The following is a 56074-nucleotide window of genomic DNA, read 5'->3' as shown; positions in this document are numbered from 1 at the left end:
TACAACGTCGCCTTCGCCTGAGCCGCGGCGCCCAGAGCCGTCACCCCAAGAGACCACACAGACTTCCGGGAGCACACCGTGACCGACGCACACACCACCGGCCCGTTCATCGCGGCCATCGACCAGGGCACCACCTCCAGCCGCTGCATCGTCTTCGACAAGGACGGCCGGATCGTCTCCGTCGACCAGAAGGAGCACGAACAGATCTTCCCGAAGCCGGGCTGGGTCGAGCACGACGCGACCGAGATCTGGGAGAACGTCCAGGAGGTCGTGGCCGGTGCCATCGTCAAGGCGGGCATCACGGCCGCCGACGTGAAGGCGATCGGCATCACCAACCAGCGCGAGACCACGCTGCTCTGGGACAAGAACACCGGTGAGCCGGTCCACAACGCCCTCGTCTGGCAGGACACCCGGACCGACGCGCTCTGCAAGGAGCTCGGCCGCAACGTCGGCCAGGACCGGTTCCGCCGGGAGACCGGTCTGCCGCTCGCCTCGTACTTCGCCGGCCCGAAGGTCCGCTGGCTGCTCGACAACGTCGAGGGGCTGCGCGAGCGCGCCGAGCGCGGCGAGATCCTCTTCGGCACCATGGACTCCTGGGTCATCTGGAACCTGACCGGCGGCACCGACGGCGGCGTCCACGTCACCGACGTCACCAACGCCTCGCGCACGCTCCTGATGAACCTGCACGAGATGAAGTGGGACGAGCGGATCCTCCACTCGATGGACATCCCGGCCGCGGTGCTCCCCGAGATCCGCTCCTCCGCCGAGGTGTACGGGCATGCCAAGGGCGGAGTGCTCGACGGGGTCCCCGTGGCGTCCGCGCTCGGCGACCAGCAGGCGGCCCTCTTCGGCCAGACCTGCTTCTCCGAGGGCGAGGCCAAGTCCACGTACGGCACCGGCACCTTCATGCTGATGAACACCGGTGAGACGCCCGTCAACTCGTACAACGGGCTGCTGACGACCGTCGGGTACCGGATCGGCGACCAGAAGCCGGTCTACGCCCTGGAGGGCTCCATCGCCGTCACCGGTTCGCTGGTGCAGTGGATGCGCGACCAGATGGGGCTGATCAAGTCCGCGGCCGAGATCGAGACCCTGGCCTCCTCGGTCGAGGACAACGGCGGCGCGTACTTCGTGCCGGCCTTCTCCGGTCTGTTCGCCCCGTACTGGCGCTCCGACGCCCGCGGGGTCATCGCCGGTCTGACCAGGTACGTCACCAAGGCGCACATCGCCCGTGCCGTCCTGGAGGCCACCGCCTGGCAGACCCGTGAGATCACCGACGCCATGACCAAGGACTCCGGCGTCGAGCTGGCCGCCCTGAAGGTCGACGGCGGCATGACCTCCAACAACTTGCTGATGCAGACGCTCGCCGACTTCCTGGACGCGCCCGTGGTGCGGCCCATGGTCGCCGAGACGACCTGCCTCGGCGCCGCCTACGCCGCCGGTCTCGCCGTCGGCTTCTGGCCGGACACCGACGCGCTGCGCGCCAACTGGCGCCGGGCCGCCGAGTGGACACCCCGCATGGACGCGGACACCCGCGACCGTGAGTACAAGAACTGGCTCAAGGCCGTCGAGCGGACCATGGGCTGGCTCGAAGACGAGGAGTAATCGACATGACCACCCTGCAGAGCGTCCCGTCCCTCGGGACACACCCGGCCTCCGGCTCCCTCCCGAGCCGCGCCGAGACCCGGGAGCAGCTGTCCAGGGCTGCGTACGACCTCCTGGTGATCGGTGGCGGCATCCTGGGCATCTCCACCGCCTGGCACGCCGCGCAGTCCGGGCTGCGGGTGGCCCTGGTGGACGCCGGCGACTTCGCCGGCGCCACCTCCTCCGCCTCCTCCAAGCTGCTCCACGGCGGTCTGCGCTACCTGCAGACCGGTGCCGTGAAGCTGGTGGCGGAGAACCACTTCGAGCGCCGTGCGGTGTCCCGTCAGGTGGCCCCGCACCTGGCCAATCCGCTCACCTTCTACCTGCCGGTGTACAAGGGCGGCCCGCACGGCGCGGCCAAGCTCGGCGCGGGCGTGTTCGCCTACTCGGCGCTCTCCGCGTTCGGCGACGGGGTCGGCCATGTGATCAGCCCGGCACGGGCCCGGCGCGACGTGCCGGAGCTGCGCACGGACAACCTGAAGGCCGTCGCGGTCTACGGCGACGACCAGATGAACGACGCCCGGATGGCGCTGATGACGGTGCGCGCGGCCGTCGACGCGGGCGCGGTCGTCCTCAACCACGCGGCGGTGACCGGGCTGCGGTTCACCAGGGGACGGGTGACCGGCGCCGACCTGGAGGACCGCCTGGACGGCACGGAGTTCGGCGTCGACGCCCGTCTCGTGCTGAACGCCACCGGGCCGTGGGTCGACCACCTGCGGAAGATGGAGGACCCGGGCGCGGCGCCCTCCATACGCCTGTCCAAGGGCGCGCACCTCGTGCTGAAGCGCACCCGCCCCTGGAAGGCCGCGCTCGCCACCCCCATCGACAAGTACCGGATCACGTTCGCCCTGCCGTGGGAGGACATGCTGCTGCTCGGTACGACGGACGAGGTGTACGAGGGCGACCCGGCGGACCTCGCGGTCACCGAGAAGGACACCGCGCAGATCCTGGACGAGGCGGCGTTCTCCATCCGGGACCAGCAGCTGTCGCGGGACCTGATCACGTACTCCTTCGCCGGTCTGCGGGTGCTGCCCGGCGGTCCCGGCGACACGTCCAAGGCCAAGCGCGAGACGGTCGTGACGGAGGGCCGCGGCGGGATGCTGTCGGTCGCGGGCGGCAAGTGGACGACGTTCCGCCACATCGGCCGTACGGTGATGAACAAGCTGGCCGCGCTCCCCGGCCGCCCGCTCGCGGAGGACATGGAGCCGATCGCGCACCTGCCGAAGAAGCTGCCGCTGCCGGGCATCGCCAACCCGAACGCGGTGGCGCACCGGCTGCTGATCGACGGCGGTACGCCGGGACCGCGGATGGCGGCCGACACCGCTCGGCACCTGGCCACGCACTACGGCTCGCTCTCCTTCGACATCGCCCGGCTGGCCAACGAGAACCCGGCGCTGGCCGAGCGCATCCACCCGGACGCGCCGGAGATCTGGGCGCAGGTCGCCTACGCGCGCGACCACGAGTGGGCCGAGACGGCGGACGACGTGCTGCGCCGCCGGACGACGCTGACGATCCGGGGCCTGGCGACGGACGAGATCCGGGCCGGTGTCGAGACCATGCTCGGCGACCGGAACTGACGGCACGGCACCGCACAGCACGGCGTACGAAGCGGACGGGGCGGCTCCCACGACGGGGGCCGCCCCGTCCGTGTGTCCGGGCGGGCACGGCGCCGGGCGGAACGGCCGCCCGTGCGCGGACGACCTCGGTGGTCCCGGTTCCTCCGCCCCTCACGGCCCCATAATGAAGAGATACATCGGATGTCTGATTCCCGTCCGGATCTCAGGAGGACCGTCATGGCTGTCACCGACGAGGCGATCGAGAAGATCAAGGGAATGATCGTCTCGGGTGCGCTACGGCCCGGCGACCGGCTTCCCAAGGAGAGCGAGCTCGCGGCCGACCTCGGGCTGTCCCGCAACTCGCTCCGGGAGGCGGTGCGCGCGCTGTCGCTGATCCGCATCCTCGATGTGCGACAGGGCGACGGCACCTATGTGACCAGCCTCGATCCGCAGTTGCTGCTGGAAGCGCTGAGCTTCGTCGTGGACTTCCACCGCGACGACACGGTGCTCGAGTTCCTCGCCGTCCGCCGCATCCTGGAACCGGCCGCGACGGCGATGGCGGCCACCCGGATCGACGATGCCCAACTGGACGCGCTCAGCGCGCAGCTGGACGCACTGGGCGCGCAGCCCTCGGTGGAGGAACTGGTCGCCTGCGACCTGGAGTTCCACCGCGGGATCGTGCAGTCGTCCGGGAACTCGGTGCTCTGCTCGCTGCTCGACGGGCTGTCCGGGCCGACGACCCGGGCCCGGGTGTGGCGCGGTCTGACCCAGGAGGACGCGGTCAGCCGCACGCTGCACGAGCACCGGGCGATCGTGTCGGCCCTGCGGGACCGGGACGCGGAGGCCGCGCGGGCCTGGGCGACGGTGCACGTGGCGAGCGTGGAGCAGTGGCTGAGGTCGACGCTGTGACCTGGAGGAGGGGCACCCGGTCCGGATGCCCCTCCTCCCGCGTCGAAGGTCCGGTCAGCTCCCGGCCGGGCGCAGCCGCAGTCCCTGCATTCCGCCGTCGACGGCGAGCGCCGTTCCGGTGACCGAGGCGGCGGCGGGGCTCGCGAGGTACACGATCGCGGCGGCCACCTCGTCGGCGGAGACCAGCCGCCCCAGCGGCTGACGGGCGTCGAGCGCGGCCCGTTCGGCGGCCGGGTCCTCCGCCTGCCCGAGCAGCCGGCCGATCCACGGGGTGTCCGCGGTACCCGGGTTGACGCAGTTGACCCGGATGCCCTCGCGGACGTGGTCGGCGGCCATCGCCAGGGTCAGCGAGAGGACCGCGCCCTTGCTCGCGCTGTACAGGGCGCGCTGCGGCAGCCCGGCGGTCGCCGCGATGGAACAGGTCTGGGTGATCGACACGGCGCCGGGCCGGTCGGCCGCCGCGCGCCGCAGATGGGGCAGGGCGTGCCGGGCGGTGCGGACCATGCCGAGGACGTTGATGTCCAGGACCCGGCCCCACTCCTCGTCGTCGTTGTCCTCGACCGTGCCGATGGAGCCGATGCCCGCGTTGGACACGACGGTGTGCAGCGCGCCCAGTTCGGCCGCGGCCCGGTCGACCGCCGCGCGCACGGCGGCATTGTCGGTGACGTCCGCCTCGACGGCCAGGGCCCCTGCGGGGGCGCCCGCGGTCTCCCGGTCGAGCACGGCCACCCGTGCGCCGCGTTCCAGCAGCATGGTCGTGACGGCGGCCCCGATGCCGGAGGCGCCGCCCGTCACCAGTGCGCCCATTCCCTCGAAGTCACGTGTGCCGGTCATCGGTTGGCCTCCTCGGCGGTGCGGCGGGCCTGCCACACGGGGCCCTCCGGGTAGCGGTGTGCGGCGATCGACCCGGGGAGCATCCGGGCGGAGAAGCCCGGGGCGTCCGGGGCGACGTAGCGGCCGTTCTCGATCACGGTGGGGTCGGCGAAGTGTTCGTGGAGGTGGTCGACGTACTCGATCACGCGGTCGTCCCAGCTGCCGGACACCGCGACGTAGTCGAACATCGACAGGTGCTGCACCAGCTCGCAGAGTCCGACGCCGCCCGCGTGCGGGCAGACCGGCACGCCGTACTTGGCGGCGAGCAGCAGGATCGCCAGGTTCTCGTTGACGCCCGCGACCCGGGCCGCGTCGATCTGGACGAAGTCGACCGCCCCGGCCTGGAGGAGCTGCTTGAACACGACCCGGTTGGCGACGTGTTCACCGGTGGCGACCTTGACCGGCTGCCCGGCCCGCACGGCGGCGTGGCCCAGGATGTCGTCGGGGCTGGTCGGCTCCTCGATCCAGTGCGGGTCGTACGGTGCGAGCGCGGTCATCCACTCGACCGCGCCGGAGACGTCCCAGCGCTGGTTGGCGTCGACGGCGATCCGGATGTCGGGGCCGACGGCCTCGCGGGCCAGGGCGAGTCTGCGGACGTCGTCGGGGAGGCTGCCGCCGACCTTCAGCTTGATCTGGGTGAAGCCGTCGGCGACGGCCTCCTTCGCCAGGCCGACCAGCTTGTCGTCGGCGTAGCCCAGCCAGCCGGGCGAGGTGGTGTACGCCGGGTACCCCTCGGCGCGCAGCCGTTCGGCGCGCTCGGCCCGGCCCGGTTCGGCGGCCCGCAGGATCTCCAGGGCCTCGTCGGGGGTGAGGGCGTCGGTGAGGTAGCGGAAGTCCACGAGGGAGACGAGCTCCTCGGGCGTCATCCCGGCGAGGAACTGCCACACCGGCTGTCCCGCCAGCTTCGCCGCCAGGTCCCAGGCGGCGTTGACGACCGCGCCGGCCGCCATGTGCATCACGCCCTTCTCCGGTCCCAGCCAGCGCAGTTGGGAGTCGTGCGTGAGTTCCCGGTGCAGTGCGGCGAGGTCGGCCGCGGTACGGGGGGCCGGGCGCCCCACCACGTAGGGGCGCAGCGTCCCGATGGCGGCGGCCATCACCTCGTTGCCCCGCCCGATGGTGAAACAGAAGCCATGCCCCTCGGCGCCCGCGCCGCCGTCGCCGTCCGCACCGGCGGGGTCATCGGTGCGCAGCACGAGGTAGGCGGCCGAGTAGTCGGGATCCGGATTCATGGCGTCCGAACCGTCCAGTTGTTCCGAGGTCGGAAAACGGATGTCGTGGACCACGAGATCCGTGACGGTCTGGCTCATGTGCGCTCCCCAGGGGAATAACATCGGACCTCTGTTCTGGTCATCCGATGTATAGCGCCAAGAAGGCTCTAACGTCCAGGCTTGACGGCAAATTCACTGGACACAGCTCGGATGTATTCGCAGGATGAAGCCTGGATCGGATCGATGATCAACCGATGGCGGGCCCGGGAGGTCCGGCTGTGCGCAGGGACTGCGGCGGGAGGGGCCAAAAGCCGTAAGGTTGATGAGTACACAAGGGAACTTCGGAAGGAGGCCTGGGTGATCGAGCTCGAGGGGGTTCCCGAGCTGATCGACCCGGTCATGGTGGCCGCGTTCGAGGGATGGAACGACGCGGGTGACGCGGCCTCCACGGCGGTCGCGCACCTGGAACGGGAGTGGAAGGGCGAGGTGCTCGCGGCGCTCGACGCCGAGGACTACTACGACTTCCAGGTCAACCGGCCGACGGTCTGGCTGGACGGCGGGGTGCGCAAGATCACCTGGCCGACCACCCGGCTGTCCGTGGTCCGCGTCGGCGGGGAGAAACCCCGCGACCTCGTCCTCGTCCGCGGCATCGAACCATCCATGCGCTGGCGCTCGTTCTGCAATGAGATCCTCGGCTTCGCCCATGAACTGGGCGTGGAGATGGTGGTGGTCCTGGGCGCGCTGCTCGGGGACACCCCGCACACCCGCCCGGTACCGGTCAGCGGGGTCACCTCCGACCCGGACCTGGCCCGGACCATGGACCTGGAGGAGACCAGGTACGAGGGTCCGACCGGCATCGTCGGCATCCTCCAGGAGGCGTGCACCCACGCGGGCGTGCCCGCGGTGAGCCTGTGGGCGGCGGTGCCGCACTACGTGTCGCAGCCGCCCAACCCCAAGGCCACGCTCGCACTGCTGAACCGCCTGGAGGACCTGCTCGGCCTGCGCATCCCGCTGGGCGAACTGCCCGAGGACGCGCGTGCCTGGCAGCTGGGCGTCGACCAACTGGCCGCCGAGGACAGCGAGGTCGCCGAGTACGTGCAGACGCTGGAGGAGGCCCGGGACACCGCGGAGCTGCCCGAGGCGAGCGGCGAGGCCATCGCCCGGGAGTTCGAACGCTATCTGCGCCGCAGGGACATCGGCCCCGGCGGGCACGCGACGGAGAGCGGGGACACCTCGTACCTGCGCGATCCGGCCGGCGGCCGCACCCGTCCGCCGAAACCGGTGCGCCCCGAGACGGGCGACGACACCGGTCCCCGCACCCGGCCGACGGCCGGCGAGGGGAACGACGGCGCGAACGACGACGCCGAGGGCCCGCGGGATTCCGCGGAGGACGCCCCGGAGCCCCCGGACGTCCCCGATTCCCCGGACTCCCCCGGTTCCCCGGATTCCTGACGCCGGGTCACCGGCGGGACCGGCGAGACCGGTGGGGCGCCGGACGGGATCAGGTCCCGCCCGGCGCCCCGTCGTCGTCCGGCCCGGCAGGAAGCCGTCCGGCCGGTCGGGAACGGGTGATCAGGAACAGGTGAACCGCGCCGCGGCCCAGTCCCCGTGGTCACCCGTCCTGGAACCATTGGTGTCCGTGACCTTGAGGCGCACGTGGCGCGCCCCGTCGAGCCGCACGTCCACCGGTACGGTCGCCGAGGCCCCGGTCAGCTTCGGCGAGGTCCACAGCACCTTGCCGTCCGCCTCGACCGAGAACGCCACCTCGCCGTAGCCGTTGATCTCGTCGTCGATGCCCACGTCCGCGGTGAACGCGGTGCAGCGCCCGCCGAGGTAGACCTCGATCTCGGAGTCGGCATGGGTGCCGATGCCCTTCTCGTAGGTCCTGCCCGCGAGGGTCAGCGTCCTCCCGTCGGACGCGCCCGACTCGCCGTTGCTGCGGTCCCGTTCGGCCGGTCCGTAGCCGTTGGTGGACTTCAGCCACACCAGATCGCTCGCCCACGCCCCGCCGGTGGGCGGCGGCGGCATCACCGCGGCCGCGAACCGCTGCACGGCGGTGCGGGACTCACCGGCCGACCGGTAGCGGGCGACCGCGGTGATCCCCGCCTCCCCCGCCTCGGCGTCCTTCGCCGGGGTGACCGAGAGCTCGACCCGTCGGGTGGTGCCCGCCGGAACGCGGTCCACCGTCGCGGGCCGGGCGACCCGCCAGCCCTCGGGGACGTCCAGGGTCACCTCGGCGTCCTTCACGTCCGCCGTGCCCGCGGTGACGTCCACGGTCACGGTGGACTCGGCGCCGGCCCCGACCTCCTGTCCGGCCGGTGCGGCGAGCGCGGCCGTCGCGGCGGCGTCCCGGCCGCCGACCGCGCTGGTGCCCTTCAGTTTCACGGTGAACTTCTTGCCGGTGGACAGCTTCCCGGTCTTGACCTTCACGACGCCGCCGCGGTCGTCCCGGTCGTACCACCAGCCCCGCTCGGCCGCCCGGTACGCGGCCCCGGAGTCCAGCCGGGGCAGCTTCCCGCGGAGCTCGACCGCGCCCGGCTCGGAGCCGGTGTGCACGCTGAACTCGTAGGGGCGGGCGGTCTGCTTGCCGGTGAACTCCCCCTCGCTCGCGCCGATCCGCACGGTGACGTCGCCCGCGCCCCGGACCGGTGCGTCGACCTCGGCGGTCTGGGTGGCGTACTTGCCGGCCCGGTGCTGCCGGGTGACGCCGTCGTCCTCGTACAGCGTGAAGGAGGACTTCCCCCGCGGGTAGACGTCCCAGGCGAGCGGGGAGTCCGCGGTGCGGTCCCGGTACGAGCGGATGCCCGGCCACATCGGCACGGCGGCACCGCCCCTGACGAACAGCGGCAGGGTGTCCAGCGGCGCGGCGTAGTCGTCCACGGTGGTCGGCCCCTCGTACGTGCGGCCGCTCCAGTAGTCGGTCCAGGTGCCCTTCGGCAGGTAGATCCCGTCGCGTTCGGTGCTGTCCCGGTAGACCGGTGCGACGAGGAAGTCCTCGCCGGACATGAACTCGTACTTCGCCGCGTCGGAGGCCGCCTCCGGGTCGTCGGGGAATTCGAGGACGAGCGGGCGGACCATGCCGACGCCGGTCTTCGTCGCCTCGTGCGCGTAGGAGTACTGGTAGGGCAGCAGCGACTCCTTGAGCTTGAGGTAGTCGCGGTTGATGGAGGTGTACGGCTCCCCGTACCGGAAGGGCTGCTTGTCGCTGGCCGCCCAGCCGTCCATCGTCATCGTGGTCCCCAGGAACATCTTCCACTGGAGGTCACGGGTGTACGTCTTGGCGCTGCCGCCGAAGATGCCGTCCACGTCGCCGGTGGTGTAGGCGAGACCGGACATGGTGGCGCCCGCGTAGGTCGGGATCTGCCAGCGGATGTAGTCCCAGGTGCCGTACTGGTCCCCGGACCACTGGACGCCGCAGCGCTGCGCGCCCGACCAGCTCTCGGGGGCGTAGGTGAAGCCGCGGGCGTCGCTGTTGTCCTCGATGCCCTTGTACGCGTCCTTGCAGCCGTCCAGGGCGAACTTGTAGCCCTCGCCGACCCAGGCGACGTCCAGTTTGGCGACCCGCTGGCCCGCCCCGACCTGGTCGGCGATCTTGTCGATGCCGTCCTCGGTCCACAGGCCGAGCTGCATGCCGCGGTCCTGGAGCCCCTTGGCGGTCTCGCCGAGGTCCTCGTAGCCGCAACCGTAGCCGTCGTTGACGAGCATCCAGCCGTTGGGCATGTCGTGCTCGACGTAGCCGTCGGCGACCTTCAGCGCGTCCAGGGTGCGGCGCTCGCCGCGGTTGGCGTTGTGCAGGTAGCAGTCGGCGTCGCCGATCTCCAGCCCGTACACGGGCGGCAGGAACGGTTTGCCGGTGAGCTTCGTGTACTGCCCGATGACGTCCTTGGCGTCGTCGCCCGCGAAGTAGTAGGCGTCGAAGCGCTTCTCCTGCGCGGTGGTGGTCACCGGGTCGGTGAAGGCGTAGGTGTTCGGCGCGTAGGTGTTGCGGAAGACGCCGTAGCCGGCCGAGGAGAGGTAGAACGGCACCGAGTTGGGGTGGCCGCCGTCGTCCCAGTTGTAGTCGACGCCGACCTCGACGGTCTTGCCCCGGTGCGAGGTGTTGCCCCGGCCGTTCTGCATTCCGGCGCCGTAGAACTGCTCGTCCGCGCCCCGGTCGAGCGTCTGGACGGTCCGCTCGCCGTTCCAGCTCAGTCCCTTGGACTCGGACCACAGGCGGGTGCCGTCGGCGCGGTACAGCTCGAAGCGCAGGGGCGACTTGTAGGCGCGCAGGGTGACGTCGGCGGTGGAGAGCTCGTAGCGGTCGTCGCGCTCCTTCCAGCGGGTGCGGGGCGGGGTGCCCTGCGGCAGGACGATGTCGTCGCCGGTCGGGTCCGAGAAGGCCCCGTCCGGGGCGAGTTCGATGCGGAAGGTCTCGGCGGAGACGAAGCTGACGCGGGCCTCGGCGGCGCCTGCCTCCAGGCGGTAGACGGCCCCGTCGGCGGAGAACCCGGTCAGGTCACCGACCGTGGTGTCCGGTTCGGCGGCTCCCGCCTGCGGGACACCGGGGCCCGTGAAGACGGCCACCAATCCCAGCAAGGCTGCAACTGCCGCCGTTCTGATGCGCGTTGATGATTGCATAGAGCGCTTTTAGCGCAGTAACGAGCACTTGACCATGGACAAAACGGAACCGGCCCCGAACTTCGTCGAGAAGTCCGGGGCCGGTTCGGCCGAATCGTCCGGTGGGAACCCGCGCGGCGGCGCCGCGCGGGGTGTTACGACCGGGTCGTCACAGGGCGACGCCCAGCAGTGCGTCGACGGCCCGCGAGACGACGCCGGGGGCGCCCTCGTCGCTGCCGCCCTCCGCGGCCTGCCGCTCGGCCCAGCGGTCCACGGCGGCCAGGGCGGCCGGCGCGTCCAGGTCGTCGGCGAGGGCCTCGCGGACCTCCTCGACCAGGGCCTCGGCGGACGGTCCGTCGGGGCGGGAGACGGCGGAGCGCCACCGTGCGAGCCGCTCGACGGCGTCGGCGAGCACCTGGTCGGTCCACTCCCAGTCGGACCGGTAGTGGTGCGCGAGCAGCGCGAGGCGGATGGCCGCCGGGTCCACGCCGTCGCGGCGCAGCTTCGAGACGAAGACCAGGTTGCCCCGGGACTTGGACATCTTCTCGCCGTCCAGGGCGACCATGCCGGCGTGCACGTACGCCCGCGCGAAGGGGTGTTCGCCGGTCAGTACCTGGGCGTGCGAGGCGCCCATCTCGTGGTGCGGGAAGACGAGGTCGGACCCGCCGCCCTGGACGTCGAAGCCCATGCCGAGGTGGTCCAGCGCGATGGCGACGCACTCGATGTGCCAGCCGGGCCGTCCGGGGCCGAGCGAGGCGCCGTCCCAGCTCGGCTCGCCCTCGCGGGCGGCCATCCAGAGCATCGGGTCGAGCGGGTTCTTCTTGCCGGGTCGCTCCGGGTCGCCGCCGCGCTCCGCGGACAGCAGCCGCATCGCCTCGGCGTCGAGGTTGGAGACCTCGCCGAAGTGCGGGTCGGCCTCGACGGAGAAGTACACGTCGCCGTCGAGTTCGTAGGCGGCTCCCGCGTCCCGGAGCCGTTCGACGAGCGGAACGATGCCGGGTATCGCCTCGACGGCGCCGATGTAGTGCTTCGGCGGGAGCATGCGCAGTGCGGTCATGTCCTCGCGGAACAGGGCCGTCTCGCGCTCCGCGAGCTCGGTCCAGTCCTCGCCGTCGCGCACGGCCCGTTCCAGGAGCGGGTCGTCCACGTCGGTCACGTTCTGGACGTAGTGAACCTGCCGCTTGGTGTCGAGCCACACGCGCTGGACGAGGTCGAACGCGTTGTAGGTCGCCGCGTGACCCATGTGGGTCGCGTCGTACGGCGTGATGCCGCAGACGTAGATACGGGCGACGGGACCGGGGTCGAGAGTGATCCGTCCGCCGGTCGCGGTGTCGTGGATCCGAAGGTCGCGGCCCTTGCCGGGCAGGGCGGGGACCTCAGAAGCGGGCCAGGCATGCATGCCACGAGCGTAACCGGATGCACGTTCCGGATACGAACCGGATACCGGATCCTGACCGAAGAGGCACTCTTGCGCGATGCGGCCCCGTCTGCTGCGACGTACGGGCCGGGCTTCCTCCCCCGGTCCCTCCGGCCGGTTTCCTCACACCGGCGGCCAGGGGATCGACGGCCACTCACCGCTCGGCTCCGGGTGCCGCCCCGACGCCCGCAGCCCCTCGACCCGTCCCCTCAGCGCCTCGATCTCGGCCGCGGTGATCAGCTCGGCCAGCCGGGTGACGAGCGGGGTTCCCGGCGCGAGCTCCGTCCCCAGCCGGTCGACAACCTCGACGGCCTCGGCCGTCAGCGGCTCCCCCGCCCAGCCCCAGAGCAGGGTGCGCAGCTTGTCGTCGGCGTTGAAGGTCACCCCGTGGTCGATGCCGTAGAGCCGGCCGTCGGGCGCGGGCAGCAGGTGGCCGCCCTTGCGGTCCCCGTTGTTGATGACGGCGTCGAGCACGGCCAGCCGCCGCAGCCGCGGGTCGTCCGCGTGGACCAGCAGGGCCGTCCTGCCCTCGCCGACCTCGGCGCGGACGACGGCCTTCCAGCCCTCGCCGGGCTCCTCGTCCTCGACGAGCGCGAGCAGCGGGGGTTCGCCCGCCTCCCCGTCCTCGTCGCCCTGCGGCGCGGCGTCGATCCACAGCTGGCACATGCCCTCGCCGTACGGCCCGTCCCGCAGCACGGTGGGCGGTACGAGGCCCCAGCCGGTCGCCTCGGAGAGCTCGTACGCGGCCACCTCGCGCCGGGCCAGCGTGCCGTCCGGGAAGTCCCACAGGGGCTGTTCGCCGGCCACCGGCTTGTAGACGCAGGTCGCCTCCTCGCCGTCGCGCGCGACGGTGCAGTACAGCACCGCGTTGGAGGCGCCGCGGATCTGTCCGAGGACGGTGAGCCCGCCCTCGGCGAGCAGGGCGAGCCGGTCGGCGTCGGTACCGGCGCGGGTGCCGGTACCGGTGTCGACGCCGGTCAGGCTCCGCGACGGTATCCGTTCTGGCGCGGGCATACGTGTCCTTCCGGATCGAGCGGCAGGCTGCACAGCGGGCACGGCGGGCGCCCGGCGTTCACGACGTCCAGGGCGCGCTTGGCGAAGGCCCGGGCCTGTGCGCCGCTGAGCCGGACCCGGAGCATCGGCGGACCGTTCTCCTCGTCCTGCAGCAGCCGCTCCTCGGCCTCCGCGAGGTCCTCGTCGGAGTCCACGTCCAGCTCGACCAGAGCCTGGGCCTCGACGATCATGCGCTGTTCCTCGCCGTCCCAGGCGAGGGCCATCGTGCCGACCCGGAACTCCTCCTCGACGGGAACGTCCAGGGGGGCGGTGTCGGTGACGTCCATGGGGGCCATGGCGGGCACCGGGGAGTTGCCGCCGGTCCGCCTCACCACCTCGTCGAGCAGCTCGTCGATCCGCTCGGCGAGCGCGGCGACCTGGGTCTTCTCCAGGGCCACGCTGGTGACACGTCCGCCTGAGGAGGCCTGCAGGAAGAACGTACGGCGTCCAGGCAACCCGACCGTGCCGGCCACGAAACGGTCCGGGGGGTCGTAGAGGAACACCTGACGGGACACGTCCTGTCTCCCTTGAAGATCGAAGGTGGTTGGGGGCGGCCGGGGCCGGGGAGACCCCCGGGAAACGGCGCCCACGGCGCGTCCACCCTACTGCGCGGAGCGATCACGGCGCCCCAGCGCCGCCACCGACCGCCGCGTCCGCTTCCGGGCGCCGGTCCGGGTCCGTCGCGTCGCCGCGTTCGCGCGGTGCCAGCGGGGCGAGGTCGCCGGTGTCGCCGAGCCGCAGCAGGAAGGGCCGCAGCCCGGTGTAGCGGATCGCGGTGACCGAGCAGGGGTCGGCGTGGATCCGCTGGAAGAGGTCGAGGTGCAGGCCGAGCGCGTCGGCGACGATCGCCTTGATGATGTCGCCGTGCGAGCACATCACGTAGGCGGCGTCCTCGCCGTGCCCGGCCGCGATCCGGGCGTTCCAGTCCCGGACCGCGTCGACCGCGCGCGCCTGCATGGCGCGCATGGACTCGCCGCCGGGGAAGGCCGCGGCGGAGGGGTGCTGCTGCACGACGTTCATCAGCGGTTCGTCGGTGAGCTCGGCGAGCTTGCGCCCCGACCAGTCGCCGTAGTCGCACTCGTTGATCCGCTCCTCCGTGTACGGCTCCAGCTCGGGGCGGGCGTCGAGCAGTGGCCGCAGGGTCTCCCGGCACCGCTGCAGGGGGCTGCTGACGGCGGCGGCCAGGGGCAGCTCGGCCAGCCGGCCGGGCAGCGCCGCGGCCTGTGCGGCGCCGCGCTCGTCGAGCCCGACACCGGGGGTGCGGCCCGCGAGCACCCCTGCCGTGTTGGCGGTGGAACGTCCGTGGCGTACGAGGATCAGGGTGGGCATACGGGCCAGCGTAGGCCGCCGTCGACGACAGGGTGCGCCGGGGAGCCGGGCAGGGAAGAATGCCCGCCGTGATCGTGGACTGTGCCATCTACCGGGACGGGCGCCGTACGGACGGCCCCGCCGACCTCTCCGACGCCCTCGCCGAGGCGCGGGCCAACGGGGACGCGTTCCTCTGGATCGGTCTGCACGAACCCACGGAGAAGGAGTTCGACCTCGTCAGCAGCGAGTTCGGGCTGCATCCGCTGGCGGTGGAGGACGCCCTGAGCGCGCACCAGCGTCCCAAGCTGGAGGTCTACGACGACTCGCTCTTCGCGGTCATCAAGCCGGTGGTGTACGACCATCGGGACGACACCGTCACCACCGGCGAGCTGATGGCCTTCATAGGCGACTCGTTCGTCGTGACGGTCCGGCACGGGGAGGGCTCGCCGCTCGCCGCGGTACGGCGCCGGCTGGAGTCCGAGCCGGAGGTGCTCAAGCACGGGCCGACCGCGGTGCTGTACGCGGTCAGCGACGCGGTCGTCGACCACTACATCGAGGTGGCGGGCGAGCTCCAGGTGGACCTGGAGGAGCTGGAGACGAAGGTGTTCGCCCCGGCCGGCGGGGGCGGCGACAAGAACACCGCGTCGCGCATCTACACCTTCAAGCGGCAGATCCTGGAGTTCCGCCGGGCCGCCGGGCCGCTCGGCGCCCCCATGGCCCGGCTGGCGAGCGCGGAGGTGCCGTTCGTCCACGAGCACTCGCAGCCGTTCTTCCGGGACGTGAACGACCACCTGACGCGCGCGAACGAGTACGTGGAGGGGCTGGACCGGCTGCTCTCCGACATCCTCTCGGCCCATCTGGCCCAGGTGGGGGTGCGGCAGAACGACGACATGCGCAAGATCTCGGCCTGGGCGGCGATGGCCGCCGTGCCGACCATGGTGGCGGGGATCTACGGCATGAACTTCGAGCACATGCCGGAACTCGGCCAGGTGTGGGCGTACCCGGCGGTGATCGTGCTGATGGTCTCCGCGGTCCTCGCCCTGTACCGGCTGTTCAAGCGGCGCGGCTGGCTCTGAGGGTCCGGACGGCGCGGCCCGGCGGGCCGGGGAGCGGTCCGGCGCCCCGCCGGGGTCAGGCGAACTCCGGCATCTGCGCGGCGGGGCCGCCCAGGGCGTCGCGCCGTTCGGGCTGCTCCAGGCTCACCATGCGCCGCCAGCCCACGAGCCGTTCGTACGCGTGGACGCCGTGGATGCCCGCGGCCAGCACCGCCGCCCTGGCCCGGGACCAGCCCAGGATGCGGCCCATGTGCGCCATCACGGCGAGGCTGACGTCGCGGTACACCCGGATCTCGGCGAGCGCGCACTCGCGCAGGGTGCGCTGGATCGTGCGGCCGTGCCCGGCGCGGGCGAGGCGGAGCAGTTCCTCGTGGCAGTACGCGAGGTGGTTGTCCTCGTCGTTGGAGATCATCTTCACGGCACGGCCGAGGTCGGGGTGGTCCGCGAAGTGCTTGCGCAGCAGCCGCATCTGTTCGGAGGCGCGCTGCTCGGTGACCCGGCTGTGGGCGAGGTAGGTGATGATGTCGCTCTCCAGGAGCGGTTCGTCCAGCCGCAGCCGCTCGTGGCCGAGGCCGATGCCCTGCCGCTCCAGCAGCATCGTGTAGTCGGTCTCCCGCGGCACCTCCACCGGCCGCAGACCGCGCTTCCTCAGCAGCGCGCCGAAGATCCTGCCGTGCTTGTCCTCGTCGGCGCCGTGCCGTGCGATCTTGGGGGCCAGGGCCCGCTGGCTGTCGGGCGCCAGGGCCGCGATGCGGCCGTTCTCCCAGCCGCCCTGGGACTCCCCGCCGGCCGCGATGGAACAGAACAGCCGGAATGCCTCGTCGTCGTCGAGGATCTCCTGGAACAGGCTCTTCGCCGAGAGCATCACTGCCACCTCCGTACCGGCATCCGCCGAGCGACAGTCAAATGCGGCACGCCCGGCCGGGCAACAGGAAGCGGGTCCCGGCTACGCCGGATGGGGCGGTGGCGCGGCGGCCGCCCGGCGCGCGGCGGCACCGTGCGCGCCGGGCCGCGTAACCGTCCGCCCCCTGGCGCGTTGATACGCACGACGGCCGTGGCGGGGAGGCCCCGAGCCCCCGCCACGGCCCGCCCCCGCAGGGGGCCTGTGCGTCACGCGAGTCCGGCACGCTCCATCGCGTCCGTGCCGGCCCGCAGGGCCGTGATCCGCTCGTCGAGCGTGAAGCCGGCCGGGGCAAGGGTCAGGGTCGTGACGCCCGCGGCGGCGTACGCCTGCATCCGTTCGGCGATCCGCTCGATCGGGCCGAGCAGCGCGGTCTGGTCGATCAGCTGGTGCGGCACGGCGGCCGCGGCGCCGTTCTTGTCGCCGGACAGGTACTTGTCCTGGATCTCGGCGGCTTCCTTCTCGTAGCCCATGCGCTGCGCGAGCTGGTTGTAGAAGTTCTGCTTGCGGCTTCCCATGCCGCCCACGTACAGGGCCGTGTACGGGCGGAACATGTCGGCGAGACCGTTGACGTCGTCGCCGACGGCGAGCGGCAGGGTGGGGCACACGTCGAAGCCGTCCATGGTCAGACCGGCCTTCTCGCGGCCCGCCCGCAGGTACTTCAGGGCGGTGTCCTCCAGGTGCTCCGCGGAGGGGAAGATCAGCAGCGCGCCGTCGGCGATCTCGCCGGTCTGCTCCAGGTTCTTCGGGCCGATCGCCGCGATGTAGACCGGGATGTGCTCGCGCTGCGGGTGGACGGTCAGCTTGATGGGCTTGCCCGGTCCGTCCGGCAGCGGCAGCGTCCAGTGCTGCCCCTGGTACGAGAGCCGCTCGCGGGACATCGCCCTGCGGACGATCTCGACGTACTCGCGGGTGCGGGCCAGCGGCTTGTCGAACTTGACGCCGTACCAGCCCTCGGAGACCTGCGGCCCCGAAACGCCGAGGCCGAGCCGGAACCGGCCGCCGGAGAGCGAGTCGAGGGTGGCGGCGGTCATCGCCGTCATGGCGGGCTGGCGGGCCGGGATCTGCATGATCGCGGAGCCGACGTCGATGGACTCGGTCCGGGCCGCGACCCAGGAGAGCACGGTCGGGGCGTCGGAGCCGTACGCCTCGGCCGCCCAGCAGACGTCGTACCCGAGCCGGTCGGCCTCCTGGGCGACGGCCAGATTGTCGCCGTCCATTCCCGCGCCCCAGTAACCGAGATTGATGCCGAGCCGCATAACCGCTCCCTTACCGATCAGTAACGTCCCTGGACCCCGGACTCTAGCGCGCGGCCCCCGGTTCCGTCAGGGGCGACTTCGGGGCGCGGCCGTCCACAGGCCTCCACCGAGTGGGGCTCTGGCCAGTAATCTCAGCGCCCATGGAGCAGAGGCATCTCGGCCGGACCGGCCTTCGAGTGTCCCGGATCGGGCTCGGCACCCTCACCTGGGGCCGGGACACCGACGAGCACGACGCCGCCGAACAGCTCAAGGCCTTCTGGGAAGTGGGCGGCACGCTGGTCGACACGGCCGATGTCTACGGCGGCGGGGAGGCCGAGTACCTGCTCGGGCGGCTCGTCGCGGGCCTGGTGCCGCGGGAGGACCTGGTCATCGCGACGAAGGCGGGCAGCGTGGCCGACCCGTACCGCAGGTTCGACGGGTCGCGCGGGCATCTGCTGGCCGCGCTGGACGCCTCCCTGGAACGGCTCGGCACGGATCACGTGGATCTCTGGCAGCTGCACGCCTTCGACCCGGGGACCCCGCTGGAGGAGACCCTCCAGGCGGTGGACCTGGCGGTCTCCACGGGGCGCGCCCGGTACGCGGGGGTGTCGAACTTCTGCGGCTGGCAGCTGGCGAAGGCGGCCACCTGGCAGCTCGCCGCGCCCGGGGCGCGCACCCGGCTGGCAAGCACACAGATGGAGTACTCGCTGCTGCAACGGGGGGTGGAGCGCGAGGTGCTGCCCGCCGCCCTCGATCTCGGCATCGGGCTGCTGCCGTCCTCGCCGCTGGGCCGCGGGGTGCTGACCGGGAAGTACCGGACGGGCACCCCGTCGGACTCCCGCGGTGCCTCGGAGCTGCTGGCCCCGTTCGTCGAGCCGTACCTGGACACGGCGGCGGGCCACATCGTGGACGCGGTGACCACGGCCGCGGACGGTCTGGCCACGACGCCGCTCCAGGTGGCGCTCGCCTGGGTGCGCGACCGGCCCGGTGTGGTCGCCCCGATCGTCGGCGCGCGCAACGCGCAGCAGCTCACGGAGGCGTTGTCGGTGGAGGCGCTTAGTCTTCCTGACGAGATCTGCCAGGCGCTCGACGACGTGTCGGCGCCCGTGCACCGCTATCCCGATCAGGACTGGAGCACGCTGTGACTGCGCTTCCCCGGGGGGAGACCCCCGGCTCCCCGGCCGCCGCCGACGACGACGTCGTGGCCCCCTCCCCCGCCGTGCCCGCCCCGTCCACCGGTGACGAGGAGCACGCCCCGGCCGGGGACGCGGTGGAGGAGGACGGCGGGAGCGAGGCCACCGAGGACGGGGACGGGGACGAGGCCACGACCGACGCCGCCGGGGACGGGGCCGAAGCCGCCACCGACGCCGGGGACGGCGCCGCGCCCGCGCTTTCCGAGGCCGAGGCCGAGCTCGCCGCCCAGCGCGAGTTCCGGGAGCGGATCGAGAAGCGCAAGGCCGAGAAGAAGGGCCCCATCTCCGCCGGTGCGAAGCTGAGCGGCACGGCGGCCGACCTGCTGGCCGCCGTACGGGCCGTGGAGAGCGGCGAGAAGCCCGCCGCCCCGTTCCTCGACCGGCCCGCGCCCGCCGCCGCCCCCGACCGGCCCGCACCCGCTCCCGAACCGGCGCGTCCGCGCACGCCCGAACCGGCACCGGCGCCCCGCAGCGCCCCGCCCGAGGCACTGGCCGCGACCGCCGCCGTGCTGGCCGAGGGCGGGGCCCCGGCGGCGCTGGCGGGCCCGGTGGCCGAGGTTCTCGGCGCGCAGGCGGCCGAAGCGCTGCGCGAGGACCCGTGGCGCCTGCTGGCCGTGCCGGGGGTCCGCCCCGAGCAGGCGGACGGGTTCGCCCGGGCCCTGCTCGGTGCCGGGTGCGGCCCGGACGACGAGCGGCGGACCGCCGCCCTGATCGGTCTGCTGCTGGAGCGGGCCGCGCTGCGGGGCCATACGGCGCAGGACGCCGAGACCGTACGGGCCGCGCTCGCCGGACACGCGGTGACCGACCCCGGGGCGGCCGTGGAGCACGCCGTGGCCGAGGGCGTCGTCCTGGCCTTCCGGGAGGGCCCCGAGGACCCGGAGCCCGAGGCCGCCGAGGAGCCCGGTGCGCCGGCCGACGGCCCCGACGACGGCGACGGGCCGGAGCCGGAGCCCGTACGGGTGCTGCTCGGCCTCGACCGCTACGCACTCGCCGAGGAGAGCCTCGCCGACGGTCTCGCCCGGCTGGTCAACGCCTGCGAGAAGGACGCCGACTGGACGGAGGCGGCCTCGGCCGCGGGCTCCTCCTCGGCGTCCGAGCTGATCCGCACGGTCGCGGCCCACGGCCTGGTGGCCCACACCGGCGGCGAGGCCGCCCGGGCCGAACCCGCCGCCCTGATCACCGCGGCCCGCGGCCTGGGGCTGCGCGCCCTGGGCGCCACGCACAGCGCCGACGGCAGGCACCGGCTGGCCGGCGCGACCGGCGACCCGGCGACGGCCGTCACGCTCGCCGGGCTGCTCTCCGGCACGGAGGGCCCCGGGCGGGACGAGGAGGGCGCGCTCGCCGTCGACCTGCTCGTCGTGCTCGACGCCCCGCAACTGGACGTCGAGACCGCCGCGATGCTGGTCGAGTCCCTGGCCGACGGCACCCGCCTGGTGCTCAGCGGCGACCCCGGAGTGCTGGGATCGGCCGGTGCGGGGCGGGTGTTCGCGGATGTGCTCGCGGCCCGCAGCTGCCCGCAGATCGCCTCCCGGACCCCCGACCCGGGACCGATCGGCGAACTGGTCTCCGGCATCGGCATCGGCGAGCTGAACCAGGTCGAGGCGCCCGGCCGGGAGGTGGTGATCGTCCCCGTGCGCGACGCGGGCGAGGCGGTGCACCGCACCGTGCAGCTGGTGGCCGACTCGGTGCCGCGCGCCATCGGCGTGCCGTCGTCCGACACCCAGGTGATCACCGTCGGCCATGGCGGCTCGGCGGGCACCCGGGCACTGAACGCGGCGCTGAAGCAGCGCCTCAACCCCGGCCCCGGCCGGTTCGGCGGCTTCGACCCGGGCGACCGCGTCGTCCACGTCCCGGCGCCCGGCAGGACCGTGCCCGCAGTGGTCGTCTCGGCGGACGCCGAGGGCCTGCACCTGGACTGCGGGGGCACGGAGGTCGTCGTGCCGCAGGGGCGGGTGGAGTCCGTCGTGCGCCACGGCTGGGCCCTCAGCGCCCACCAGGCGGCCGGGACGCGGTGGCCCGCGGTGGTCGTCGTGCTGCCGGGCGACGCGGCGCAGGGGCTCAGCCGGGCCTGGGTGTACACCGCCTTCGGGCGCGGCGAGCGCCATCTGTCCGTCGTGCACGGGGTGGATCAGGCGCTCCCGCGCGCGGTCGCCCAGTCCCCGGCCCAGGACCGCACGACGCGGCTGCGCGACCTGCTGGAGGCGGCCGCCCGGTGATCCGGGCGTCGGGCGGGCCCGGTCGGGGCCCGCCCGGCCGGCGGGTCAGGAACCGTCCGCGGCCATGCGGGGTTCCTCCTCCGGTTCGTCCTCGTCGAAGACGGCGCTGACGTCGAAGCGGCAGACCACCAGTTGCGGGTCCGCCTCGTCGAACGGCGCGCCGAGCCACTCCCCCGCCTCGGGAAGTTCCTCGGCGGCCGTGACCCACAGCGTGGAGTCGCCCTCCTCCAGCCCGAACTCCGTGTGCCTGGAGGCGATCTCGTCCGGTTCGTACTCCCCGAAGAGCACGCCGAGCGCCGCGTGGACGCTGGAGCCGACGACCGCGGCGTACTCGCCCCGGTCGTCCCGGTCGAGGTCGGCGATCCGCTGGGCCTGTGCGAGCAGCCTCGGCGGTTCCACCACTGCGTAGTCGCGCCGGATCAGCACGCTGAGCGCGTTCGGCTCCTCGGGTCCGGCGTACGGCGGAAGCGCGTCCTGCGCACCCGGGATCTCGAAGGGAGTGACTTCGTCGTAGCGGTCGTAGAGCAACTCGTCGTAGGACTCGGCGGCAGCGGCCAGTGCGTTGAACGCGTCGTAGACGGCCGTGTCGTCGTCCCCGGTACGGCGTTCGACCGCCGCGAGATGGTGGTCGAGCGCGGCTTTGACCGCCTCCGCGGCGGCGCGTACCTCGGCAGCGGTGGGCTGCGCAGCATCAGACATGGTGCAGACGCTATCCGTACACGGGCTCTGCCCGCACAATAGATGCGATGCCGGAATACGAATTTGTCGATGTGTACGTACCGCGCGGGGTCTCCCGCAAGGAGACGGCCCGCCTGCTGACCGACCACGCCGAATACGGTCACTGGGAGTTGGACCGGCTGACGCTGCGTCGCGACGGCAGCCGCAGGGTGCGGCTGCGCCGACGGATCATCCGCCAGCTCCGCGCCACCTGGTGAGACGGAACGGGCCCCGCGGTGGCGGGGCCCGTTCGTTCTCATCGTGTTCGCGTCACCGCTCCGGTCCGTTATGCGGACATCCGGGCGCGGCGGTAGAGCACGGTGCCCGCGCCCGCGAGCAGCAGCCCCGCGCTCGCCGGGACCAGCAGGTCGAGCCCGCCCGCGCCGGTGTGCGCGAGCTGTTCGACGTGCTGCGGTTCGGGCTTGTTGGGCACGGTCGGCTTCTCCGGGGTCGGAGGCTCGGGCTCGGTGACCGGGGGTTCGACGGGCGGCGGCGTGACGACGTCCGTGCCGTTCTCGCAGTCGTTGCCGAAGGTCGGGTTGAGCAGACCGCCGACGGTGATGCTGTTCCCGCAGACGTTCACGGGGATGTCGATGGGCACCGCGATGTTGTTGCCGGACAGCACGCCCGGCGAACCCTTCGTGACGCCCTGGGCCGTGGCCCCGCCGCCGAGCGGGGCCCGGTGCTTGCCGTTGCCCGGCCGGCTCGCGTCGGTGAGGTCGCCGGAGACCTGGCTGCCGGAGGCGTGCTTGCCCTGGGAGCCGTCCTGCGAGCTGTTCCCGCAGGTGTTTCCGAACGCCGGGTTGAGCAGCGCCACGACGTCCACGGAGTTGCCGCACACGTTGACCGGCACGTGCACCGGGATCTGTACCGAATTCCCTGAAAGCACCCCCGGGGAATCCGTTGCGCCGCCGGACGCTCCCGCGTCGGCGTGCGCGTAGCCGCCGCTCAGCGCGAGTGCGCCGCCCGCGGCCGCCATGGTGATCAGGCCTTTGCGCGTGACCTGTCGCATAGGTGTTTCCTGCCTTCTGACCTTCCGGAAAACCCCCGGACTCGACCGTGCGGGGGCGGAGTACCAGTGGCCCCGGAGTGCATGGCGTGCACTCCGGGGCCGACCGGGTTCAAACCCTCAAGGGTTGACGCACAACGTCAGGCGTTGACGCAGGTGTTGCCGAAGGCGGGGTTCAGCAGCCCGATCACGTTGATCGTGTTGCCGCACACGTTCAGCGGGATGTGGATCGGCACCTGGATGGTGTTGCCCGAGATCACGCCGGGGCTGCCGACCGCGGCACCCTGGGCGCCGGAGTCCGCGACGGCCATGCCCGCGCCCGCGAGCACCAGACCGCCAGTGACAGCCGCAGCAGCGACGACCTTCTTGATCATGATTCCTCCTAGTTGGCAATGCGGTCCCAGCCGCGGACCGCATCACGTGTAACGAGGAAGAGGTAATCGGGCTACGAGCGTATGGTTCCTTTCACTCGTTCCGGTCAAATGCGCACACGCTGCCGATTACCGATGCGGGAAGCGGGCGGAAAGTCGGCGGAAAACCGGCGGGACTCAGCAGTTGTCGATGAACCGGTCGAGCACCCGCACGCCGAACTTCAGCCCGTCCACCGGCACCCGCTCGTCCACTCCGTGGAACATGCCCGCGAAGTCGAGCTCCGGCGGCAGCTTCAGCGGGGCGAAGCCGAAGCAGCGGATACCGAGGTCGTCGAAGGACTTCGCGTCGGTGCCGCCGGAGAGCATGTACGGCACGGCGCGCGCGATCGGGTCCTCCGCCTTCAGGGCGACCTGCATGGCGTCGACGAGCGCGCCGTCGAAGCTGGTCTCCAGCGCCTTGTCGCCGTGCACGTCCTCGCGCTTCACCCGCGGGCCGAGGATCCGGTCCAGGTCGGCCAGGAACTCCTGCTCGAAGCCGGGCAGGAACCGGCCGTCGACGTGGGCGGTGGCCTGGCCGGGGATCACGTTCACCTTGTAGCCGGCGCCGAGCATGGTGGGGGCGGCGGAGTTGCGGAGCGTGGCGCCGACCATCTTGGCGATACCGCCCAGCTTGGCGAGCGTGGCCTCCATGTCCTCCGGGTCGAGCGGGGTGCCGAGCGCGTCGGACAACTCGTCGAGGAAGGAGCGCACCGTCTTGGTCACCCGGACCGGCCACTTGTGCCGCCCGAGCCGCCCGACCGCCTCGCAGAGCTCGGTGATCGCGTTGTCGTCGTTGGTCATCGAGCCGTGGCCGGCGGTGCCGTCCACGGTGAGCCGCATCCAGTGCATGCCCTTCTGGGCGGTCTCGACGAGGTAGAGCCGCAGGTTCTCGTTGACCGTGAAGGAGAAGCCGCCGACCTCGCCGATCGCCTCGCTGACCCCCTCGAAGAGGCCGGGGTGCTTGTCGACCAGGTATCGCGCGCCGTACGTGCCGCCCGCCTCCTCGTCCGCGAGGAAGGCCAGGACGATGTCGCGCGGGGGCTTGCGGCCGCTGCGCATCCGGTCGCGGACGACCGCGAGGGTCATCGCGTCCATGTCCTTCATGTCGACCGCGCCGCGGCCCCACACGCAGCCGTCCGCGATCTCGCCCGAGAACGGGTGGTGCGTCCAGTCGTGCGCGTTGGCCGGAACCACGTCGGTGTGGCCGTGGATCAGCAGCGCGGGCCTGGACGGGTCCTCGCCCTCGATCCGCGCCACCGTCGATGCCCGGCCCTTGTGGGATTCGAAGATCTGCGGCTCCAGTCCGACCTCGGCGAGCTGCTCCGCGACGTACTCGGCCGCGCGCCGCTCCCCCGGCCCCGAGTGGTCCCCGTAGTTGCTGGTGTCGATCCGGATCAGCTCACGGCAGAGGTCCACGACCTCGTCCTCGCCGGAGACCGTCCGGGTCGTGCTGGTCTCGCTCACGCTGCTTCCTTCCGCTGTCGCCCTGGTGTCCCTTCTCATCCTCCCGCGCCCGGCCCGCGCGCCCAAGGCCACCCGCCCCTCGTCATGCGCCCTTCACACTGTCCGGGGCGTGATCGAGCACCTCCGAATGTTTGCTATTGTTTTCCACGTCGGAACGGGCAGCGGCCCGCGAGACGGACACCCTGTCCGGGTGGCGGAATGGCAGACGCGCTAGCTTGAGGTGCTAGTACCCTTTATCGGGTGTGGGGGTTCAAGTCCCCCCTCGGACACAACGGCGAGTGCCGGTCAGGAGAGATCCTGACCGGCACTTCGCGTTGTGCCCGCGCCACGGCGCGGGGAGCCGCGGACGGGCGGGCGGCGCCACTTCACGGACGCCCGGGAGACGAGCGAGGAGCCGGCAACCATGAGCACCGTCGTACCGGTGGGCGTGGCCCCGTGAGGGGGCGCGGGAAGGCCCCGGCGGCGCCGCTGGCGCAGCGGTACGGGATCGATCCGGTGCGGCTGCGGCTCCCGGAGGACCCGGACGGGGCGTGGCCGACGGTCCGCGACCATCTGCTGGCGCGGTTCGGGGACGCGATCGGGGCGGCCCGGGTGGACGCCATGTTCGCCGAGGGGCGGTTCGTGTCCGTGGACGGTGCCGTGGCCGCCGACGAGCCGTACGCGGCGGGCCGGTACCTCTGGTTCCACCGGGATTTCGCGCCGGAGGAGCCGGTGCCGTTCCCGGTCGGCGTCGTGCACCGGGACGCGCATCTCGTCGTCGCGGACAAGCCGCACTTCCTGGCGACCACCCCGCGCGGCCGGCACGTCACCGAGACCGCGGTGGCCCGGCTGCGCCGGGAGCTGGACCTGCCCGCGCTCCAGCCCGCGCACCGGCTGGACCGGCTGACCGCGGGCCTGGTGCTGTTCGTCGTGCGGTCCGGGGAGCGGGGCGCGTACCAGACGATGTTCCGGGACCGGCTGGTGCGCAAGGAGTACGAGGCGGTGGCGCCGTACGATCCCCGGACGGTCCTCCCCCGGACGGTGCGCAGCCGGATCGTGAAGGAGCGCGGGGTCGTCGCCGCCCGCGAGGAACCGGGTGCGCCGAACAGCGAGAGCCGGATCGAGCTGCTGGAGCACCGGGAGGGGCTCGGTCGCTACCGGCTGCTGCCCGCCACCGGGCGGACCCATCAGCTGCGGGTCCACATGAACGGCCTGGGGCTGCCGATCGTGCACGACCCGGTCTATCCGGTGGTCGAGCCGGAGCCCGCCCCGGACGACTGGTCGCGTCCGTTGCAGCTCCTCGCCCGGGTCCTGGAGTTCACCGATCCGGTCACGGGCGAGGCGCGCCGCTTCGAGAGCGGGCTGCGGCTGACCGCGTGGCCGGACCGGTGAGCGGGCAGGGCACCGGGGTCCGCGGGGTGGCCGCCGGTCCGGCGGCCACCCCGCGGGGCCTCAGTGACCGCGGGCGATCCACTCGTCGAGGTGCGGGGCCTCCGCGCCGATGCTCGTGGAGTCGCCGTGCCCGGTGCGGACGGCGGTCTCCGGCGGCAGGGTGAGCAGCCGGTCCCGGATCGACCCGACGATGGTCGGGAAGTGGGAGAAGGACCGGCCGGTGGCGCCGGGGCCGCCCTGGAACAGGGTGTCGCCGGTGAAGACGGTGCCCAGGCCGGGGGCATACAGGCAGACGGCACCGGGGGCATGTCCCGGGGTGTGCAGCACCCGGAGGGTGGTTCCGGCGACCTCCAGTTCCTGACCGTCGGCCAGCTCGCCGTCCGGGGCGCGGTCCGGGTGGGTCTGCTTCCACAGCGGCAGGTCGTCGGGGTGCAGCAGGACCGGTGCGCCGGTGGCGGCGGCGAGGGCGGGGGCGGCGTCGATGTGGTCGTTGTGCGCGTGCGTGCAGACGATGGCACGCAGCGTACGGCCGTTCAGCGCGGCCTCGATGGCGTCGGCGTCGTGGGCAGCGTCGATGACGATCGCCTCGGTGTCGTCGCCGACGATCCAGACGTTGTTGTCGACGTCCCACTCCCCGCCGTCGAGGGCGAAGGTGCCGGAGGTGACGAGGTGGTCGATGCGGGCGGCCATCAGAGGATCACCACCGAGCGCAGCACGTCGCCGTCGTGCATCCGGGCGAACGCCTGCTCGACGTCGCCGAGCCCGATGGTCTCGGTGACGAACGCGGCGAGGTCGATCCGGCCCTGCTGGTGCAGGTCGACGAGCATCGGGAAGTCGCGCGAGGGCAGGCAGTCCCCGTACCAGGACGACTTGAGCGAGCCGCCGCGGCCGAAGACGTCGAGCAGCGGGAGCTCCAGCTGCATCTCCGGGGTGGGGACGCCGACCAGGACGACGGTGCCCGCGAGGTCGCGGGCGTAGAAGGCCTGCTTGTACGTCTCCGGGCGGCCGACCGCCTCGATGACCACGTCCGCGCCGTTGCCGTCGGTCAGGGCGCGGATCGCCTCGACCGGGTCGGTGGAGCGGGAGTTGACGGTGTGCGTGGCACCCATCGTCCTCGCCGTCTCCAGCTTGCGGTCGTCGATGTCGACGGCGATGATCTTCGCCGCGCCGGCCAGCCGGGCGCCCGCGATCGCCGCGTCGCCGACGCCGCCGCAGCCGATCACGGCGACCGAGTCGCCGCGGCCGACCTGGCCGGTGTTGATGGCGGCGCCGATGCCCGCCATCACGCCGCAGCCGAGCAGCCCGGCGACGGCCGGGGAGACCTCCGGGTCGACCTTGGTGCACTGCCCGGCGGCGACCAGGGTCTTCTCGGCGAACGCACCGATGCCGAGCGCCGGCGACAGCTCCGTGCCGTCGAGCAGCGTCATCCTCTGCTTCGCGTTGTGGGTGTCGAAGCAGTACCAGGGGCGGCCGCGCAGACACGCCCGGCACTGGCCGCACACGGCACGCCAGTTGAGGACGACGAAGTCGCCGGGCGCGACGTCCGTGACGCCCTCGCCGACGGACTCCACGACGCCGGACGCCTCGTGGCCGAGCAGGAACGGGAAGTCGTCGTTGATCCCGCCCTGCTTGTAGTGCAGATCGGTGTGGCAGACGCCGCACGCCTGGATCTTCACCACGGCCTCACCGGGGCCCGGGTCCGGGATCACGATCGTCTCGACCCGTACCGGCTCGTTCTTCCCCGGTGCGATGACCCCTTGCACCTGCTGCGACATACCGCGGTCTCCCTGTTTCCGTCATTTCGCGAAGATCCAACGCGACCAACCGTACGCCCCGCGAGGGTGTCACGGCGGCGCGCCGCATTGGCGGGAAACAACTGCCGTACACCCGGCGGGATGCACTTCTTTCGGTCAGATGCCGCATATCCGTGAACTCCGGCGCTTTCCGAGTCGTCCTTTGATGTGCAGGGGCCGTCGGACCGATACCTGCGGGGGCAGGGGTCTCGCGGTCCATCAGCAGTGGATTGAAGGATCATGGGGGGAAGAACCTTGATCGAGATCACTGAAACCATGGATGGGGCGGACCGGCGGACCGAGGATCCGGTTCCGGTTCCCGGGGCGGCCGCGCCCGTGGCACCGGTCGGCGGACTCGTGCCGTACGTCGACCCGTTGCCCGTACCGCCGGTGCTGCGCCCGCAGAGCGGTGACGTGCTCCGCGAGACCGAGATCGCGCTGTCGCCCACCTGGGTGCGACTGCACGCGCAGCTGCCGCCGACCCTGATGTGGGGCTACAACGGCACGGTGCCGGGACCGACCATCGAGGTGCGGCGCGGGCAGCGGGTGCGGATCGCCTGGACCAACCGCATTCCCAAGGGCAGCGAGTACCCGGTCACGGCGGTGGCGGTCGGCCCGGTCAAGCCGGGCGAACCCGCGCCGCACAACCGTCCCGGGCGCGACGGCGTCGAGCCGGACCCGGACGTGGCCGCGCTGCCCGCCTGGACGGTGACGCATCTGCACGGGGCGCAGACCGGGGGCGGCAACGACGGCTGGGCGGACAACGCGGTCGGCTTCGGCGACGCGCAGCTGTCGGAGTACCCGAACGACCACCAGGCCGCCCAGTGGTGGTACCACGACCACGCCATGAACATCACCCGGTGGAACGTGTACGCCGGGCTCGTCGGCACCTATCTGGTCCGGGACGACGAGGAGGACGCGCTCGGCCTGCCGTCCGGCGACCGGGAGCTGCCGCTGATCCTCACCGACCGCAACCTGGACACCGACGCGGACGGCCGGCTCAACGGGCGGCTGCTGCACAAGACGACGGTGATCACCGAGGCCGATCCGGAGACCGGCAAGCCGGTGTCGCTGCCGTTCTTCGGCCCGTACACGACGGTCAACGGGCGCATCTGGCCGCATCTGGACGTGGACGACGCCTGGTACCGCTTCCGGCTGGTCAACGCGTCCAACGCGCGGACCTACGACCTGGTGCTGGTCGACGAGGGGAACAACCCGGTGCCGGGCGCGATCCGGCAGATCGGCAGCGACGGCGGGCTGTTGCCGCGCCCGGTGCCGGTCGACTTCGACGAGGTGCTGCCGGGGCTGACGATCGCCCCGGCCGAGCGGATGGACCTGCTGATCGACTTCTCGGCGCTGGCCGGGCGCCGGGTCCGGCTGGTCAACCGCGGCGGGCTCGGCCCGGGGGTGCCGGACCCGGCGGCGAACGTACCGTTCCCGCAGGTGATGGAGTTCCGGGTGCGGGAGACGGGGCGGCGGGACGGTTTCGAGCTGCCCGAGGTGCTGTCGGGTTCCTTCCGGCGGTACGAGCACGGCCGGGTGGAGCACGGGCACCGGCTCGTGGTGCTGACGGTGCCCGGCACGGTCGGCGGCGGCGGTCACCCGGAGATCTGGGAGATGGCGGAGGTCGAGGACGCCGACGGGGTCCAGGTGCCCTCGGACGGCGTCATCCAGGTCCGGGGCGAGGACGGCACGGTGCGCACGTACCGCAGGATCTCGCGGACCTTCAACGACGGGCTCGGCTTCACGGTCGGCGAGGGCTCGTTCGAGCAGTGGTCGTTCCTCAACCTGGGCGGTCCGACGCATCCGATGCACATCCACCTGGCGGACTTCCAGGTGATGGGCCGGGAGGCGTACGAGATCGACGGCTTCGACCCGGCCGTCGGCGGGACCCGCTCCCCCGTGGCGTTCGACCACGGCACCACGGTCCCGGTGGCGCCGAACGAGCAGGGCTGGAAGGACGTCTTCCGGGTGCCGGCGGGGCAGTTGGTGAAGGTGATCGGGAAGTTCGACGGGGCGTACGGGCGGTTCATGTACCACTGCCATCTGCTGGAGCACGAGGACATGGGCATGATGCGGCCGTTCGTCGTGATGCCGCCCGAGGCGGTGAAGTTCGACCACGGCGCCGGGCACGGCGGCCATCAGGGGCACGGCGGCTGACCGGCCCCGGCCCGGCTCGTCGGCGGCCCCCGCGGGATCGTTCCGCGGGGGCCGCCGCACGTCCGGGGCTCCCGACGCGGGCCCCGACGGGCGGTCGGGGGCAGGGGTCAGGGCGCGAGGACGTCCAGTTCGTGCAGGGCGCCCACCGCGATCTCCTTCGTCAGCCGCTCGGCCCCGGCGGCATCGCCCTCGCGCACCGCTTCGGCGACCCGGACGTGGAGGGTGACGGCCGTCGGGTCGGGGTCCTCGAACATCACCTGGTGGTGGGTGCGGCCCGCCAGGACCTCGGCGACGACGTCGCCGAGCCGCGCGAACATCTCGTTGCCGGAGGCGTTGAGCACGATCCGGTGGAACGCGATGTCGTGCTCCAGATAGCCCTCCAGCTGCTGGCCGCGCGAGGTGGCGACCATGCCGAGCGCGCACTCGGTGAGGGCCGCGCACTGCTCCGGGGTGGCGTTGCGGGCGGCGAGACCGGCCGCGACCGGTTCGACGGCCGAGCGCAGCACGGTCAGGGAGCGCAGCTGGCGCGGGCGGTCGCTGCCGGCCAGCCGCCAGCGGATGACCTGCGGGTCGTACACGTTCCACGTCTCGGTGGGCCGCACGGTCACGCCGACCCGGCGCCGGGACTCGACCAGGTGCATGGACTCCAGCACCCGGACCACCTCGCGCACGACGGTGCGCGAGACGTCGAAGCGCCGGGCGAGCTCGTCGGTGCGCAGCACCTGTCCCGGCTCGTGCACCCCCGCGGCGATCTCCAGACCCAGGGTGTCCAGCACGTGTGTATGCAGCCCGGGGCCCTGTGTGGTCATGGGCACCAGCCTAAGGGGCGCCCCTCGGGAACAAAAAGTACGACGTTTATGTCACAGCATCTTGAATAAGTCGTACGTTTGGGTTTCAGTAGCGCGACGGACCGATGTCGAGGAAGACATCGACGAAGACTGCGAGGCACCACCAATGAGCACCCCCCACGTCATCGTGGTGATGGGCGTGGCAGGGACCGGCAAGACCACGATCGGCCCCCTGCTCGCCGCCGAACTGGGCGTTCCGTACGCCGAGGGCGACGACTTCCATCCCGCGGCGAACATCGCCAAGATGTCGGCCGGCGTCCCGCTGGACGACGAGGACCGGTGGCCCTGGCTCGACGCGATCGGCCGGTGGGCGCACGGCCGGGCGGGGCTCGGCGGAGTGGTGAGCAGCTCGGCGCTCAAGCGGGTCTACCGGGACCGGCTGCGTGACGGGGCCCCGGACGCGGTCTTCCTCCATCTGACCGGCGACCGGCCCCTGATCGAGAAGCGCATGGCCGGGCGCAAGGGCCACTTCATGCCCACCGCGCTGCTCGACTCGCAGTTCGCCACCCTGCAGCCGCTGCGGGAGGACGAGACCGGGGTCTCGGTCGACGTGTCCGGCACCCCCGAAGAAATCACCCAGCGGGCCGTCGCCGCGTTGCGCCGGCTCGACGACTAAGGACCACCACCGTGACCAGTCTCAGCGTCGAGATGCTGGCAGCGGACGCCGCCGAACCGATCACCTCGGCAGGCAACGCTCAGCTGGGCATCGCAGTCCTGGCGGGCATCGCCGTCATCGTCCTGCTCATCACCAAGTTCAAGGTGCACGCGTTCCTCGCGCTGACCATCGGCTCGCTGGCGCTCGGTTCGTTCGCCGGGGCCGCCCCGGCGAAGACGATCGCCAGTTTCACCGCCGGTCTCGGCTCGACCGTCGCGGGCGTCGGCGTGCTGATCGCGCTCGGCGCGATCCTGGGCAAGCTGCTGGCCGACTCCGGCGGCGCGGACCAGATCGTCGACACCATCCTCGCCCGGGCGGGCGGGCGGACCATGCCGTGGGCGATGGTGCTGATCGCCTCGATCATCGGCCTGCCGCTGTTCTTCGAGGTCGGGATCGTGCTGCTGATCCCGGTGGTGCTGCTCGTCGCGAAGCGCGGCAACTACTCCCTGATGCGGATCGGCATCCCGGCGCTGGCCGGTCTCTCCGTGATGCACGGGCTGATCCCGCCGCACCCCGGCCCGCTGGTGGCGATCGACGCCCTGGACGCCAACCTCGGCGTCACGCTGGCGCTGGGCGTGCTGGTCGCGATACCGACCGTGATCATCGCGGGGCCGGTCTTCTCCCGCTACGCGGCGCGCTGGGTGGACATCGAGGCGCCGGAGAAGATGATTCCGCAACGTCCCTCGGAGGACCTGGACCGCCGTCCCGGCTTCGGCGCCACCCTGGCGACGATTCTGCTGCCCGTCGTGCTGATGCTGGTCAAGGCCCTGGTCGACATCGTCGTGGACGACCCTGAGCAGGGTGTCCAGCGGGTCACCGATGTGATCGGCTCGCCGCTGATCGCGCTGCTCGCGGCCGTCGTGGTCGGCATGTTCACGCTGGGCCGGGCGGCCGGTTTCTCCAAGGACCGGCTCTCCGTCACCGTCGAGAAGTCCCTGGCCCCGATCGCGGGCGTGCTGCTGATCGTGGGCGCGGGCGGCGGTTTCAAGCAGACCCTCATCGACGCCGGCGTGGGCCGGATGATCCTGGACTTCTCCGAGGACTGGTCGATCCCCGCGCTGCTGCTGGGCTGGCTGATCGCCGTCGCGATCCGGCTCGCGACCGGTTCGGCGACCGTGGCCACCATCTCGGCGGCCGGTCTGGTCGCCCCGCTGGCCGCCGACATGTCCACGACCCACGCCGCCCTGCTGGTCCTCGCCGTCGGCGCCGGCTCCCTCTTCTTCAGCCACGTCAACGACGCCGGTTTCTGGCTGGTGAAGGAGTACTTCGGCATGAGCGTCGGCCAGACGGTGAAGACCTGGTCGGTCATGGAGACCATCATCTCCGTGGTCTCGCTCGTCTTCGTCCTGCTGCTGTCGCTGATCCTCTAGGGTCCTTCGTCCGGGTCCGGCCCGATCCGGACGAGCGGCCCTGGCGACGGCGGCCTCCCGCACGGTCCTCCTCCCACCGGGGTTTCGCCCGGGGACCGTCCCCGACGGCGTCCGTCGGTCCGGTGCACACGCCTCGGCGTGCACCGGGTCCGGCGGGCGCCGTCGTCGTACCGGGCCGAGGTCCTCGCCCCCGCGCCAACTGCGGCCCTCGCGCACCGGGTTGGCGTCCGGGGCCGGTGCCCGCCCCGCCGCCGGGCCCGGCGGCGCGTGCCAGACTTGGCGCCATGTCGAACCGTGAACCCCTCAAGCCCTTCCTGCTCGCCTTCCCGGGACCGCTGCGCGATCAGCTGGTCGGGGCGGTCCTCACCGGTGCGAAGGTCTCGACGACCGGGCTGCTCGCGGAGTACGAGGTGGAGCGGGAGGAGCTGCCGCCGGTGGGCGAGCGGTCCGCGCTGATCGACTCGGACGGCCGGGAGATCGCGGTGCTGGAGGTGTCGGAGGTACGGGTGCTGCGTCTGGGGGACGTCGACCTCCAGCACGCGGTCGACGAGGGCGAGGGCTACACCTCGGTGGCCGAGTGGCGTGCGGGGCACGAGAAGTTCTGGCACAGCGACGAGATGCGGGAGGCGCTCGGCGACCCGGAGTTCACCGTCGACGACGACACCATGGTCGTCGCCGAACGGTTCCGCGTCGTCGAGCTGCTGGACCCCGTCGCGGGGGCGAAGGAGCTGTAGGCGGCGGGGCCGCCGCGTCCGGGGCGGGCCGGACGGACGGCCCCGCGGTCCGCCGCGAGCCGCCTCGGACGACGGCCTGCTCAGACGACGGCCTGCGCCGCCGCCCGGCCCGCCGCCCGGCCGGAGAAGATGCAGCCGCCGAGGAAGGTCCCCTCCAGCGAGCGGTAACCGTGCACCCCGCCGCCGCCGAAACCGGCCGCCTCCCCCGCCGCGTACACCCCCGGCAGGGGCGTGCCGTCCGCGGTCAGGACCCGGGAGGACAGGTCCGTCTCCAGCCCGCCGAGCGACTTGCGGGTCAGGATGTTCAGCCGTACGGCGATCAGCGGGCCGGCGTCGGGGTCCAGGATGCGGTGCGGCGGCGCCGTGCGGATCAGCTTGTCGCCGAGGTAGGCGCGGGCCCCGCGCATCGCGGTGATCTGGAGGTCCTTGGTGAACGGGTTGGTGATCTCCCGGTCCCGGGCGGTGATCTCGCGGCGCAGTTCGGCCTCGTCGATCAGCGGCTCGTCGGTGAGCGCGTTCATGCCCCGGACCAGGGCGGCGAGGTCCTTCTCGACCACGAAGTCCACGCCGTTGTCCATGAACGCCTGCACCGGCGCCGGTACGTCCGCGCGGGCCCGGCCGATCACGCCCCGGATCGACTTCCCGGTCAGGTCGGGGTTCTGCTCGGAGCCGGAGAGCGCGAACTCCTTGCCGATGATCTTCCGGTCGAGGACGAACCAGGTGTGGTCGTGGCCCGACTTCATGATGTGTTCGAGGGTGCCGAGGGTGTCGAAACCCGGGAAGAGCGGGACCGGCAGCCGCTTGCCCCGGGCGTCGAGCCAGAGCGAGGAGGGCCCGGGCAGGATCCGGATGCCGTGCCTGGCCCAGATCGGGTTCCAGTTCTCGATGCCCTCGGTGTAGTGCCACATGCGGTCGCGGTTGATGTGGTGGGCGCCCGCCTTCTCGGCGACGGCGAGCATGAGGCCGTCGACGTGGGCGGGGACGCCGGAGAGCATCTTCGCGGGCGGGGTGCCGAGCCGGGCGGGCCACTGCTCGCGCACCAGGTCGTGATTGCCGCCGATGCCGCCGGAGGTGACGATCACCGCCTGGGCCCTCAGCTCGAACGTGCCGGTCGCCCGGCGGCTGCTCGCGGTGCCGCGGGCCGCCGCGCTCTGCTCCAGCACCTCGCCGGTCACCGTGTCGACGGTGCCCGCGGTGCGGCCGAGCCCCGTGACCCGGTGCCGGAACCGGAACCGCACGAGGCCCTTGGCGGCGCCCGCGCGCACCCGGCGCTCGAAGGGGGCGACGATGCCGGGGCCGGTGCCCCAGGTGATGTGGAAGCGGGGCACGGAGTTGCCGTGGCCGTTGGCGTCGTAGCCGCCGCGCTCGGCCCAGCCGACGACGGGGAAGATCCGCAGCCCCTGGGCGTGCAGCCAGGAGCGCTTCTCGCCGGCCGCGAAGTCGACGTACGCCTCGGCCCACTTCCGCGGCCAGTGGTCCTCCTCGCGGTCGAAGCCGGCCGTGCCGAGCCAGTCCTGGAGGGCCAGCTCGTGGCTGTCCTTGATCCGCATCCGGCGCTGCTCGGGCGAGTCGACGAGGAAGAGCCCGCCGAAGGACCAGTGCGCCTGGCCGCCGATCGACTGCTCGGGCTCCTGGTCGAGCAGGATCACCGAACGGCCCGCGTCGACCAGTTCGGCGGTGGCCACCAGACCGGCGAGTCCTGCCCCGATCACGATCACGTCAGCGTCGTACGCCATGGGTGGTCCCATCCTGTCGGGGCGATCCGGTCGCGGCCGCGGTCCGGTTCCGGAGCCGGAAGTTACTGGTGCGTCAGATCTTCGGCACCCGGCCGCCGCGGCGTCAACCGCCCGGTCGGCGGCGCTCCGGCCGCGTCCTGGGGGCGTAGCCGTTATCGTCGGTACAAATCCACCCATTTCTGGCCTGACTCTAGGTGGAAGCGTGTCGGTGCCGGTCCTCCTCCTCGCCATGGGTGCCGCCTGCTGCCTGGGATTCGGTTTCGTCCTGCAGCAGGCCGCCGCCTCGCACGCCCCGAGGAGCGACTACCTCTCCCCCCGGCTGCTGCTGGACCTGATGCGGGTGCCGAGCTGGCTGGCCGGGATCGGGCTGATGGTCTGCGGCATGGTGCTGGGCGCCCTGGCCCTGGGCAAGGGCGAGGTGTCCGTCGTCGAGCCGCTCCTCGCGACCAATCTGCTCTTCGCGATGGCCCTGTCCCGGCACCGCACCGGCCAGCGGCTCGGCCGTCAGGGCTGGGCCGGGCTCTGGCTGCTGGCCGGCGGGGTCGCGGTCTTCCTGCTGGCGGGCCGGCCGCAGGGCGGCGAGGCGGTGTCCAGCGCACTGCGGCACTGGTCGGTGATCGGCGTGGTCGTGGGCACCGCCCTGCTGCTCACCACCATCGCCCGACGCTCCGTGTCGGGGGCCGCCCCGGCCCTGCTCGCGGTGGCGGCCGGTCTGCTGTACGGACTCCAGGACGCCCTCACCCGGGTCAGCGGGCAACTGCTGTCCGGCGGCGGCTGGGAGGCGCTGGTGACGGGGTGGCAGCCGTACGCCGTGCTGGCGCTGGGCATCACCGGACTGCTCCTGGTGCAGAGCGCGTTCGAGACGGGCCCGCTGCGGGTCTCGCTGCCCCCGCTGACCGCCTCCCAGCCGCTGGCCGGGATCGCCTGCGGGGTCGGTTTCCTCGGTGACCAACTGCGCACCGATGCCGGTGCGCTGGTCTGGCAGGCGGTCGGGCTCGTCGCGATCGTCGTCGGGATCGTGCTGCTCGGGCTGCACCCGGCGATGCCGGAGGGGCCCGTGGGCGGGCGCCGCGAGAAGAGCCTCCAGCCGCACTGAGCGGGCCCGCCCGGCCCCCGGGACGGGCGCACTGGTTTTTAATAATGGCCAGCATTAGAATGCCCGTATGGCGCGAACGTCCGGTCAGGAGACCAGGGAGAAGCTGATCCGCGCGGCCGAGGAGGTCTTCGCCGCACAGGGGCCCGACGGCGCCCAGCTGCGGGACATCGTCCGGCTGGCGGGCCAGAGCAACCCCTCCGCGGTCCAGTACCACTTCGGTTCCCGGGCCGGGCTGCTCGACGCCGTGATGACGGGCCGCCAGGCCCGTACCGAACGGGTGCTGGCCCCCCTGCTCGACGCCCTGGACGAGGACTGCGGCGTACCGGAACTGCTCACCGCGCTGGTGACGGCCGAGGCGAGCCTGCTCGCCGACGACCGGGGTCTGCGCTGTCTGCGGATCTCGTCCCGGCTCACCCATGAGACCGGGCTGCGGACCGGCAGCCCGCACCCCGTCCTGGGCGACACCGGCTACGGGCGGCTGATCGCCCGCCTCGGGGACCGCCTGGGCGGGCTGCCCGAACCCGTGCGCCTGGAGCGCCTGGACCTGGCGCTCGCCCTGATCGGCGCGGCACTGGCCGACCGTGCCCGCCGGCGTCTCGACGGCGTCGAGCCGCTGACCGACGACGCGTTCTTCCTCGCCGATCTCGTCGGCACCACCACCGCGTTCCTGCACGCCCCCGTGCCGGACGGCACGTGAGCACCGGCGGGACCGCAGCACGCACCACCCGCACCTGCACCACATGAAGGAAGCGACATGAGCGACAAGAACAGCCTCACCGACAAGACCGTCATCATCACCGGCGGCGCCCGGGGCCTGGGCGCCGAGGCCGCCCGTCTCGCGGTGGCGGGCGGCGCCGACGTGGTGATCACCGACGTGCTCGACGAGGAGGGCGCCGCCACCGCCGCCGAGCTGGGCGGCAAGGCGCGCTTCGTCCACCACGACGTGACCTCCGAGGAGGACTGGCAGCGCGTCGCCGAGTTCGCCGTCGCCGAGTTCGGGCGCATCGACGGGCTGGTCAACAACGCCGGGGTGTCCACCGGCCAGCCGCTGGAGACCGAGACCGTCGAGCACTTCCGCAAGGTGATCGACATCAACCTGACGGCCGTCTTCATCGGCATGAAGACCGTGATCCCGGTGATGAAGGAGAACGGCGGCGGCTCGATCGTCAACATCTCCTCGGCCGCCGGCCTGATGGGCCTCGCCCTGACGTCCAGCTACGGCGCGTCGAAGTGGGGCGTGCGCGGCCTGACGAAGGTCGGCGCGGTGGAGCTCGGCACGGAGAGGATCCGGGTGAACTCCGTGCACCCGGGCATGGTCTACACGCCGATGACCGCGTCCGTCGGCATCCAGCAGGGCGACGGCAACTACCCGAACACCCCGATGGGCCGGGTCGGCGAGGCCCCGGAGATCGCGGAGGCGGTCGTCTTCCTGCTCTCGGACGCCGCCTCGTACGTCACCGGCGCCGAGCTGGCGGTGGACGGCGGCTGGACCACGGGGCCGACCGTGAAGTACGTCATGGGCCAGTGATCGTCCGGCGGTGTCCTGATGTTGGATGGGAAGCATGAACCCTTCTGACGAGGTACTGGACATCGTCGACGAGAACGACGTGGTCGTGGGGCGGGCCCCGCGTGGTGAGGCCACCGCGCGGGGCCTTCGCCATCGCTGCGTCTTCATCGAGGTGCGGGACGCCGACGGCCGTCTCTTCGTCCACCGCAGGACCCCGACCAAGCTGGTCTTCCCGTCCCGCTACGACATGTTCGTCGGCGGGGTGGTCGGCGCCGGGGAGTCCTACGAGGAGGCGGCGCTGCGGGAGGCCGAGGAGGAGCTGGGGGTGTCCGGGCTCCCCCGGCCGGAGCCGCTCTTCAAGTTCCTCTACGAGGGCGAGCACTCCTGGTGGTCCGCCGTCTACCGGGTGCGGTGCGAACTGCCGGTGGACCCGCAGGTGGAGGAGGTCGCCTGGCACTCCTTCCTCACCGAGGCGGAGCTCGCGGAGCGGATCGACGACTGGGAGTGGGTGCCGGACGGGCTGGAGGCGTACCACCGGCTGCGGGCGCTGCGGGCGGCCGGGCAGGCCCCGTGAGCCCGGTCGGCACCCTTCCGCGGAAATCGGCGGATAAGGTCCGGATGTGAACGAATTCGTGCGGGGCCTGCGGCTGTGGTTCGCGCCGCAGCGCATCCGCGAGGAGGGCGAGACACCGGACTACCGGTTCTCGCTCGCCAACGAGCGCACCTTCCTCGCCTGGATCCGGACGGCTCTGGCGCTGATCGGCGGCGGCTTCGCGGTCGACCAGTTCCTGCCGGAGCTGGCCTGGGGCGTCCGGGCCGGTCTGGCGCTCGCGCTGCTGGCGTCCGGGGTGCTGTGCGCGCTGCGCGCGGTCAACCACTGGGTGCGGTGCGAGCGGGCGATGCGGCGCGGGGAGGACCTTCCGGTCTCCCGGTTCCCGACGCTGCTCGGCCTCGCCGTCGCGGTCGTCGCCGTGGCGATGGTGGTGGTGGTCCTCTTCGGCTGGGAGGGCCGGTGACCACCGAGGAACGCGACCCCGGGCTGCAGCCCGAGCGGACGCGGCTGGCGTGGCGGCGCACGACGCTGTCGTGCACGGTGGTGGCGCTGCTGGCGGTCAGGCAGGCGTTGCACGGCGGGGTGAGCGCGACCGGGGCCGTCGCGGTGGCGCTGAGCGCGCTGGTCTGGCTGGGGTTCCTGCGGGTGGCGCATCTGCGGGTGCTCGGGATGGGGACCGCGCGGCCCCGGCCCCTGTCCACGCGCGACGCGCTGGCCGCGGCGGCGTGCACGATCGCGCTCGCGGTGTTCGCCGTCGCCCTGCTGTTCTGAGACCGCCCGGCCCGGCGCCGGCGCCGGGAGCCGGGCCGGCGGTGGCAGCGGCGCCGGTCAGTCGGCCGGTACGTCCGAGACCTCCGGGACCTCCGGGACCTCCCAGGGCACGGTGACGACGATCTTTCCCCGGGTGCGCCCCTGCTCGTTCAGCCGGTGGGCCTCCGCCGCCTCCTCCAGCGGGAACACCCGGTCCACGTGGACCGTGACGACGCCCTGTTCGGCCAGTTCGGCCAGGTGGGCGAGGTCCTCCGCGTCCGGGCGCACATAGGCGTAGCGGCCGCCGTACGAGAAGACCTCGGCGTCCGCGATGGACGCCAGCCTCCCGCCGGGCCTCAGCACCTCGGCGGAGATCCGGAGCGCCTCGCCGCCGACCGTGTCGAACGCGGCGTCGACGCCGTCCGGGGCCAGTTCCCGCAGCCGGCCGGCGAGGCCGTCCCCGTAGGCCACCGGTTCCCCGCCGAGCCGCCGGACGTGGTCGTGGTTGTGCTCGCTCGCGGTGCCGATGACGCGGGCGCCCGCGTGCCGGGCGAGCTGGACGGCGAACGAGCCGACGCCGCCCGCAGCCGCGTGGACGAGGACCGTGTCGCCGGCTCGGACCTTCAGGGCGCGGTGCAGCACCTGGTGGGCGGTGAGACCGGCCAGCGGCAGGCCCGCCGCCTCCTCGAAGCCCAGGTTCCGGGGCTTGCGGGCGAGGGCCCGCACGGGGGCGGCGACGTACTCGGCGAGCGTGCCGCGGCAGAGGAAGTCCTCCCGCACGTAACCGATGACCTCGTCGCCGACCGCGAACTCCTCGACGCCGATGCCGGGCTGGACCACGACGCCGGACACGTCCCAGCCGGGGATCACCGGGAACACGGCGTCCAGGACGGGGTCGAGGTGTCCCTCACGGGCCTTCCAGTCGACCGGGTTGACCGCCGCGGCCCGCACCTTGACCAGGACCGTGTCCGGGCCGACCTTGGGGTCGGGCCGCTCCCCGTACTCCAGGACGTCGGCCCCGCCGTACCTGCTGTAGCTGATCGCCTTCATGTACCGACCGTCGGTGCGGGCCGGGGCGCCCGCAACTCGGACCGGCCCGGTACGGGCCGGGGGTCCGTACCGTCACCAGCGCGGGATCGCGGGGGTCCGCCAGTCCGGCTCGGCCTTGCGCATCGCGGCCGCGTCGTCGCGCTCGCGCATGGTGCCGTCGTCGTCGAGCCAGCGCCGGTGCAGTGCGGCCAGGCGGTCGCGGTCGAGTTCCACGCCGAGGCCGGGGGCGTCGGACACGGTCAGCCGGCCGTCCTCGAAGACGTGGCGGGTGGTGATGACGTCCTCGGTCTGCCAGGGGTAGTGGCTGTCGCAGGCGTAGTCGAGGTTGGGGACGGTGGCGGCGACATGGGTCATCGCGGCCAGGCTGATGCCGAGGTGGGTGTTGGAATGCATGGAGAGCCCGACGCCGAAGGTGCGGCAGATCCCGGCGAGTTCGCGGGTGCGGTGCAGCCCGCCCCAGTAGTGGTGGTCGGAGAGGACCACCTGCACGGCGCCGCGGGCGAAGGCGTCCGGGAGTTCGGCGAGGGTGGTCACGCACATGTTGGTGGCCAGCGGCACGTCGGTGGCCGCGGCGACCTCGGCCATCGCATCGGTGCCGGTCGCCGGGTCCTCCAGGTACTCCAGCACGCCCTTCAGCTGCTCGGCGACGTACAGCGAGGTCTCGACGGACCAGGCGCCGTTGGGGTCCAGGCGCAGCGGCCGGCCGGGGAACTCCTCGGCCAGGGCGCGGATCGCGGCGATCTCCCGGTCGGGTTCGAGGACGCCGCCCTTGAGCTTGAAGGAGGAGAAGCCGTGTTCGCGGGCGAAGCGCCGGGCCTGGGCGACGACGCCGGCCGGGTCGAGGGCGGCGCCCCAGTCGTCCCGCTCGCCGCCCTCGGGGTGGGCGGCCCAGCGGTAGAAGAGGTAGGCGCTGTACTCGACGCGGTCGCGGACCTTCCCGCCGAGCAGGGCGTGCACGGGGAGGCCGAGGGCCTTGCCCAGCGCGTCCAGGCAGGCGACCTCGAAGCCGGAGACGACGGAGAGCCGGAGCTTGTCGGCGGTCTGGACACCGCGCAGTCCGCCCGCCTCGACCCGGTCGTCGGTCGCGCGTGAATCACCGCACACCTCGTCGGCCAGGGTGAACAGCCCGTTCACATCACTGACCGAACGTCCGACGAGTGCGGTGGCGAGCGGCTGCGCGAGTTCGAGGTACCTGCCGTCCCCGTACGTCTCCCCGACGCCCGTGACGCCACCGCGGGTGACGACCTCCACGACCAGGCGGGGGGTGTGGGGCTGGTGGACCCCCTGGGTGTTGAGCAGGGGCGGGTCGGCGATCAGGATCGGGGTCAGCCGGACTTCGTCGATCAGCAGCTCTGTATTCATACGTGAACTCTATTCAGGGATGCGACTGAACACCAGACTCCGGCCCGATCCGGACCGGGCCCGACGCACCGGGCGACGGGAGCCCCCTGGACGACATACCGACTGGTCGGCATCATGGGCGGCGACCGTCTTACATCCGGAGGTGCGCACGATGAGCCCAGTCCACCCGCCAGGTCTCGACCTCGATCGGCTGCGCGGACACCTCGACCGCGAGCGGCCGGGGCTGGTGAGCGGACCGCTCGACGCCCGGATCATCGAGGGCGGCCGGTCGAACCTGACGTACGTCGTCACGGACGGCACCGGCCGCTGGGTCGTCCGCAGGCCCCCGCTGGGCCATGTGCTGGCCACCGCGCACGACATGAAGCGGGAGCACCGGGTGATCAGCGCGCTGCACCCGACGGCCGTGCCGGTGCCCGAGCCGGTGCTGCTCTGCGAGGACGAGACGGTGATCGGGTCGCCCTTCTACGTCATGGAGTACGTCGAGGGCACCCCGTACCGCAGCGCCGAGCAGCTCGCCCCGCTGGGCGCCGAACGCACCCGGGCGGCCGTGCTCGGCCTCGTCGACACCCTGGTCGAGCTGCACGCGGTGGACCCGCGGGCCGTCGGGCTCGACGACTTCGGGCGGCCCGAGGGCTTCCTCGACCGGCAGCTGCGCCGCTGGGGCAAGCAGCTGGACGCCTCCCGCAACCGCGAACTGCCCGGCATCGACGAACTGCACGCCGCGCTCGGGCGCGAACTTCCCGGCTCGCCCGCGCCCACCGTCGTGCACGGCGACTACCGCCTGGACAACGTCCTGATCGGCGCCGACGACCAAATCAAGGCCGTCCTGGACTGGGAGATGTCGACGCTCGGCGATCCGCTGACCGACCTCGGCCTGCTGGTGATGTACAGCTCCGACCTCGGCCTGGCGCACTCCCCCGTCTCCACCACCAGCGGTGCGGCGGGCCACCCCTCGCCCGCCGAGCTGATCGAGCGCTACGCCGCCCGTTCCGGCCGGGACACCTCGGCCATCTCCTGGTACACGGCGTTCGCCTGGTTCAAGCTCGCCGTGATCCTGGAGGGCATCCACTACCGCTACACCCTGGGCCGGACCGTCGGCGCCGGTTTCGACCGCATCGGCGATCTCGTCCCCGTCTTCATCGAGCACGGGCTCGGCACCCTCCAGGAAGGCTGATCACCCATGGACTTCGCATTCGACACCCGTACCGAGGAGCTGCGCGGCCGGCTGCTCGCCTTCATGGACGAGCACGTGCACCCGGCCGAGCGGACCGCGGACGAGCAGCGCGCGCTGCTGGCCTCCCCGTGGCAGACCCCGCAGATCGTCGAGGACCTGAAGGCCGAGGCGCGGCGGCAGGGCCTGTGGAACCTCTTCCTCCCCGACGCGGAGTACGGGGCCGGGCTGACCAACCTCCAGTACGCCCCGCTCGCCGAGATCACCGGCCGTTCCCCGCAGCTGGCCCCGACCGCGCTCAACTGCGCGGCCCCGGACACCGGGAACATGGAGGTCCTCTTCCAGTTCGGCACGGACGAGCAGAAGAAGCGGTGGCTGGAGCCGCTGCTCGCCGGGGAGATCCGCTCCGCGTTCGCGATGACGGAACCCGATGTGGCCTCGTCGGACGCGACGAACATCGAGACCCGGATCGTGCGCGACGGCGGTGACTACGTCATCAACGGCCGCAAGTGGTACATCTCCGGGGCGATGAACCCGGACTGCGAGATCTTCATCGTGATGGGCAAGACAGCGACTGCCGATGGCCCTGACGGTTCCGACATCCGCCGCCAGCAGTCGATGATCCTGGTCCCCCGCGACACCCCGGGGCTCGAAGTGCGCCGCGCCATGCAGGTGTACGGGTACGAGGACCACTACCACGGCGGCCACGCCGAGGTCTCCTTCACGGACGTGCGGGTGCCCGCCGGGAACCTGATCGGCGAGGAGGGCGGCGGCTTCGCCATCGCCCAGGCGCGGCTGGGGCCGGGTCGCATCCACCACTGCATGCGGCTGATCGGCATGGCCGAGCGGGCGATCGAGCTGATGTGCCGACGGGCGGTCTCCCGTACGGCCTTCGGCAAGCCGCTCGCCCAGCAGGGCGTCGTGCAGAACTGGATCGCGGACGCGCGGGTGACGGTGGAACAGCTGCGGCTGCTGGTCCTGAAGACGGCGTGGCTGATGGACACGGTGGGCAACCGGGGCGCGCACACGGAGATCCAGGCCATCAAGATCGCCACTCCGCGCGCGGTGGTCGACATCCTCGACCGGGCGGTGCAACTGCACGGCGCGGGCGGGGTCGGCCAGGACTTCCCGCTGGCCGAACTGTGGGCGGCGGCACGGACGTTGCGGCTGGCGGACGGCCCGGACGAGGTGCACCAGCGGTCGCTGGCGCGACGGGAGATCAAGCGGTACGTGTCGTAGGCGGCGCCCCGGGAACGGGTGCGGGGCGGGGCGGTGGGCGCGGGGCGACCGGCATCCACCGCCCCGCGCCCTTTCCGCCTTCCGCCTTCCGCCTTCCGTCTTTCGTCTTTCGTCTTCCGCCTTCCGTCTTTCGTCTTTCGTCTTTCGTCAACGGCCGGTCGGAGCCCCGTCCTCCGGGTTCCCGATCCGGTCGAGCACCGAGGTGTACCGGGAGCGCCGGTCGGGGCGGGCGCGGGCGGCGGCCTTGCGGAGGACGGGGACCGCCGCCGGGCCCAGCTCGACGAGTCCCTCGACCGCCGCCCCGCGCACGACGGCGTGCGGATGGGCGAGCAGCCCCGTCACGGCGGGGGCCGCGGGCTCCCAGCCGGCGCGGCAGAGCGTACGGATCGCCATCCGCACCACGTCGGGGCGCGGATCGTCCAGCAGCGACGCGGTGAGCCGCAGATGGGCCGGCCGGTCCAGCATCACCCGTGACGTCCGGTGCGCGCGCAGCCGGACCTCGGGCCGGGGATGGGCGATCAACTCGTCCAGCAGCTCGTGGAGTCGGCGGTCCGGGTCGGCGTCCGGGCCGGGGTGCGCGCCGGCCAGTTCGGTGAGGGCCCGGCAGATCTGCTCCGGGGTTCCGGCGCGGGCCAGGTCCAGCAGTTCCCGGCGGGTCGGCGGGCGGGCGGGGTCGGCGGGTGCGGCGGTGCCGCGTGCGCGCAGCGCCGCGAGCGCGTCCGCGTCCCGCCGTGCGGCGTCCGGGCCGCGCAGCGGGCCCTCCACGAGCCGGAGCCGGTCCGCCAGTTCGTCCCGGCCCTCCGCGCGCAGGCGGCGGCAGGTCTCCGTCAGTGCGGGGGTGCGCAGCAGCGGCCGGCCGACGAGCAGGTCGAGGAAGCCCCAGGCCCCGGCGGCGAGCCGCTCGCCCAGGGCCTCGGCCAGCGCGTCGGCGGGGTGGGCGCGCAGTGTCCCGGCGATCTCCGCCCCGAGCCCGGCCGGGGCGTGTTCCCACCACTCCAGCAGCAGTGGCACCAGCGGTTCGCGCTCCGCCGGGCCGAGCCGGGCCGCCGCGCGGGCCACCAGGTCGGGCCGTACGCCGTCGCCGCGCAGCTCCGCCCCGTCGATCCGGGCCAGTGCGCGGGCCGGGCCGGCGCCGGGGGGCAGTTCCACGCGTCCGCGGAGATGGGCGCGGAGCACCGCCAGCCGGGCCTCGGGCTCGGGCCATCGCGCGAGTGCCCGTGCGGCGGTGTTCCTGCGGTCCGCCGCGTCCGATTCCAGCATGGCCAGCAGCCGTTCGTACTGGGCCGCCGAGCGGGGCTGGTCGAGGTCGTCGGCGCGGACGTTCCTCGGGGGCGGCGCCGCGCGGTCGGCCTCCGGAGCGGCGCACGGCGGTGCGTCGAGCGGCTGGAGGAACGTCAGCCAGTCGAGCAGCGCCTCCCGCACCGCCGGGTCGTCGGCGTCCCGGTGGGCCTCGATCAGTGCGTCCAGCCGGTCCCGCGAGGGGATCGTGCCGTCGTCCCGGCGGCGGAACTCCGCGACCCCGTCCGGGGTGCGCACCGCCGTCTCCAGGGCCGCCCGCCAGGCCCTGGTCCCGGCGGGGAGGGGGTCCGTACCGGGTTCCGGGACGGTGAACGCCTCGCGCAGCACGGCGGTTTCGGCCCGCCACGGGTCGGCGCCGAGCCGGGCGCCCGCGAGTGCCCGGTCGAGGTCGGCGCGGACCGGCACCGCGCCGAGGCGGCGCAGCAGCGTCAGCGTGGACCGGTGCGGTGCGGCGGGGGCGGGGCGCAGGACCCGTACCGAGGCGATGGCGGACGGCCTCCGGGCGGCCGTCGTCATCGGCGCGGCCTCCTCCAGTACGGCGATCAGATCGTGGCGGTCCTCGTCCCGGGCGTCGGCGAGCGCGTCGAGCAGCACCCCGGCGGACCGGGCGAGGGAGGTGAGCTCCCCGGCGGACCAGGTGCGGGAGACGGGCTCCCGGGTGGACCGGGGGCGGGAGGTGAGTTCCCGGGTGGACCGGGGTGTGGTGCAGATCCGCAGTACGAGCCGGATCACCTTCCGCCGGTGCGCGGGCCGGGAGGCGGCCAGGTGGAGCCAGTGGTCCAGCATCGGCCGCAGTTCGTCCGCCCGGCCGGGGCGCAGCGGCCCGTCCCGGTCGGCGATCCGCAGGGCGAGCGAGGGGTTCCAGCCCCCTGCCACCAGTGCCGCGACGTCCCGGTCCGCCTCCCGGTCCGCCTCGTCGGCCGCCGATGACCGCCCGGCGTCCGGTACGGCGAGTCCGTGCCGGGCCAGGGCCGGTGCGAGGGCATCCACGTCCCCGGAAGCCGCCGCGACCCGGCCCGACGCCACCAGGGCGAGCAGTTCGGCGGCCACCGGGGACCGCTGCTCCTCCAGCGCGAGGATCGCGCGCACGGTGAGGGCTCCGTCGAGACCCGCCAGCAGCAGTTCGCGGGAACGGGCGTCGGGGCTGTGCTCGGCGGCGGCCAGCAGGGTGGCCGCGCAGGCGTCGCCGAGGATCGTGCGCAGGGCCGCGAGAAGTGCGGTGCGCAGTCCGGGGTTGTCGTCGCGCCCGAGCCTGGACAGCAGTTCCGGGAGCGCCGCGGGGGTGCCTGCGCGGCCCAGTGCCTGGGCCGCGGTCTTCCTGATGTTCATGTTGGGGTGGTCCAGGCACGCGGCGATCGCGGTGCTCGCCCAGTGGGCGCGGGCGTGTCCCAGGGCGTGCAGGGCCTGGCGCACGGTCTGGACGTCCCGGGCGGTGGTCAGCGCGGTCAGCGAGGCCGACAGCGCCTGCGCGTCCTCGCCGGTGGTGTCGCGGGCGAGGAGGGCGATGACGTGCTTGCGCACGTGCCGGTCCCGGTGGCGCAGCATCCGGTGCACCCGGGCCCGGGTGCCCGCCCAGGGGGCCCGGAGCAGCGCTTCGAGGAGGATCGCCCGTTCGGCGTCGGACAGTCCGGGCCGGTCCAGCAGGTCCAGTGCCGTGGTGGCGACGAGGGCGTGACCGGCCTCCCGCGCGTCCGCGGCGCCGAGCAGGCAGACCGGTCTGATCGCGCCCCGCCCGTGGAGCCTGCGGCCCAGGGCGGCCACGGCGTCCAGGACCTCCTGCGGCACCACGGGCTCACCGGCCGGCTGCCCGTGCTCCCCGGTGCGGGCGGGGGCGTCCGGGCGCCACGACGCCGCCCGGTCGGCCACGACGCGCAGCAGCAGGTCGGCGATGGCCGGGAGGGTGGCGGCGGTGCCGTGGGCGGCCAGCCTGCACAGCGCCGCCACCGGTTCGTCCGGGTCCAGGTGGGAGCTCAGCAGCGCCAGTTCCCGTTCGTCGGGGCCGCCGAGTCCGGCCGCGACACGGGGCGGCAGGGCGAGGGGGTCTAGCCGGGCGAGGAGGTCGTGGCGCCGTGCCGGGTCGTCGGTGAGCTGCCAGAGGATTTCGAGGGCGCGGTCGCGCACGGCGCGCAGGTGGGGCGCGATCCCGTCCGGGGCCGGGGGGTCCGCCTCGGTTCCCAGCCCGTCCCGCAGGGCCCGTACGGTGCGGGGCCCGCCGATCGCCTCCAGGGTCTCCAGGGCCGCGGCCGGTGCCGAGGGAAGCAGGGCGAGCACGGCCTCCTCGGCGTCCTCGTGGCGCAGTTCGCGGATCGCGTCGAGGAACGGCGCGGGGTCGGGGGCGGACGGGAGCAGCCCGGTGACCGCCTCCCCGACCGGCAGGTCGTCGGCCCCCTGCCCGGCCAGGGCCACCAGCAGGGCGAGCCGCCGGGGCCAGGCCGGGTCGTCGACCGCCGCCTCCGTCAGCACCCGGAGCATCTCCTTCCGGGCGGTGAAGAGGACGGTCGCCGCCTCGCGGGGCGGGATCGAGTGGTCGGCCAGGGCGAGGCCGACGACGGCCGGGACGTCCGGGTCCCGCGGGAAGTGCCCGCGCCGGTGGAGGCCGCGCAGGCAGGTCATCGCGGGTCCGCCGAGGAGCAGGGGGTCGCGCGCGGCGACGGCCGTCAGCGCGCCGATGTCGTCGCGGTCCGCCAGGTCGCCGAGCAGTTCCATGGCTCGGCGGCGAAGGGCCGGCGGGAGGCCGGGGTCCTCGACGGCCTGTCGCAGCAGGTCGTGATGGCCGTGGCGGGCGGCGGCCGCGAGGGCTGCCCCGGCGACCTCGGGCCGCTCCCGTACGGGGTCCCCCGTGGTGAGGAACGGGGCGAGGCGCCCCCGGGGCAGCGGTTCCGTCGCCGCCCACGGTTCGGCGAGCTCGGCCAGCGCGTCGACGACGACTCGGGGGTCGTCGGTGTCGAGCAGGCCGGTGAGGCGGGCCCGGGCCGGGCCCGGGGACAGCAGTCCGGCGTGCAGGCCCTGCCGGACCAGCCGGACCGCCTCGGCCCGCAGGACCGGATCGGCGCAGGCCGCCAGCTCGTCCACGAGCCGCACCGGGTGGTGCGCGGCGGTGATGTCCGCCTCCCGCACGGCCCGGTGGAGGAGTCCGCCGGGCGCCCCGTCGCGGAGCACGGCGGGGTCGCTGAGCACTGTGGGGTCCGGGAAGCCGGGCGCCCCGTCGCGGAGCACGCCGGGGTCGTGCAGGATGTCGGCGCGCAGCCAGGCGGTCCGTACCCGGTCCGGCAGTTCCCCGGCGGTGCGCCAGGACGGCCGGGGGCGCCCGCGGAGGTGGCGGGCGAGCCGCTCGTACAGCCCCGCCAGGAGCAGATCCGCCTCCGGCGGGCCCATGAGCTCCTTCGGCAGCAGCGCGGCGAGCTCGGCCCGTTCCTCCTCGCCGGACGGGCCGCAGGCGGTGAGCCGCTCGTCGAGCAGGACCAGTCCCAGGTGGCGCCGGGCGGGGTCCTCGTGCCGGATCAGCCGTCCCAGGGCGTCCGGCGGGCAGTCCCGTGCGTCCGGGGGCCCGGGCAGCGGGCCGGTGCCGGTCCGGTCCACGGCGTCATGGAGGTGTGTGTCGGCCGGTTTCCGCATCGTCGGATGCTAACCGGGGCGTTCCGGCCGCCACCAACGGAATTCGGCTGCGGTCCCGGCCCGTACGTGCCCCGCCCGGCAGGCGCTCAGTAGCCGCCGGACCCCACGTGGTCCGTCAGCGCCAGCTCGCGGGCGAAGGCGCGCACCCGCAGCAGGCACCGGGCGGCGAGGCGGACGGACCGGCGGTGGCGCGGACCGTAGGCCGCGCTCCAGAGTGCCGGGACACGCACGGACGGCTGGATGTGGGTCATGCGTCCAGCCTCGCCCCATAGCCGTGATCGGTCCAACAGATGGATCAGCTGGCTGCCATCGATAACGTGGATGGATGGAGATACGCCAACTCCGCCACTTCATGGCGGTGGTCACGCACGGCGGCTTCACCGCCGCCGCGCGGGCCGAGCTGATCGTGCAGTCCGCGCTGAGCACCTCCGTGCGCAATCTCGAACGGGAGCTGGGAGCCGAACTGTTCGACCGGACCGGCCGACGGGTGGTGCTCACCGAGGCGGGCCGGGCGCTGCTGCCCGCGGCCCGGTCGGTGCTGGCCGGGACCCGGGCCGCGCGGGAGGCCGTGGCGGCCGTGTCGGGGCTGACGACCGGCCGGCTGCGGATCGGCACGATCCAGACCCTGACCTGCGTGGACCTGGCGGCCGAGCTGGCCTCGTACCACCGGCTGTGGCCGGGGGTGCAGATCTCGCTGCGCGAGGCGACGACGCCGGAGCTGGTCGAGGGGCTCCGGGCCGGTGAGCTGGACCTCGCCTATCTCGCGCCGGACGCGGCCGAACTCCCCGACGGCATCGCCGGGTTCGCGACCTGGCACGAGGACCTGGTGCTGATCACCGCGCCGGGCCACCGGCTGGCGACCGCCGGACGCACCCTGATCAAGGACCTCGCCGACGAGCCGTTCGTGGACTTCCGCGCGGGCACCGGTCTGGAGACCGCGGTGCGGCGGCTGGCCGCGCACTGCGGCCTGGAGCGCCGGATCACCTGTGACGTCACCCAGATCCGGCTGCTCGTCGATCTCGTGCGGGCCGGCATCGGGGTGGCGATCGTGCCGCGGCGGATCGGGGAGGACGCGGGGCTGCCGTGCGTGAGCATCCGCCAGCCCGAGCCCGGCCGGACGGTGGTCCTCGCGGGGCGGGCGCCCCGGCCCCGCAATCCGGCCGCGGAGGCCCTCCTCGACCGGCTGACCGGTCCGGACCACGAAGGGGGCCGTGCGCCGGATCACGGGAAGGGCCGTGTGCCGGACCACGAGCAGGGCTGTACGCGGTCCCCCAGCGCGACGTCCGTTTTCCGCCGGTACGGGGACGGGGCGGTGCCGATGCTGGAGCCATGACGACACTCCACGACACGACGACACTCCACGAGACGCGGGCCATCGCACCCGACGTGCTGGAACAGCTGCGCGAGCGGGACGACGCCGGTGTCGCCCGCCTCCCCGTCACCGACCCCGAGGGCGGTGCCCCGCTCCGCTGCTGCCTGCGGCGCAGCGCGGCCGGTGAACGGATCGTCCTGGTCTCGTACGCGCCGCTGCGCCGCTGGGCGGCCGGGACGGGGGCCGAGCCCGGCCCGTACGACGAATGCGGTCCCGTTTTCATCCACGCCGAGGAGTGCGCCGGGCCGGCCACCGGGCCCGGCTATCCGGCCGCGCTGCACGGCGCCCGCCGGGTGCTGCGCGCCTACGACGCCCGGGGGCACATCCTCGGCGGAACGCTGGTGGAGATCCCCGTGGAACGGGCCGCCGAGGTGGACGACGTGCTGAGCGGCGTCCTCGCCGACCCGGCGGTGGCGCTGGTGCACGTACGGGCGGTGGAGTTCGGCTGCTTCATGGCCGAGGTGCGCCGCCGGTAGCCGGGGGCCGCGCCCCGGCCGCCGTGGCGGTCAGGGGCGCAGCGCGCGCAGCAGCAGGTCGGCCAGGTGGTCGGCGACCTCCTGGCGGCCCAGCGGGCCGTCGGGCCGGTACCAGGTGGACAGGTGGTGGATCGAGCCGAAGTGGTAGTCGACGACGAGGTCCGCGGGGGTGGCCGTGGAGAACACCCCGCTGCGCTGGCCCTCCTCCACCAGGGCCCGGAAGCGCTCGTGGTAGCGGCGCCGTTCCGCCCGTACCTGCTTGTTCTTCTCCGGGCTCAGGTGGTGCATGGAACGGAAGAAGATCGAGGCGTCGTCGAGGTTCTCGATGGTGGTGACGACCACGTCGGCGGCGGCGTCGCGCAGCCGCCGCTCGACGGGGGCGTCGGCGTCGGCGAAGGCGTCGAGGCGCTCCTGCTGGAGCCGGAGCACCCGGGAGTAGACCTCCTGGAGGAGGTCCTCCTTGGACCCGAAGTAGTGGTAGAGCGCGCCCTTGGTGACGCCCGCGGCCTCGACGATCTCCTGGACCGAGGTGCGGTCGTAGCCGCGCTCGGCGAAGAGCCGGGTGGCGGCGGCCAGCAGTCGCTGGGGGACGGGAGCGGTGTCCTCGTCCGTCGCCTTGGTCATTGCCGCCGCCTTCCTTCCGTGCCGTGCCCGATCGATCCGTGCGGGTTCCCCTGCCCGGGGCGAACCGGATCTACCGTGGGGAACGCAGTTCCCGCCTGAGGATCTTCCCACTCGCCGTCTTCGGCAGCTCGGCCAGGATCTCCACCTCGCGCGGGTACTTGTACGCGGCGAGCCGTTCCCGGCAGTACGCGTTCAGCTCCTCGGGTCCGGCCGCGGAGCCGGGCCGGAGGCTGACGTAGGCGCGGACGGTCTCGCCCCGGTAGGGGTCGGGGACGCCGACGACGGCCGCCTCCCGGACGGCGGGGTGGGTGTACAGGACGTCCTCCACCTCGCGCGGCCAGACCTTGAAGCCGGAGGCGTTGATCATGTCCTTCTTGCGGTCGACGACGTAGAGCCAGCCCGCGCCGTCCATGAAGCCGATGTCCCCGGTGCGCAGTTCGCCGTCGGGGAAGGCGGCGGCGGTGGCCTCGGGCATGCGCCAGTAGCCGGAGACGACCTGCGGGCCGCGGACGGCGATCTCGCCCTGTTCGCCGAGGGGCACCTCCGCGCCGCTCTCGTCGAGGATCCTGACCACCGTGTCGGGGCCGGGTACGCCGACCGAGAGCGTGCCGGATACCGGGTCGACGGGGGCCTCCCGCTCCGGGGGAACGGAGGCGCAGGGGGCGGTGCACTCGGTGAGGCCGTAGCCGTTGCGGATGTACGGGCCGAAGTCCGCCCGGAACTTCTCGACGAGCGCGGGCGGCAGCGGTGCGCCGCCGGAGGAGATCACCGCGAAGGAGGCGAAGTGGTCGGGGGTGGCGTCGGGGTGGGCGGCCAGGGCCATGAAGGCGGTCGAGGGGCCCACGGTGTAGGCGGGGCGGTGCTCGGCGAAGGCCTCGAGCACGACGCCGGGGTGGAAGCGGTACGCGAGCACGAGGGTGCCCGCGTTGGTGAGGCAGGCGGCCAGCTGGCACACCATGCCGGTGATGTGGAAGAGCGGGGCGAGCGCGAAGTACGCGGAGCCCTCGGCGACGGGGTGCCCGGCGCGCTGCCGCTCGGCGTTGACCATGATGTTGCCGTGGGAGTTCAGGGCGCCCTTGGGGGTGCCGCTGGTCCCGGAGGTGTAGCTGATCAGGGCGGTGTCGGTGGGGGCGGGTTCGCGTCCCCGGGGTGCTTCGAGGCCCTGCCGGGCGACGGCGACCAGGTCGTGGGTGTCCGCGGGCACCGGCAGCCGCTCGAAGCCGAGCACGCGTTCGTCGTCGCGGGTCTGGAGGTCCAGCTCACTGGTGGTGAGGGCGATCCGCACGCCCGGGACGCCGGCCGCGGTGTCCCGCAGGTACGCCTCCCAGGTCCGGTCCGCGCAGATCACCGCGGTGACCTCGGCGTCCTTCAGCACGTGGCCGACCTCGCCGGACTTGTACATGGGGTTGAGCGGGACGACCGCGGCCCCGGCCTTCCAGGCGCCGAGCAGCGCGATCACGAACTGCGGGGTGTTCTGGAGCATGATCGCGACCCGGTCGCCGGGGGCCAGGCCCGCGGCGGCGAGGTGGCCGGCCACCGAGTCGGAGAGCGCGTCGGTCTCGCGGTAGCCCAGGCGGCCGTCGAAGTAGGCGAGGGCGGTGCGGTCGGGGGCGCGTTCGACGGACTCCCGGAAGGCGTGGACCAGGCTCCGGGCGGGGTGGACGGGGGCCCGCTGGGCCTCGCTGAGCAGCGGCAGCCAGGGCTTCGCCGCGTAGACGGACTCGCTCATGCGCGGGTCTCCTCCCACTTCTGCTGGAGGTGGTTCATGCTGCCGAGCCAGTGGTCGGTGTCCTTGGCGCGGGCCCGGTAGTACCCGGCGACCTCGGGGTGCGGCAGGACGAGGAAGCGGTCCTCGGCCATGGCGTCGAAGAGCGCGTCGGCGACCGCGGCGGGCTCGATGGCGCCGGGGACGAGGACGAGTTCGCCCGCCGAACCGGCGGCGGCGAGCATGTCCGTGCGCACGCCCTGCGGGCAGATCGCGTGGACCTTGATTCCGCGGTGGCGGTAGGTGAGGGAGAGCCATTCGGCGAAGGCGACGGCGCCGTGCTTGGTGACGCTGTACGGGGCGGCGCCGATCATCGTCAGCAGTCCGGCGGCGGAGGCGGTCGAGACGAACCGGCCGCTGCCGCGCTCCAGCCAGGCCGGCAGCAGGGCCCTGGCGGCGCGGACGTGGGCCATCACGTTGACGTCCCAGGCCGCGGCCCAGACCTCCTCGTCGGCGAGCACGTCGCCGGGCGAGGCGAGGCCGGCGTTGGCGCAGTAGACGTCGATGGTGCCGTCGAGGGCGTCCCGGGCCTCGTCCACGATCAGTGAGGCGTCGCCGGCGACGGCGACGGCGCCGATCTCCTCGGCCAGCGGCCCGATGCCGGCCGCGTCGAGGTCGTTGACCACGACCCGCGCGCCCTCCTCGGCGAACCGGCGGGCCAGTGCGGCGCCGATGCCGCCTCCGGCCCCCGTGACCACCACGCCCGCGCCCCGCACCGTGTCACCCATCGGTCCCGCCTCTCTCAGCCGACTCCACCGGCAGACTAACCGGTCGGTATGTCGAATCGGAAGGGGCGGACGCGGCCGGACGGAGCGGTGGACGCGGAGGGACGGAGGGGCGGAGGAGGCGACGCGCCGGGACCGGTGGGGCGAAGGGGGATGACGCGGCGGGCCGACGGGACCGGCACCGCTTGGCAGGCACACCCGTCACACCCGTCACGTCCGGCTCATTCCGTACGGCCTGAACGCGCGCTAGCGTGCGTGACCATGACAGAGGTCGCGATCATGGAGGTAGCCGAATGAGCCTGTCCAGACGTGGTTTGCTGGCCGCCGGCGGTGCGGTGGGGGCGCTCGCGGCGACGGCCGCCGGGACCGGGGCCGCGAACGCCGCCCCCGCGTCGGGCCGGGGACACGGCCGGGTCCGCACCGGTTTCGACCGGCTGGCGGCGGACGGCTACTCCCTGCTGAGGGGCGAGAAGGTCGGGATCGTCACCAACCCGACCGGGATCACCTCCGACGTGCGGCACATCGTCGATGTGATGCACCCCGACGACCGGGTGGACCTGATCGCCGTCTTCGGCCCCGAGCACGGCTTCCGCGGCACCGCCCAGGCCGGCGGCTCGGAGGGCCGGTACGACGACCCGGCGACCGGACTGCCGGTCTACGACACGTACCTGAAGAGCGGTCAGCCGCTCGCCGACGTCTTCACCGCGTCCGGCGTGGACACGGTGGTCTTCGACATCCAGGACGCGGGCGCCCGCTTCTACACCTACATCTGGACGCTGTACGACTGCATGGAGGCGGCGGCGCTCGCGGGCAAACGGTTCGTCGTCCTGGACCGGCCGAACCCGGTGACCGGGCGGGCGGCGCTCGGGCCGGTGCTCGACCCGGCGTTCGGCACGTTCGTGGGCCGCCGGGAGATCTCGCAGGCGCACGGCATGACGGTCACCGAGCTGGCGCTGCTCTTCAACGCGGAGTTCTTCGCCGAGCGCCCGGTCGACCTGCGCATCGTGAAGATGTCCGGCTGGAGGCGCTCGGACTTCTTCGACGAAACCGGACTGCCGTGGGTGCCGCCGAGCCCCAACATGCCCACCCCCGACACCGCGCTCGTCTACTCGGGGACCTGCCTGTTCGAGGGCACCAACCTCTCCGAGGGGCGCGGTACCACCCGGCCGTTCGAACTGCTCGGCGCGGAGGGCGTCGACCACCGCTGGGCCGCGGCGGCGAACGCGCTCGACCTGCCCGGGGTCGCGTTCCGCGAGGCGTACTTCGCGCCGACGTTCTCCAAGTTCCAGGGGAAGACGGTCGGCGGCGTGCAGCTGCACGTCCACGACCGCGAGGCCTTCGACCCGGTGCGCACCGGGATCGCGCTGCTGGTGACGGCTAAGCGGAGCTGGAGCGGGTTCGCGTGGCGGTCCGACAACTGGATCGACAAGCTCACCGGCAACACCCGGGTCCGCACGATGATCGACGCGGGCGCGGACACGGACGAGGTCGTGGGCGCGTGGCAGGCCGACCTGGCGGCCTTCCGCACCGTACGGAAGTCGTACCTGCTGTACCGCTGAGAGGGCGCCGCCGAGGGGAGTACGCCCCCTCCCGTGCACGGGTGCTGACCCCCGCACGGGAGGGGTGCTGTCCCTCTGTCCCGCGCCGGGGCGGGCCGGAAGGGTGGTGGGCATGGAACTGCGCACACGGCACCGCCTTCCGCTGCTCGGTCTGCTCACCGCCCTCTGTCTGGGGTCCCTGGCCCCAGTGGCGGGGGCCGGGCCGCGCACCACCTCATCCGCACCCGACCCGGCCCGTGAACTCGCGCGCACCGCACAGCCGTTGACCGATCTGCGCCCGCTGGAGCGGATGGTCGGCGACGCGAAGGTGGTGGGCGTCGGCGAGGCCACCCACAGCTCGTCGGAGTTCTTCAGGAACAAGCACCGGATGTTCGAGCACCTCGTCGAGGAGAAGGGGTTCACCACCTTCTCCCTGGAGACCAGTTGGGGCGGCGGGCTGCTGATCGACGCGTACGTGCAGACCGGCGAGGGCGACCC

Annotated in this window: 50 protein-coding genes and 1 tRNA gene (2 of these 51 cut by a window edge); 27 read left to right on the top strand and 24 right to left on the bottom strand. The window is 73.1% G+C overall.

The features are described 5' to 3' along the window. The 4 genes from ABZZ04_RS16220 to ABZZ04_RS16205 all read left to right on the top strand — a co-directional run. Window positions 1-21, top strand: partial view of an MIP/aquaporin family protein gene (locus ABZZ04_RS16220; RefSeq protein ID WP_356932844.1) — the final stretch only. 771 nt of this gene lie to the left of the window's left edge; only the last 21 of its 792 coding nucleotides appear in the window; its start codon lies off the left edge, out of view; its stop codon occupies window positions 19-21. Window positions 22-78: 57 nt separating this feature from the next. Beyond that, complete coding sequence (gene glpK / locus ABZZ04_RS16215; RefSeq protein WP_356932843.1) at window positions 79-1605, top strand: glycerol kinase GlpK; 1527 nt, start codon at window positions 79-81, stop codon at window positions 1603-1605. A gap of 5 nt (window positions 1606-1610) precedes the next feature. Then, the gene (locus tag ABZZ04_RS16210) at window positions 1611-3221 is read left to right on the top strand and encodes a glycerol-3-phosphate dehydrogenase/oxidase (protein ID WP_356932842.1); all 1611 of its coding nucleotides are present in this window, start codon (window positions 1611-1613) and stop codon (window positions 3219-3221) included. 216 nt (window positions 3222-3437) lie between these two features. Continuing rightward, a complete protein-coding gene (locus ABZZ04_RS16205) occupies window positions 3438-4109 on the top strand; it encodes a FadR/GntR family transcriptional regulator (RefSeq protein WP_356932841.1) in 672 nt (223 codons plus the stop codon). Between the two features lie 54 nt (window positions 4110-4163). Here the strand turns inward: ABZZ04_RS16205 and ABZZ04_RS16200 are convergent, their stop codons facing one another. After that, window positions 4164-4943, bottom strand: coding sequence for an SDR family oxidoreductase (locus tag ABZZ04_RS16200; RefSeq protein WP_356932840.1), 780 nt, complete (start codon window positions 4941-4943; stop codon window positions 4164-4166). Beyond that, window positions 4940-6289: an enolase C-terminal domain-like protein gene (locus ABZZ04_RS16195; RefSeq protein WP_356932839.1), complete on the bottom strand. Its 1350-nt coding sequence runs from the start codon at window positions 6287-6289 to the stop codon at window positions 4940-4942. The genes ABZZ04_RS16200 and ABZZ04_RS16195 overlap by 4 nt, the downstream gene beginning before the upstream one ends. A 258-nt stretch (window positions 6290-6547) precedes the next feature. Between ABZZ04_RS16195 and ABZZ04_RS16190 the strand changes: the two genes are divergently transcribed. Next, window positions 6548-7642: a PAC2 family protein gene (locus tag ABZZ04_RS16190; RefSeq protein WP_356932838.1), complete on the top strand. Its 1095-nt coding sequence runs from the start codon at window positions 6548-6550 to the stop codon at window positions 7640-7642. Between the two features lie 120 nt (window positions 7643-7762). Here the strand turns inward: ABZZ04_RS16190 and ABZZ04_RS16185 are convergent, their stop codons facing one another. The 5 genes from ABZZ04_RS16185 to ABZZ04_RS16165 all read right to left on the bottom strand — a co-directional run bounded on the left by ABZZ04_RS16185 (window position 7763) and on the right by ABZZ04_RS16165 (window position 14585). Beyond that, window positions 7763-10807: an NPCBM/NEW2 domain-containing protein gene (locus tag ABZZ04_RS16185; protein ID WP_356932837.1), complete on the bottom strand. Its 3045-nt coding sequence runs from the start codon at window positions 10805-10807 to the stop codon at window positions 7763-7765. Window positions 10808-10955: 148 nt separating this feature from the next. Next, a complete protein-coding gene (gene mshC / locus ABZZ04_RS16180; protein ID WP_356932836.1) occupies window positions 10956-12185 on the bottom strand; it encodes a cysteine--1-D-myo-inosityl 2-amino-2-deoxy-alpha-D-glucopyranoside ligase in 1230 nt (409 codons plus the stop codon). A gap of 141 nt (window positions 12186-12326) precedes the next feature. After that, a complete protein-coding gene (locus ABZZ04_RS16175; protein ID WP_356932835.1) occupies window positions 12327-13217 on the bottom strand; it encodes an SCO1664 family protein in 891 nt (296 codons plus the stop codon). Further along, entirely contained in the window at window positions 13181-13771 is a 591-nt protein-coding gene (locus tag ABZZ04_RS16170) for a DUF3090 domain-containing protein (RefSeq protein ID WP_356932834.1), read from the bottom strand. Before ABZZ04_RS16170 ends, ABZZ04_RS16175 begins: the two co-directional genes overlap by 37 nt. Window positions 13772-13874: 103 nt before the next feature. Continuing rightward, window positions 13875-14585, bottom strand: coding sequence for a histidine phosphatase family protein (locus ABZZ04_RS16165; protein WP_356932833.1), 711 nt, complete (start codon window positions 14583-14585; stop codon window positions 13875-13877). Window positions 14586-14644: 59 nt separating this feature from the next. Between ABZZ04_RS16165 and corA the strand changes: the two genes are divergently transcribed. Beyond that, window positions 14645-15640, top strand: a complete 996-nt coding sequence (gene corA / locus ABZZ04_RS16160; RefSeq protein ID WP_356932832.1) for a magnesium/cobalt transporter CorA — start codon at window positions 14645-14647, stop codon at window positions 15638-15640. 55 nt (window positions 15641-15695) lie between these two features. Here corA and ABZZ04_RS16155 read toward each other — a convergent pair whose 3' ends face one another. Both ABZZ04_RS16155 and ABZZ04_RS16150 read right to left on the bottom strand, forming a co-directional pair. Next, complete coding sequence (locus ABZZ04_RS16155; protein WP_356932831.1) at window positions 15696-16484, bottom strand: ferritin-like domain-containing protein; 789 nt, start codon at window positions 16482-16484, stop codon at window positions 15696-15698. A gap of 245 nt (window positions 16485-16729) precedes the next feature. Further along, window positions 16730-17779, bottom strand: a complete 1050-nt coding sequence (locus ABZZ04_RS16150) for an LLM class F420-dependent oxidoreductase (RefSeq protein ID WP_356932830.1) — start codon at window positions 17777-17779, stop codon at window positions 16730-16732. A 140-nt stretch (window positions 17780-17919) separates the two neighbouring features. Here ABZZ04_RS16150 and ABZZ04_RS16145 point away from each other — a divergent pair, with 140 nt between their 5' ends. Both ABZZ04_RS16145 and ABZZ04_RS16140 read left to right on the top strand, forming a co-directional pair. Then, the gene (locus tag ABZZ04_RS16145) at window positions 17920-18903 is read left to right on the top strand and encodes an aldo/keto reductase (protein ID WP_356932829.1); all 984 of its coding nucleotides are present in this window, start codon (window positions 17920-17922) and stop codon (window positions 18901-18903) included. A 125-nt stretch (window positions 18904-19028) separates the two neighbouring features. Next, on the top strand, window positions 19029-21167 hold the full coding sequence (locus tag ABZZ04_RS16140) for an ATP-dependent RecD-like DNA helicase (protein ID WP_356932853.1): 2139 nt from the start codon (window positions 19029-19031) through the stop codon (window positions 21165-21167). Between the two features lie 45 nt (window positions 21168-21212). On the opposite strand, the gene ABZZ04_RS16135 is transcribed toward ABZZ04_RS16140, so the two are convergent. Then, window positions 21213-21866: a hypothetical protein gene (locus tag ABZZ04_RS16135; RefSeq protein WP_356932828.1), complete on the bottom strand. Its 654-nt coding sequence runs from the start codon at window positions 21864-21866 to the stop codon at window positions 21213-21215. Between the two features lie 47 nt (window positions 21867-21913). On the opposite strand from ABZZ04_RS16135, the gene ABZZ04_RS16130 reads away from it, so the two are divergent. After that, window positions 21914-22102 carry a DUF5703 family protein gene (locus ABZZ04_RS16130; RefSeq protein ID WP_030918345.1) on the top strand — a complete coding sequence of 63 codons (189 nt, stop codon included), beginning with the start codon at window positions 21914-21916 and terminating at the stop codon, window positions 22100-22102. Between the two features lie 68 nt (window positions 22103-22170). Here the strand turns inward: ABZZ04_RS16130 and ABZZ04_RS16125 are convergent, their stop codons facing one another. From ABZZ04_RS16125 to ABZZ04_RS16115, 3 genes are all read right to left on the bottom strand, one after another. Continuing rightward, window positions 22171-22896: a chaplin gene (locus ABZZ04_RS16125; RefSeq protein ID WP_356932827.1), complete on the bottom strand. Its 726-nt coding sequence runs from the start codon at window positions 22894-22896 to the stop codon at window positions 22171-22173. A 137-nt stretch (window positions 22897-23033) separates the two neighbouring features. Next, window positions 23034-23267: a chaplin gene (locus ABZZ04_RS16120; RefSeq protein ID WP_356932826.1), complete on the bottom strand. Its 234-nt coding sequence runs from the start codon at window positions 23265-23267 to the stop codon at window positions 23034-23036. Between the two features lie 174 nt (window positions 23268-23441). Next, window positions 23442-24767 carry a M20/M25/M40 family metallo-hydrolase gene (locus ABZZ04_RS16115; protein WP_356932825.1) on the bottom strand — a complete coding sequence of 442 codons (1326 nt, stop codon included), beginning with the start codon at window positions 24765-24767 and terminating at the stop codon, window positions 23442-23444. A 184-nt stretch (window positions 24768-24951) separates the two neighbouring features. Between ABZZ04_RS16115 and ABZZ04_RS16110 the strand changes: the two genes are divergently transcribed. Continuing rightward, a tRNA-Leu gene (locus tag ABZZ04_RS16110) sits at window positions 24952-25036 on the top strand. Between the two features lie 166 nt (window positions 25037-25202). Further along, the gene (locus ABZZ04_RS16105) at window positions 25203-26138 is read left to right on the top strand and encodes a pseudouridine synthase (protein WP_356932824.1); all 936 of its coding nucleotides are present in this window, start codon (window positions 25203-25205) and stop codon (window positions 26136-26138) included. 60 nt (window positions 26139-26198) lie between these two features. On the opposite strand, the gene ABZZ04_RS16100 is transcribed toward ABZZ04_RS16105, so the two are convergent. Beyond that, the gene (locus ABZZ04_RS16100; protein WP_356932823.1) at window positions 26199-26828 is read right to left on the bottom strand and encodes an MBL fold metallo-hydrolase; all 630 of its coding nucleotides are present in this window, start codon (window positions 26826-26828) and stop codon (window positions 26199-26201) included. Beyond that, complete coding sequence (locus ABZZ04_RS16095; protein ID WP_356932822.1) at window positions 26828-27913, bottom strand: S-(hydroxymethyl)mycothiol dehydrogenase; 1086 nt, start codon at window positions 27911-27913, stop codon at window positions 26828-26830. Before ABZZ04_RS16095 ends, ABZZ04_RS16100 begins: the two co-directional genes overlap by 1 nt. Before the next feature lie 282 nt (window positions 27914-28195). Between ABZZ04_RS16095 and phsA the strand changes: the two genes are divergently transcribed. Continuing rightward, window positions 28196-30091, top strand: a complete 1896-nt coding sequence (gene phsA, locus ABZZ04_RS16090; protein ID WP_356932852.1) for an O-aminophenol oxidase PhsA — start codon at window positions 28196-28198, stop codon at window positions 30089-30091. Window positions 30092-30198: 107 nt separating this feature from the next. Here the strand turns inward: phsA and ABZZ04_RS16085 are convergent, their stop codons facing one another. After that, window positions 30199-30900, bottom strand: a complete 702-nt coding sequence (locus ABZZ04_RS16085; RefSeq protein WP_356932821.1) for an FCD domain-containing protein — start codon at window positions 30898-30900, stop codon at window positions 30199-30201. A gap of 145 nt (window positions 30901-31045) precedes the next feature. Here ABZZ04_RS16085 and ABZZ04_RS16080 point away from each other — a divergent pair, with 145 nt between their 5' ends. The 3 genes from ABZZ04_RS16080 (at window position 31046) to ABZZ04_RS16070 (ending at window position 33698) form a co-directional block, all read left to right on the top strand. After that, window positions 31046-31555 carry a gluconokinase gene (locus ABZZ04_RS16080; RefSeq protein ID WP_356932820.1) on the top strand — a complete coding sequence of 170 codons (510 nt, stop codon included), beginning with the start codon at window positions 31046-31048 and terminating at the stop codon, window positions 31553-31555. 11 nt (window positions 31556-31566) lie between these two features. Continuing rightward, on the top strand, window positions 31567-32964 hold the full coding sequence (locus ABZZ04_RS16075) for a gluconate:H+ symporter (protein WP_356932819.1): 1398 nt from the start codon (window positions 31567-31569) through the stop codon (window positions 32962-32964). A 284-nt stretch (window positions 32965-33248) separates the two neighbouring features. After that, window positions 33249-33698, top strand: coding sequence for an ASCH domain-containing protein (locus tag ABZZ04_RS16070; RefSeq protein ID WP_356932818.1), 450 nt, complete (start codon window positions 33249-33251; stop codon window positions 33696-33698). Window positions 33699-33778: 80 nt separating this feature from the next. Here the strand turns inward: ABZZ04_RS16070 and ABZZ04_RS16065 are convergent, their stop codons facing one another. After that, entirely contained in the window at window positions 33779-35434 is a 1656-nt protein-coding gene (locus ABZZ04_RS16065; protein ID WP_356932816.1) for an FAD-binding dehydrogenase, read from the bottom strand. 202 nt (window positions 35435-35636) lie between these two features. Here ABZZ04_RS16065 and ABZZ04_RS16060 point away from each other — a divergent pair, with 202 nt between their 5' ends. The 6 genes from ABZZ04_RS16060 to ABZZ04_RS16035 all read left to right on the top strand — a co-directional run bounded on the left by ABZZ04_RS16060 (window position 35637) and on the right by ABZZ04_RS16035 (window position 39361). Next, on the top strand, window positions 35637-36530 hold the full coding sequence (locus ABZZ04_RS16060) for a DMT family transporter (RefSeq protein WP_356932815.1): 894 nt from the start codon (window positions 35637-35639) through the stop codon (window positions 36528-36530). A gap of 67 nt (window positions 36531-36597) precedes the next feature. After that, a complete protein-coding gene (locus tag ABZZ04_RS16055) occupies window positions 36598-37227 on the top strand; it encodes a helix-turn-helix domain-containing protein (protein WP_356932814.1) in 630 nt (209 codons plus the stop codon). Window positions 37228-37284: 57 nt separating this feature from the next. Beyond that, on the top strand, window positions 37285-38058 hold the full coding sequence (locus tag ABZZ04_RS16050; protein WP_356932813.1) for a glucose 1-dehydrogenase: 774 nt from the start codon (window positions 37285-37287) through the stop codon (window positions 38056-38058). Between the two features lie 34 nt (window positions 38059-38092). Then, window positions 38093-38611 carry an NUDIX domain-containing protein gene (locus ABZZ04_RS16045; RefSeq protein ID WP_356932812.1) on the top strand — a complete coding sequence of 173 codons (519 nt, stop codon included), beginning with the start codon at window positions 38093-38095 and terminating at the stop codon, window positions 38609-38611. 46 nt (window positions 38612-38657) lie between these two features. Then, window positions 38658-39053, top strand: a complete 396-nt coding sequence (locus tag ABZZ04_RS16040; RefSeq protein ID WP_356932811.1) for a DUF202 domain-containing protein — start codon at window positions 38658-38660, stop codon at window positions 39051-39053. Next, window positions 39050-39361: a DUF202 domain-containing protein gene (locus ABZZ04_RS16035; protein WP_356932810.1), complete on the top strand. Its 312-nt coding sequence runs from the start codon at window positions 39050-39052 to the stop codon at window positions 39359-39361. Before ABZZ04_RS16040 ends, ABZZ04_RS16035 begins: the two co-directional genes overlap by 4 nt. A 57-nt stretch (window positions 39362-39418) precedes the next feature. On the opposite strand, the gene ABZZ04_RS16030 is transcribed toward ABZZ04_RS16035, so the two are convergent. Both ABZZ04_RS16030 and ABZZ04_RS16025 read right to left on the bottom strand, forming a co-directional pair. Further along, window positions 39419-40390: an NADP-dependent oxidoreductase gene (locus tag ABZZ04_RS16030; protein ID WP_356932809.1), complete on the bottom strand. Its 972-nt coding sequence runs from the start codon at window positions 40388-40390 to the stop codon at window positions 39419-39421. A 72-nt stretch (window positions 40391-40462) separates the two neighbouring features. Continuing rightward, entirely contained in the window at window positions 40463-41752 is a 1290-nt protein-coding gene (locus tag ABZZ04_RS16025; protein WP_356932808.1) for a glucarate dehydratase family protein, read from the bottom strand. Window positions 41753-41903: 151 nt separating this feature from the next. On the opposite strand from ABZZ04_RS16025, the gene ABZZ04_RS16020 reads away from it, so the two are divergent. Together ABZZ04_RS16020 and ABZZ04_RS16015 are read left to right on the top strand one after the other, a co-directional pair. Continuing rightward, on the top strand, window positions 41904-42926 hold the full coding sequence (locus tag ABZZ04_RS16020; RefSeq protein ID WP_356932807.1) for a phosphotransferase family protein: 1023 nt from the start codon (window positions 41904-41906) through the stop codon (window positions 42924-42926). A 6-nt stretch (window positions 42927-42932) separates the two neighbouring features. Continuing rightward, the gene (locus ABZZ04_RS16015) at window positions 42933-44162 is read left to right on the top strand and encodes an acyl-CoA dehydrogenase family protein (RefSeq protein ID WP_356932806.1); all 1230 of its coding nucleotides are present in this window, start codon (window positions 42933-42935) and stop codon (window positions 44160-44162) included. Between the two features lie 147 nt (window positions 44163-44309). On the opposite strand, the gene ABZZ04_RS16010 is transcribed toward ABZZ04_RS16015, so the two are convergent. Both ABZZ04_RS16010 and ABZZ04_RS16005 read right to left on the bottom strand, forming a co-directional pair. After that, on the bottom strand, window positions 44310-49076 hold the full coding sequence (locus tag ABZZ04_RS16010; protein WP_356932805.1) for a HEAT repeat domain-containing protein: 4767 nt from the start codon (window positions 49074-49076) through the stop codon (window positions 44310-44312). An 86-nt stretch (window positions 49077-49162) separates the two neighbouring features. Then, entirely contained in the window at window positions 49163-49327 is a 165-nt protein-coding gene (locus tag ABZZ04_RS16005) for a hypothetical protein (protein ID WP_283850813.1), read from the bottom strand. 74 nt (window positions 49328-49401) lie between these two features. On the opposite strand from ABZZ04_RS16005, the gene ABZZ04_RS16000 reads away from it, so the two are divergent. Together ABZZ04_RS16000 and ABZZ04_RS15995 are read left to right on the top strand one after the other, a co-directional pair. Further along, on the top strand, window positions 49402-50409 hold the full coding sequence (locus tag ABZZ04_RS16000; protein WP_356932804.1) for a LysR family transcriptional regulator: 1008 nt from the start codon (window positions 49402-49404) through the stop codon (window positions 50407-50409). Further along, complete coding sequence (locus tag ABZZ04_RS15995; protein WP_356932803.1) at window positions 50406-50924, top strand: DUF1203 domain-containing protein; 519 nt, start codon at window positions 50406-50408, stop codon at window positions 50922-50924. The genes ABZZ04_RS16000 and ABZZ04_RS15995 overlap by 4 nt, the downstream gene beginning before the upstream one ends. A 30-nt stretch (window positions 50925-50954) precedes the next feature. On the opposite strand, the gene ABZZ04_RS15990 is transcribed toward ABZZ04_RS15995, so the two are convergent. The 3 genes from ABZZ04_RS15990 to ABZZ04_RS15980 all read right to left on the bottom strand — a co-directional run bounded on the left by ABZZ04_RS15990 (window position 50955) and on the right by ABZZ04_RS15980 (window position 54041). Continuing rightward, a complete protein-coding gene (locus ABZZ04_RS15990) occupies window positions 50955-51548 on the bottom strand; it encodes a TetR/AcrR family transcriptional regulator (RefSeq protein WP_356932802.1) in 594 nt (197 codons plus the stop codon). Between the two features lie 70 nt (window positions 51549-51618). Further along, window positions 51619-53277, bottom strand: a complete 1659-nt coding sequence (locus tag ABZZ04_RS15985; protein WP_356932801.1) for an AMP-binding protein — start codon at window positions 53275-53277, stop codon at window positions 51619-51621. Beyond that, window positions 53274-54041 (bottom strand): SDR family oxidoreductase, encoded by a 768-nt coding sequence (locus ABZZ04_RS15980; protein ID WP_356932800.1) that lies wholly within the window; start codon window positions 54039-54041, stop codon window positions 53274-53276. Before ABZZ04_RS15980 ends, ABZZ04_RS15985 begins: the two co-directional genes overlap by 4 nt. 290 nt (window positions 54042-54331) lie before the next feature. Here ABZZ04_RS15980 and ABZZ04_RS15975 point away from each other — a divergent pair, with 290 nt between their 5' ends. After that, window positions 54332-55597, top strand: a complete 1266-nt coding sequence (locus ABZZ04_RS15975) for a DUF1343 domain-containing protein (RefSeq protein ID WP_356932799.1) — start codon at window positions 54332-54334, stop codon at window positions 55595-55597. Between the two features lie 112 nt (window positions 55598-55709). Next, window positions 55710-56074 carry the start of an erythromycin esterase family protein gene (locus ABZZ04_RS15970; protein WP_356932798.1) on the top strand. It continues 985 nt past the right edge of the window, so 365 of the gene's 1350 nt are visible here — the first part of the coding sequence; its start codon is at window positions 55710-55712; its stop codon lies off the right edge, out of view.

The sequence above is a fragment of the Streptomyces sp. NPDC006435 genome, assembly GCF_040612315.1.
In the GTDB taxonomy this organism is placed as follows: domain Bacteria; phylum Actinomycetota; class Actinomycetes; order Streptomycetales; family Streptomycetaceae; genus Streptomyces.
This window is presented reverse-complemented; position numbering and strand designations above follow the sequence as displayed.

Bases quoted from the DNA above. Each gene is read 5' to 3' on its own strand.
- corA (WP_356932832.1), top strand. From the start codon at position 14,645: ATGCCCGCCGTGATCGTGGACTGTGCCATCTACCGGGACGGGCGCCGT.
- ABZZ04_RS16150 (WP_356932830.1), bottom strand. From the start codon at position 17,779: ATGCGGCTCGGCATCAATCTCGGTTACTGGGGCGCGGGAATGGACGGC.
- ABZZ04_RS16025 (WP_356932808.1), bottom strand. From the start codon at position 41,752: ATGAATACAGAGCTGCTGATCGACGAAGTCCGGCTGACCCCGATCCTG.
- ABZZ04_RS16030 (WP_356932809.1), bottom strand. From the start codon at position 40,390: ATGAAGGCGATCAGCTACAGCAGGTACGGCGGGGCCGACGTCCTGGAG.
- ABZZ04_RS16085 (WP_356932821.1), bottom strand. From the start codon at position 30,900: ATGACCACACAGGGCCCCGGGCTGCATACACACGTGCTGGACACCCTG.
- ABZZ04_RS16020 (WP_356932807.1), top strand. From the start codon at position 41,904: ATGAGCCCAGTCCACCCGCCAGGTCTCGACCTCGATCGGCTGCGCGGA.
- ABZZ04_RS15990 (WP_356932802.1), bottom strand. From the start codon at position 51,548: ATGACCAAGGCGACGGACGAGGACACCGCTCCCGTCCCCCAGCGACTG.
- ABZZ04_RS16195 (WP_356932839.1), bottom strand. From the start codon at position 6,289: ATGAGCCAGACCGTCACGGATCTCGTGGTCCACGACATCCGTTTTCCG.
- ABZZ04_RS15995 (WP_356932803.1), top strand. From the start codon at position 50,406: ATGACGACACTCCACGACACGACGACACTCCACGAGACGCGGGCCATC.
- ABZZ04_RS16155 (WP_356932831.1), bottom strand. From the start codon at position 16,484: ATGCTCTCGGCGAAGAGCCTGTTCCAGGAGATCCTCGACGACGACGAG.
- ABZZ04_RS16165 (WP_356932833.1), bottom strand. From the start codon at position 14,585: ATGCCCACCCTGATCCTCGTACGCCACGGACGTTCCACCGCCAACACG.
- ABZZ04_RS16125 (WP_356932827.1), bottom strand. From the start codon at position 22,896: ATGCGACAGGTCACGCGCAAAGGCCTGATCACCATGGCGGCCGCGGGC.
- ABZZ04_RS16080 (WP_356932820.1), top strand. From the start codon at position 31,046: ATGAGCACCCCCCACGTCATCGTGGTGATGGGCGTGGCAGGGACCGGC.
- ABZZ04_RS15985 (WP_356932801.1), bottom strand. From the start codon at position 53,277: ATGAGCGAGTCCGTCTACGCGGCGAAGCCCTGGCTGCCGCTGCTCAGC.
- ABZZ04_RS16145 (WP_356932829.1), top strand. From the start codon at position 17,920: ATGGAGCAGAGGCATCTCGGCCGGACCGGCCTTCGAGTGTCCCGGATC.
- ABZZ04_RS16135 (WP_356932828.1), bottom strand. From the start codon at position 21,866: ATGTCTGATGCTGCGCAGCCCACCGCTGCCGAGGTACGCGCCGCCGCG.
- ABZZ04_RS16205 (WP_356932841.1), top strand. From the start codon at position 3,438: ATGGCTGTCACCGACGAGGCGATCGAGAAGATCAAGGGAATGATCGTC.
- ABZZ04_RS16015 (WP_356932806.1), top strand. From the start codon at position 42,933: ATGGACTTCGCATTCGACACCCGTACCGAGGAGCTGCGCGGCCGGCTG.
- ABZZ04_RS16210 (WP_356932842.1), top strand. From the start codon at position 1,611: ATGACCACCCTGCAGAGCGTCCCGTCCCTCGGGACACACCCGGCCTCC.
- ABZZ04_RS16070 (WP_356932818.1), top strand. From the start codon at position 33,249: ATGTCGAACCGTGAACCCCTCAAGCCCTTCCTGCTCGCCTTCCCGGGA.
- ABZZ04_RS16175 (WP_356932835.1), bottom strand. From the start codon at position 13,217: ATGCCCGCGCCAGAACGGATACCGTCGCGGAGCCTGACCGGCGTCGAC.
- ABZZ04_RS16045 (WP_356932812.1), top strand. From the start codon at position 38,093: ATGAACCCTTCTGACGAGGTACTGGACATCGTCGACGAGAACGACGTG.
- ABZZ04_RS15975 (WP_356932799.1), top strand. From the start codon at position 54,332: ATGAGCCTGTCCAGACGTGGTTTGCTGGCCGCCGGCGGTGCGGTGGGG.
- ABZZ04_RS16065 (WP_356932816.1), bottom strand. From the start codon at position 35,434: ATGGCGTACGACGCTGACGTGATCGTGATCGGGGCAGGACTCGCCGGT.
- ABZZ04_RS16055 (WP_356932814.1), top strand. From the start codon at position 36,598: ATGGCGCGAACGTCCGGTCAGGAGACCAGGGAGAAGCTGATCCGCGCG.
- ABZZ04_RS15980 (WP_356932800.1), bottom strand. From the start codon at position 54,041: ATGGGTGACACGGTGCGGGGCGCGGGCGTGGTGGTCACGGGGGCCGGA.
- ABZZ04_RS16130 (WP_030918345.1), top strand. From the start codon at position 21,914: ATGCCGGAATACGAATTTGTCGATGTGTACGTACCGCGCGGGGTCTCC.
- ABZZ04_RS16200 (WP_356932840.1), bottom strand. From the start codon at position 4,943: ATGACCGGCACACGTGACTTCGAGGGAATGGGCGCACTGGTGACGGGC.
- ABZZ04_RS16100 (WP_356932823.1), bottom strand. From the start codon at position 26,828: ATGGCCGCCCGCATCGACCACCTCGTCACCTCCGGCACCTTCGCCCTC.
- ABZZ04_RS16010 (WP_356932805.1), bottom strand. From the start codon at position 49,076: ATGCGGAAACCGGCCGACACACACCTCCATGACGCCGTGGACCGGACC.
- ABZZ04_RS16050 (WP_356932813.1), top strand. From the start codon at position 37,285: ATGAGCGACAAGAACAGCCTCACCGACAAGACCGTCATCATCACCGGC.
- ABZZ04_RS16185 (WP_356932837.1), bottom strand. From the start codon at position 10,807: ATGCAATCATCAACGCGCATCAGAACGGCGGCAGTTGCAGCCTTGCTG.
- mshC (WP_356932836.1), bottom strand. From the start codon at position 12,185: ATGCATGCCTGGCCCGCTTCTGAGGTCCCCGCCCTGCCCGGCAAGGGC.
- ABZZ04_RS16005 (WP_283850813.1), bottom strand. From the start codon at position 49,327: ATGACCCACATCCAGCCGTCCGTGCGTGTCCCGGCACTCTGGAGCGCG.
- ABZZ04_RS16095 (WP_356932822.1), bottom strand. From the start codon at position 27,913: ATGTCGCAGCAGGTGCAAGGGGTCATCGCACCGGGGAAGAACGAGCCG.
- ABZZ04_RS16120 (WP_356932826.1), bottom strand. From the start codon at position 23,267: ATGATCAAGAAGGTCGTCGCTGCTGCGGCTGTCACTGGCGGTCTGGTG.
- ABZZ04_RS16000 (WP_356932804.1), top strand. From the start codon at position 49,402: ATGGAGATACGCCAACTCCGCCACTTCATGGCGGTGGTCACGCACGGC.